41 protein-coding genes (2 of these 41 running past the window's edge) are annotated in these 57,671 nt (G+C 72.7%); 18 read left to right on the forward strand and 23 right to left on the reverse strand.

Annotated features, from left to right (window positions below):
• Positions 1-1,121: the 5' portion of an ABC transporter substrate-binding protein gene (locus IFT51_RS07800; protein WP_192060493.1), read on the reverse strand. The gene continues 217 nt to the left of window position 1, outside the view; 1,121 of the gene's 1,338 nt are visible here — the first part of the coding sequence; it begins with the start codon at positions 1,119-1,121; its stop codon lies beyond the left edge, outside the window.
• Positions 1,122-1,225: 104 nt separating this feature from the next.
• On the opposite strand from IFT51_RS07800, the gene IFT51_RS07805 reads away from it, so the two are divergent.
• A complete protein-coding gene (locus tag IFT51_RS07805; RefSeq protein WP_192060494.1) occupies positions 1,226-1,885 on the forward strand; it encodes a TetR/AcrR family transcriptional regulator in 660 nt (219 codons plus the stop codon).
• Positions 1,886-1,910: 25 nt separating this feature from the next.
• On the opposite strand, the gene IFT51_RS07810 is transcribed toward IFT51_RS07805, so the two are convergent.
• Positions 1,911-2,363: a hypothetical protein gene (locus IFT51_RS07810; protein WP_192060495.1), complete on the reverse strand. Its 453-nt coding sequence runs from the start codon at positions 2,361-2,363 to the stop codon at positions 1,911-1,913.
• 120 nt (positions 2,364-2,483) lie between these two features.
• Between IFT51_RS07810 and IFT51_RS15085 the strand changes: the two genes are divergently transcribed.
• Together IFT51_RS15085 and IFT51_RS07820 are read left to right on the forward strand one after the other, a co-directional pair.
• A complete protein-coding gene (locus IFT51_RS15085) occupies positions 2,484-2,981 on the forward strand; it encodes a DoxX family protein (protein WP_192060496.1) in 498 nt (165 codons plus the stop codon).
• Between the two features lie 345 nt (positions 2,982-3,326).
• Entirely contained in the window at positions 3,327-5,450 is a 2,124-nt protein-coding gene (locus tag IFT51_RS07820) for a RecQ family ATP-dependent DNA helicase (protein WP_192060497.1), read from the forward strand.
• Positions 5,451-5,547: 97 nt separating this feature from the next.
• Here the strand turns inward: IFT51_RS07820 and IFT51_RS07825 are convergent, their stop codons facing one another.
• The 3 genes from IFT51_RS07825 to IFT51_RS07835 form a co-directional block, all read right to left on the reverse strand.
• Positions 5,548-7,200, reverse strand: a complete 1,653-nt coding sequence (locus tag IFT51_RS07825; protein WP_197981874.1) for an NAD(P)/FAD-dependent oxidoreductase — start codon at positions 7,198-7,200, stop codon at positions 5,548-5,550.
• The gene (locus IFT51_RS07830) at positions 7,197-8,198 is read right to left on the reverse strand and encodes a zinc-binding dehydrogenase (protein WP_192060498.1); all 1,002 of its coding nucleotides are present in this window, start codon (positions 8,196-8,198) and stop codon (positions 7,197-7,199) included. Before IFT51_RS07830 ends, IFT51_RS07825 begins: the two co-directional genes overlap by 4 nt.
• Positions 8,199-8,320: 122 nt before the next feature.
• Positions 8,321-9,784, reverse strand: a complete 1,464-nt coding sequence (locus tag IFT51_RS07835; RefSeq protein WP_192060499.1) for a cation:dicarboxylate symporter family transporter — start codon at positions 9,782-9,784, stop codon at positions 8,321-8,323.
• Between the two features lie 223 nt (positions 9,785-10,007).
• On the opposite strand from IFT51_RS07835, the gene IFT51_RS14845 reads away from it, so the two are divergent.
• Both IFT51_RS14845 and IFT51_RS14850 read left to right on the forward strand, forming a co-directional pair.
• Entirely contained in the window at positions 10,008-11,690 is a 1,683-nt protein-coding gene (locus tag IFT51_RS14845; RefSeq protein ID WP_197981875.1) for a sensor histidine kinase, read from the forward strand.
• The gene (locus tag IFT51_RS14850) at positions 11,687-12,415 is read left to right on the forward strand and encodes a response regulator (RefSeq protein ID WP_371740735.1); all 729 of its coding nucleotides are present in this window, start codon (positions 11,687-11,689) and stop codon (positions 12,413-12,415) included. Before IFT51_RS14845 ends, IFT51_RS14850 begins: the two co-directional genes overlap by 4 nt.
• Positions 12,416-12,500: 85 nt before the next feature.
• Here the strand turns inward: IFT51_RS14850 and IFT51_RS07845 are convergent, their stop codons facing one another.
• Both IFT51_RS07845 and IFT51_RS07850 read right to left on the reverse strand, forming a co-directional pair.
• Positions 12,501-14,075 carry a molybdopterin-dependent oxidoreductase gene (locus IFT51_RS07845; RefSeq protein WP_192060613.1) on the reverse strand — a complete coding sequence of 525 codons (1,575 nt, stop codon included), beginning with the start codon at positions 14,073-14,075 and terminating at the stop codon, positions 12,501-12,503.
• A 100-nt stretch (positions 14,076-14,175) separates the two neighbouring features.
• Positions 14,176-14,469: a hypothetical protein gene (locus IFT51_RS07850; RefSeq protein WP_192060500.1), complete on the reverse strand. Its 294-nt coding sequence runs from the start codon at positions 14,467-14,469 to the stop codon at positions 14,176-14,178.
• 39 nt (positions 14,470-14,508) lie between these two features.
• Here IFT51_RS07850 and IFT51_RS07855 point away from each other — a divergent pair, with 39 nt between their 5' ends.
• Positions 14,509-15,672, forward strand: coding sequence for an ATP-dependent DNA ligase (locus tag IFT51_RS07855; RefSeq protein ID WP_244637031.1), 1,164 nt, complete (start codon positions 14,509-14,511; stop codon positions 15,670-15,672).
• 155 nt (positions 15,673-15,827) lie between these two features.
• On the opposite strand, the gene ligD is transcribed toward IFT51_RS07855, so the two are convergent.
• A complete protein-coding gene (ligD, locus tag IFT51_RS07860; RefSeq protein WP_192060501.1) occupies positions 15,828-16,844 on the reverse strand; it encodes a non-homologous end-joining DNA ligase in 1,017 nt (338 codons plus the stop codon).
• A 218-nt stretch (positions 16,845-17,062) separates the two neighbouring features.
• Here ligD and IFT51_RS07865 point away from each other — a divergent pair, with 218 nt between their 5' ends.
• The gene (locus IFT51_RS07865; protein ID WP_192060502.1) at positions 17,063-17,428 is read left to right on the forward strand and encodes a hypothetical protein; all 366 of its coding nucleotides are present in this window, start codon (positions 17,063-17,065) and stop codon (positions 17,426-17,428) included.
• A gap of 397 nt (positions 17,429-17,825) precedes the next feature.
• On the opposite strand, the gene IFT51_RS07870 is transcribed toward IFT51_RS07865, so the two are convergent.
• From IFT51_RS07870 to IFT51_RS07885, 4 genes are all read right to left on the reverse strand, one after another.
• Complete coding sequence (locus tag IFT51_RS07870; protein ID WP_192060503.1) at positions 17,826-20,336, reverse strand: glycoside hydrolase family 65 protein; 2,511 nt, start codon at positions 20,334-20,336, stop codon at positions 17,826-17,828.
• Positions 20,333-21,193: a beta-phosphoglucomutase family hydrolase gene (locus IFT51_RS07875; protein WP_320477279.1), complete on the reverse strand. Its 861-nt coding sequence runs from the start codon at positions 21,191-21,193 to the stop codon at positions 20,333-20,335. The genes IFT51_RS07870 and IFT51_RS07875 overlap by 4 nt, the downstream gene beginning before the upstream one ends.
• Before the next feature lie 129 nt (positions 21,194-21,322).
• Positions 21,323-23,953 carry a carboxylate--amine ligase/circularly permuted type 2 ATP-grasp protein gene (locus tag IFT51_RS07880; RefSeq protein WP_192060504.1) on the reverse strand — a complete coding sequence of 877 codons (2,631 nt, stop codon included), beginning with the start codon at positions 23,951-23,953 and terminating at the stop codon, positions 21,323-21,325.
• A gap of 124 nt (positions 23,954-24,077) precedes the next feature.
• On the reverse strand, positions 24,078-24,698 hold the full coding sequence (locus IFT51_RS07885) for a TetR/AcrR family transcriptional regulator (protein ID WP_192060505.1): 621 nt from the start codon (positions 24,696-24,698) through the stop codon (positions 24,078-24,080).
• Between the two features lie 75 nt (positions 24,699-24,773).
• Here IFT51_RS07885 and IFT51_RS07890 point away from each other — a divergent pair, with 75 nt between their 5' ends.
• Together IFT51_RS07890 and IFT51_RS07895 are read left to right on the forward strand one after the other, a co-directional pair.
• Positions 24,774-26,291 (forward strand): MFS transporter, encoded by a 1,518-nt coding sequence (locus tag IFT51_RS07890; RefSeq protein ID WP_244637033.1) that lies wholly within the window; start codon positions 24,774-24,776, stop codon positions 26,289-26,291.
• 78 nt (positions 26,292-26,369) lie between these two features.
• A complete protein-coding gene (locus IFT51_RS07895) occupies positions 26,370-29,819 on the forward strand; it encodes a DEAD/DEAH box helicase (protein WP_192060507.1) in 3,450 nt (1,149 codons plus the stop codon).
• Between the two features lie 47 nt (positions 29,820-29,866).
• Here the strand turns inward: IFT51_RS07895 and IFT51_RS07900 are convergent, their stop codons facing one another.
• Entirely contained in the window at positions 29,867-30,169 is a 303-nt protein-coding gene (locus tag IFT51_RS07900) for a putative quinol monooxygenase (protein ID WP_192060508.1), read from the reverse strand.
• A gap of 210 nt (positions 30,170-30,379) precedes the next feature.
• Here IFT51_RS07900 and IFT51_RS07905 point away from each other — a divergent pair, with 210 nt between their 5' ends.
• Positions 30,380-31,822 carry an APC family permease gene (locus IFT51_RS07905; protein ID WP_192060509.1) on the forward strand — a complete coding sequence of 481 codons (1,443 nt, stop codon included), beginning with the start codon at positions 30,380-30,382 and terminating at the stop codon, positions 31,820-31,822.
• A gap of 215 nt (positions 31,823-32,037) precedes the next feature.
• Here IFT51_RS07905 and IFT51_RS07910 read toward each other — a convergent pair whose 3' ends face one another.
• Together IFT51_RS07910 and IFT51_RS07915 are read right to left on the reverse strand one after the other, a co-directional pair.
• Positions 32,038-33,783, reverse strand: a complete 1,746-nt coding sequence (locus IFT51_RS07910) for an alpha-amylase family protein (RefSeq protein WP_192060510.1) — start codon at positions 33,781-33,783, stop codon at positions 32,038-32,040.
• Positions 33,784-34,067: 284 nt separating this feature from the next.
• Positions 34,068-35,279 (reverse strand): SDR family oxidoreductase, encoded by a 1,212-nt coding sequence (locus tag IFT51_RS07915; protein WP_192060511.1) that lies wholly within the window; start codon positions 35,277-35,279, stop codon positions 34,068-34,070.
• A 108-nt stretch (positions 35,280-35,387) separates the two neighbouring features.
• On the opposite strand from IFT51_RS07915, the gene IFT51_RS07920 reads away from it, so the two are divergent.
• The 4 genes from IFT51_RS07920 to IFT51_RS07935 all read left to right on the forward strand — a co-directional run bounded on the left by IFT51_RS07920 (position 35,388) and on the right by IFT51_RS07935 (position 40,043).
• Positions 35,388-36,005 (forward strand): hypothetical protein, encoded by a 618-nt coding sequence (locus tag IFT51_RS07920; RefSeq protein ID WP_192060512.1) that lies wholly within the window; start codon positions 35,388-35,390, stop codon positions 36,003-36,005.
• Between the two features lie 123 nt (positions 36,006-36,128).
• On the forward strand, positions 36,129-37,643 hold the full coding sequence (locus IFT51_RS07925) for a threonine/serine exporter family protein (protein ID WP_320478834.1): 1,515 nt from the start codon (positions 36,129-36,131) through the stop codon (positions 37,641-37,643).
• A gap of 102 nt (positions 37,644-37,745) precedes the next feature.
• The gene (locus tag IFT51_RS07930) at positions 37,746-39,572 is read left to right on the forward strand and encodes a DEAD/DEAH box helicase (RefSeq protein WP_192060513.1); all 1,827 of its coding nucleotides are present in this window, start codon (positions 37,746-37,748) and stop codon (positions 39,570-39,572) included.
• A gap of 66 nt (positions 39,573-39,638) precedes the next feature.
• Positions 39,639-40,043: a hypothetical protein gene (locus IFT51_RS07935; protein WP_192060514.1), complete on the forward strand. Its 405-nt coding sequence runs from the start codon at positions 39,639-39,641 to the stop codon at positions 40,041-40,043.
• A gap of 493 nt (positions 40,044-40,536) precedes the next feature.
• Here the strand turns inward: IFT51_RS07935 and IFT51_RS07940 are convergent, their stop codons facing one another.
• From IFT51_RS07940 to IFT51_RS07955, 4 genes are all read right to left on the reverse strand, one after another.
• Positions 40,537-41,559: an SseB family protein gene (locus IFT51_RS07940; protein WP_192060515.1), complete on the reverse strand. Its 1,023-nt coding sequence runs from the start codon at positions 41,557-41,559 to the stop codon at positions 40,537-40,539.
• Between the two features lie 107 nt (positions 41,560-41,666).
• Entirely contained in the window at positions 41,667-45,203 is a 3,537-nt protein-coding gene (locus IFT51_RS07945) for a TM0106 family RecB-like putative nuclease (RefSeq protein WP_371740736.1), read from the reverse strand.
• 194 nt (positions 45,204-45,397) lie between these two features.
• Entirely contained in the window at positions 45,398-46,357 is a 960-nt protein-coding gene (locus IFT51_RS07950; protein WP_192060516.1) for a RimK family alpha-L-glutamate ligase, read from the reverse strand.
• Positions 46,358-46,437: 80 nt separating this feature from the next.
• Positions 46,438-47,901 (reverse strand): hypothetical protein, encoded by a 1,464-nt coding sequence (locus IFT51_RS07955; protein WP_192060517.1) that lies wholly within the window; start codon positions 47,899-47,901, stop codon positions 46,438-46,440.
• A gap of 97 nt (positions 47,902-47,998) precedes the next feature.
• Here IFT51_RS07955 and IFT51_RS07960 point away from each other — a divergent pair, with 97 nt between their 5' ends.
• From IFT51_RS07960 to IFT51_RS07975, 4 genes are all read left to right on the forward strand, one after another.
• On the forward strand, positions 47,999-49,840 hold the full coding sequence (locus tag IFT51_RS07960; RefSeq protein WP_192060518.1) for a DUF3375 family protein: 1,842 nt from the start codon (positions 47,999-48,001) through the stop codon (positions 49,838-49,840).
• Positions 49,837-50,778 (forward strand): DUF4194 domain-containing protein, encoded by a 942-nt coding sequence (locus IFT51_RS07965; protein ID WP_192060519.1) that lies wholly within the window; start codon positions 49,837-49,839, stop codon positions 50,776-50,778. The genes IFT51_RS07960 and IFT51_RS07965 overlap by 4 nt, the downstream gene beginning before the upstream one ends.
• Complete coding sequence (locus IFT51_RS07970; RefSeq protein ID WP_192060520.1) at positions 50,775-54,260, forward strand: ATP-binding protein; 3,486 nt, start codon at positions 50,775-50,777, stop codon at positions 54,258-54,260. The genes IFT51_RS07965 and IFT51_RS07970 overlap by 4 nt, the downstream gene beginning before the upstream one ends.
• A 150-nt stretch (positions 54,261-54,410) precedes the next feature.
• Complete coding sequence (locus tag IFT51_RS07975) at positions 54,411-54,584, forward strand: CsbD family protein (RefSeq protein ID WP_192060521.1); 174 nt, start codon at positions 54,411-54,413, stop codon at positions 54,582-54,584.
• 81 nt (positions 54,585-54,665) lie between these two features.
• Here IFT51_RS07975 and IFT51_RS07980 read toward each other — a convergent pair whose 3' ends face one another.
• The 4 genes in view from IFT51_RS07980 to IFT51_RS07995 are tightly spaced (each overlapping or abutting the next) and all read right to left on the reverse strand, a layout consistent with a single transcriptional unit that may run on beyond the window.
• Positions 54,666-55,316, reverse strand: a complete 651-nt coding sequence (locus IFT51_RS07980; protein ID WP_244637035.1) for a TetR/AcrR family transcriptional regulator — start codon at positions 55,314-55,316, stop codon at positions 54,666-54,668.
• On the reverse strand, positions 55,313-57,379 hold the full coding sequence (locus tag IFT51_RS07985; protein ID WP_192060522.1) for a CocE/NonD family hydrolase: 2,067 nt from the start codon (positions 57,377-57,379) through the stop codon (positions 55,313-55,315). Before IFT51_RS07985 ends, IFT51_RS07980 begins: the two co-directional genes overlap by 4 nt.
• A complete protein-coding gene (locus IFT51_RS07990) occupies positions 57,376-57,624 on the reverse strand; it encodes a hypothetical protein (protein ID WP_192060523.1) in 249 nt (82 codons plus the stop codon). Before IFT51_RS07990 ends, IFT51_RS07985 begins: the two co-directional genes overlap by 4 nt.
• On the reverse strand, positions 57,621-57,671 hold the 3' end of the coding sequence (locus tag IFT51_RS07995; RefSeq protein WP_192060524.1) for an ABC transporter ATP-binding protein. Its footprint extends 1,827 nt past the window's final position; the window shows 51 of its 1,878 coding nt (coding positions 1,828-1,878); its start codon lies off the right edge, out of view — the gene reads right to left on this strand; its stop codon occupies positions 57,621-57,623. Before IFT51_RS07995 ends, IFT51_RS07990 begins: the two co-directional genes overlap by 4 nt.

The raw sequence follows: 57,671 nt of genomic DNA on the forward strand, positions 1-57,671 counted from the left end.
TAGTTCTGACCGCTGAAGAACTCGCTCGGCTTCTCGCGCAGGTCCCCGACCACGTCGACGGCGGGCGACCAGCCGATGCCGCAGAACTCGATCAGCGCGTTGACGCCCTCGGGGGTCGTGGTCATCCAGACGGCGAAGTCGAGCGCCTCCTGCGGGTGCCGGCTGTTGGCGAGGATCGCCGCCGTCGACCCGCCGAGGAACGACGACGCGTAGCCGTCCTCCCAGGTCGGCAGGGGCGCGGCGCGCCACTTGCCCGAGGCGCCGCTGACGCCCTCGATGAGCGCGTCGCCCCACGAGCCCGTCGCGACCGACGCGATCTTCCCGTCGGCGGCGGCCGAGAACCAGGCGGGCGTGTACGCGCCGTAGGCCGTCGTGACGATCCCGTCGTCGATCGCCTGGTCGAAGAACGCCGCGACCTTCATCGTCGCCTCGTCGGTCATGTCGATGACCCACCCGTCGTCCTCCGCGCGGAACCACGAGGCGCCGGCCTGGGTGGCGTAGGCGGCGAACGGCGACGCGTCGGCGAGCGGGAACGAGTCCATCAGCACGCCCGCGCCCTTCAGCTCGGCGCCCACGGCGGCCCAGTCGCTCCACGTGGCGGGCACGGACGCGCCGACCTGGTCGAAGACGGCCGGCTGGTAGAACATGCCCATCGGGCCGCTGTCCTGCGGCACCGCGTAGACGCCGCCCGTGTAGCTGACCTGGTTCCAGAGCGTGGGGTCGTAGAGCTCGCGATACTGGTCGATCCCGTAGCGCGAGAGGTCGACGACGCCGTTGGCCAGCAGGAACTCGGGCAGCGACCGCAGCTCGACCTGGGCGATGTCGGGGCCGGCGCCCGCCGCCAGCGCCGAGTACAGCTTCTGGTAGCCGCCGGCGTTGCCACCCGGGATGAACACGGTCTCGACCTGGACGCGGTCCTGGCTGCGGTTGTAGAGGTCGGTCACCTGGTCGAGGCCCTTGAGCCAGGCCCAGTACTCGAGGCGGACGCGGCCGTCGGCCGGCGGGATGGTCGGCAGGCTGTTGACCGAGGTCGTGCCGGGTGTCGCGCACCCGGCCAGGATCGCGGCAGCGCCGGCGCTCAGGCCGAAGCCGAGCAGTTGACGTCGACTGAGGGGGCTCATCGTGACTCACTTCATCGTGGACGGGACCCGCCGAACCTAACACAATTCCGAGTGCTCACTCGGATTTGAGCCGAGGAGGCGCGGGTCGGCCGTAGAGTCCCCTCATGACCGCAGACACCACCGCCGCCCACCCGGAGCCCGCCGCCCGGCACGACGCGCCGGTCGCCCGCGGCCCGCGGGGCCCGCGCGGCCCGTACGCGAAGTCGTCCGAGCGCCGGGCCGCGATCGTGGACGCCGCCTTCGAGGTGTTCTCGACCCGCGGCTACCGCGGCGGCTCGCTGCAGGAGGTCGCGGATCGCGTGGGCGTCAGCCAGACCGGCCTGCTGCACTACTTCCCCTCGAAGCGCGATCTGCTGCGGGCCGTGCTCGAGCGACGGGACTCGATGGCGAGCGGCGCCGTGCGCGACGGGACCACCGACGGCGACTTCATCGAGGGGGTGCTGCGACAGGCACGGCACAACGAGACGGTGCCGGGTCTGATCGCGCTGTACGCGGTGCTGGCCGGAGAGGCCGCCACGGAGGACGCACCCGTGCGCGGCTACGTGGCGACGCGCTTCGAGGGGTTGCGGGCCGAGTACACGGCCGGGTTCCGCGACCTCGAGTCGCAGGGGCGCCTCCGTCCGGGGGTGGACCCCGCCCGGGCCGCGTCCGGGCTCGTGGCGCTCTGGGACGGCATCCAGCTGCAGTGGCTGATCGACCCGTCGAGCGTCGACGTCGAGCAGCAGCTGCGCGACCACCTCGGGTCGCTGGTGCTGCCCGGCTGAGCTGCGCCGCGCCTCCTCGGCGCCGCTACTTCGAGCGGGTGAGCTGCGAACGGAGCGCCGCACGGTCGCGCCACGCGCCCGTGGACCAGAGCGCGAGGAGGACGAGGAGGGGCTGGCCGATCAGGCGGACGGCCCGCTTCGTGTCGGTGTCGAGGCCGAACGCGTCGGTGTGCGTCACGAGCTGCGAGATGTTGCCGGGGAAGATCGCGATGAAGAACGCCGCGACGGCCCAGCCGACGGCGACGCGCTTCTTGCCGAGCACCAGCAGCGCCCCGCCGAGCGTGATCTCGACGACGCCCGAGGCGAGCACCACGGCGTCGTCGTCGAAGGGCAGCCACTCGGGCACCTGCGCCTGGAAGTCGTCGCGGGCGAAGGTGAGGTGGCTGACGCCGGCGAGGACGAGGATGCCGCCGAGGGCCAGACGCCCGATGACGCGGGGGACGGACGTGGGGCGCGGGCGCGTGGTTCGACGTGACATCCCGTCAGTCTGCTCCTCCCCCGGTGCGTCGTCGACCCGTGTCGCTGCACGTCCGTGCAGGTCGGACCGTGGGCGTCGTGTCTGCGGACCGGTGCCAGGGTCGTCGGGTAGAAGAGACGGATGAGCCTCGCATCCACACTCCTCCGCACGACGATCGGCGGCCTCTTCGTGGGCCACGGACTCCAGAAGCTGACGGGCGCCTTCGACGGCCCCGGGCTCGAGGGCACCGAGCAGATGATGGCGGGGACGGGCATGCACCCGGCCGCCCGCACCGCACGACTCGTCGCCGTCGCCGAGACCGCCGGCGGCGCCGCGCTGGCCCTCGGCGCCGCGACCCCGCTCGCCGCCGCGACGGTCGTCGCCACCATGGTCACCGCCGTCCGCAAGGTGCACGGGTCGAAGGGCCCGTGGAACACCGAGGGCGGCTTCGAGTACAACGCCGTCCTGATCGCCGCGGCCGCCGCCGTCGCCGCGGGCCCCGGCGGGCCCTCGATCGACCAGGCCTTCGGCAAGAAGACCTGGGGCACCGGCGGCACGCTGTTCGCCCTCGTCGCCGGCACGATCGGCTCGTTCGTGGTCGTCGAGCTCGGCCGCCGCGCCGCGCCGAAGGACGCCTGACCCGCAGCACCCGCACCGCCTGCACCAGCACCAGCACCAGCACCAGCACCAGCACCAGCACGAGCTGAACCGCTTGTGCAAATCGCGACCGTCCGGGCGCGACACGCCGCTCATCTTCACGTGAGCACGGCGTGTCGCGGCCGACAGGTCGGGTTCGGCACGCAGAAGCGACGCCCGCCGGTCGGGTTCGGCACGCCGAAGCGACGCCGCAGGTCGCCATCCGCCCAGAGCAGCCCGAGAACTCCCGGCCCGGTGATCCCTCCCCAGACGGCCCTGCCAAGGAGGCGCGGTGCAGGCACCCGACGAGGGCCCGGCACTGTCGGTGGCGTCTGACAGCATGACGGCATGACTTCGACGAGCACCACGACCGACATCGACGCCGAGGCCCTCGACCTGCTCAGGGCTCTGACGGGTCGCGACGACGCGGTTTTCCACGACGGTCAGCTCGAGGCCATCCGCGCCCTCGTGGCCGACCGGCGCCGCGCTCTCGTCGTGCAGCGCACGGGGTGGGGCAAGTCGGCGGTCTACTTCATCGCGACGCTGCTGCTCCGTCGTCGCGGCACCGGGCCGACGCTGCTCGTCTCGCCCCTCCTCGCCCTGATGCGCGACCAGGTCGCGGCCGCCGCGCGGGCAGGTGTCAGGGCCGTCGCCGTGAACTCCGCCAATGCGCACGAGTGGTCCGACGTGCAGCAGCAGCTCGTCGACGACGAGATCGACGTGCTGCTCGTCTCGCCCGAGCGCCTCAACAACCCGAGGTTCCGAGACGAGCAGCTGCCCGTGCTGATCGCCCGACTCGGCATGCTCGTCGTCGACGAGGCGCACTGCATCTCCGACTGGGGCCACGACTTCCGGCCCGACTACCGCCGTCTCGCCGAGCTCATCCGCACGCTGCCGAACGGCGTCCCCGTCCTCGCGACCACCGCGACCGCCAACGCCCGGGTCGTCGCCGACGTGGCCGAGCAGCTGGCGGTGGGGCCGGGCGACGACGTGCTGACCATCCGCGGGTCGCTGGCGCGCGCCTCCCTGCGGCTGGGGGTGCTGCAGCTGCCCACCTCGCGCGACCGGCTCGGCTGGCTGCTCAGCCACCTCGCCGACCTTCCGGGGAGCGGCATCATCTACACGCTGACCATCTCGGCCGCCGACGACACCGCGCGGCTGCTGCGCGAGGCCGGCCACGACGTCCGCTCGTACTCGGGGCGCACCGACCCCGAAGAGCGCGAGCAGCTCGAGCAGCGGCTGAAAGACAACGACCTCAAGGCCCTCGTCGCGACCAGCGCCCTCGGCATGGGGTTCGACAAGCCCGACCTCGGTTTCGTCATCCACCTCGGGGCGCCCTCGTCGCCCGTGGCGTACTACCAGCAGATCGGTCGAGCCGGTCGGGCCACCGACAACGCCGACGTCCTTCTGCTGCCCGGCAGCGAAGACGCCGAGATCTGGCAGTACTTCGCCACGGCCTCGATGCCGTCCGAGGCCAGGGCCTCCGCCGTGCTGGCCGAGTTGACCGACACCCCGCTGTCGACCCCCGCGCTGGAGGCACGGGTCGACATCAAACGCACCCCCCTCGAGCTGATGCTCAAGGTGCTCGACGTCGACGGGGCCGTCCGGCGGGTCCAGGGCGGGTGGGTGAGCACCGGGCAGCCCTGGGTGTACGACGCCGAGCGCTACGACCGCATCGCGACCGCCCGCGTGGCCGAGCAGCAGTCGATGCTCGACTACCAGCACGCCACCACCTGCCGCATGCAGATGCTGCAGACCGATCTCGACGATCCCGACGCCAAGCCGTGCGGGCGCTGCGACGTCTGCGCCGGCGCCTGGTACCCGACCGACATCAGCGGTGAGGCCGCCACCTCGGCCACGTCGTCGCTCGACCGGGTCGGCGTCGAGATCGAGCCCCGCGCGCAGTGGCCCACGGGCGCCGACCGCGCCGGGGTGCCCGTCAAGGGCAAGCTCCCCGAGGGCGAGCGCGTCGAGCAGGGCCGGGCCCTCGCACGGCTGACCGACCTGGGCTGGGGCACGACGCTGCGCGAGGTCTTCGCACCGTCGACCCCCGACGCCCCCCTGTCGAAGAACCTGCTCGACGGCGTCGTGCGCGTGCTGCGCGAATGGCCCTGGGCCGAACGACCCGTCGGCGTGGTGGCCATGCCGTCGGCGTCGCGACCGCTGCTCGTCGGCTCGCTCGCCGAGGCCATCAGCACCGTCGGGCGACTCCCCCTGCTCGGGGCGCTCACTCCCACCCGTCCGTCCGCGGGGCGGGGCCAGGGGGGCAACAGCGTCTACCGACTCGCCGACGTCTGGCAGTCGTTCGAGGTCGGCCCCGAGCTGGCCGCCGCCCTGGCCGGCGTGCAGGGCCCGGTGCTGCTCGTCGACGACCTCGTCGACAGCCGCTGGACGCTCACCGTCGCCGGTCGCGAGCTGCGCCGAGCAGGGGCACCCGCCGTGCTGCCCTTCGGACTAGCGATCGTCGGCTGACCACCGGGCCGCCGAGGTCGCCCGCCGACGGCACGAGGGACGGGCGGCCTGCGACCACGGGAGACCCCGTCACCGCCCCCGCGTCACCGCCCCCGCATCAGCGCCCGAAGCGCATGCCGTCCCGCGTCAGCGAGCTGAACCGCATGGCCCAGACGTCACGCGGGTAGTTCTGGTGCATCCGCCACGGAGCACGCCCACCCTGGCGGGGCAGCAGATGCTCACCCCGCGCGACGTACCCGCTCGACAGATCGATCAGCGGCATCGTCCGTCCGGCGCGTCGGGGCGCCGTCGGCACCGCCCACCGCAGACCCCGGCGGTCCAAGTACCGCAGCAGCCGCGACAGGTACCGGCCGACCAGGTCGATCTTCAGCGTCCACGACGCGTTCGTGTACCCGATCGCGAACGCGAAGTTCGGCACGTCCGCCAGCATGAACCCCTTGTACGTCAGCTTGGTCGCCGGGTCGACCACCGCCCCGTCCACCGACAGGCGCATGCCGCCGAACAGCAGCAGATTCAGCCCCGTCGCGGTGACGACGACGTCCGCGGGCACGACCCGCGCCTCCTGCCCGTCACGCCCCTCGACCGCCACGCCCTCGGGCACGAACCGCTCGACGCCGTCGGTCACGATCGACGCCGACCCCGACCGCAGCGCACGGAACAGCGCGCCGTCCGGGGTGATGCACAGACGCTGATCCCACGGGTCGTAGCTCGGCTGGAAGTGCCGGTCGACGTCGAAGCCCTCGGGCAGACGACGCTCGACGCCCGACCGGAGGAACGCCTTCATCCGCTCCGGCGATCTCCTGCTCGCCTGGTAGCTCAGCAGCGCCATGCCGACGCTCCGCCACCGGACGAGCCGATCGTCGACCGATCGCGGCAGCAGTCGCCGCCAGGGCCGCGGTCGCTTCCGCTCCGACGGCAGCGACAGCACGTACGTCGGCGAGCGCTGCAGCATCGTCACGTGCTCGGCCTGCTCGGCGAGCGCCGGCACGAGCGTGATCGCGGTCGCGCCCGACCCGATCACGACGACCCGTCTGCCGGTCACGTCGAGGTCGGCGGGCCAGTGCTGCGGGTGCACGAGGGTGCCGGCGAAGTCCTGCTGACCGGTGAAGGTCGGCGTGTAGCCCTCGTCGTAGCGGTAGTACCCCGAGCAGGCGACGAGCACGCCGCAGGTCACCGTGAGGCGGCGGGCGCCGACGGGCCGGTCGGCGGAACCGGCGGAACCGTCCGAACCGTCCGAACCGTCCGCGGCTCCCCCGGCTCCCCCGGCTCCCCCAGAGGGAGGCGCGGCGACGTCGATCTCGACCGTCCAGCGGGCGTCGGCGGACGACCAGTCGGCGGCCACGACCCGGTGCCCGTAGCGCACCCGCTCGGCGACCCGGGTCTCGTCGGCGGTGTCGCGCACGTAGTCGCGGATGGCCGCGCCCGGGGCGATCGAGCGACGGTCGCGCCACGGGCGGTCCGCGTAGCCGAGGGTGAACATGTCGCTGTCGGAGCGTACGCCGGGGTAGCGGAACAGATCCCAGGTGCCGCCCATCGCCTGGCGGGCCTCGACCACGGCGAGGGTGCGTCGCGGGAAGTCGCGCAGCAAACGCGCGGCCATGCCCACGCCCGACAGCCCAGCGCCGACCACGAGCACGTCGACGTGCCCGGGCAGCGGCTCACCCGACGACCGTCTATCGCGTGACCGCTCCCCGTGCAGCGTCTCACCCGACGGCACGCCCCCCGAGGAGGCGCGGTTCGAGCCGGTCACGGGACCAGCACGATCCGGATCGGGTCACCCTCTTTGCGCTCCAGCATCGCGACGGCACGGGCCGCCTCGGCGAGGGGGACGGTGGCGCTGACGGACCGCGAGAAGTCGAGGCGGCCCTGCCCGGCGAGGGCGACGAGCGTCGTGACGTCGGCGGGCTCCGACCCGTAGTGGCCGAGCACCTGCTGCTGCAGGTAGCTGAACTTGGTGCCGTCGGCGATCGTGATGGGCTTGTCGGTCAGACCCACGAGGGTGAGTCGGCCGCGGTAGCCGAGGCAGGCGATGGCCTGCTCGCGGACGGCCGGCACCCCGGCGAAGTCGAAGGCGCGTGCGAGACCGGCGCCGCGCGTGGCCTGCCCGAGCTGCTGCGCGAAGTCGGGGGCGGCGGGGTCGAGGGCGAGGTCGGCGCCGAAGGCCAGGGCCCGCTCCCGCGCCTGCGGCAGCGGGTCGACGGCGATGATCGGGGCGGCTCCGATGAGGGCGAGCAGCTGCACGGCGTGGGCGCCGAGTCCGCCGACGCCCCAGACTCCGACGGCGGTACCGGGCTTCGTGTCGGCCGTGGTGGTGAGCGCGGCCCATGGAGTCGAGACGGCGTCGGGGATGAAGCAGGCCTGCTCGAACGGGAGGCCGTCGGGGATGGGGACGACCGTGTCGGCCCGGGCGACCGCGTACTCGGCCCAGCCGCCGTCGTAGTCGACGCCGCGGGTGAGGACCCGCCCGTCGTCCTCCTGGCCGGCCTGCAGCAGGACGCGATCGCCGACCGCGAGGTGCGCGACCCCGTCGCCGACCTGGTCGATCGTCCCCGCGACCTCGTGACCGAGGGTGACGGTGTCGCCCGGCAGGTGGAGCGGTGTCAGCGACCCCTGGATGAGGTGGACGTCCGACAGGCAGACGCCGGCGGCGGCGACGGCGATGCGGACCTCTCCGGGGCCGGCGTCGGGGGTGGGCACCTCGACGACCTCGAACTGGCGGGTGGTGACGGTCAGGCGTCCGGCGAGCATGGTTCTTCCCATCTGGGGGCGGCACGCTCTCGGTCGTCGGTGACCGCGGGCTCGCACCGCGCCTCCTCGGCGACGGTACGCCCGCTCCCGTGGCCGTGCCCCACGCACGGCCACGGGAGGTCTCAGCGTCGGGTGCCGGTCTCCGCGTCGGCCGCGACCGCGGCGGCGGAGGGCGCCTCACCCGCGGCGGCGGCGTCGTCGACCGCGCTGTCGGACGAGCCGTGCCCGTCGGCGTTCATCGTCGCCTCGTCGAAGGGCGCCCGGCCGGACAGCACCGTCTCGACGCGCTCGGGGTCGATCTGCTTCGTCCAGGTGCCGACGAGCACGGTCGCGACCGCGTTGCCGGTGAAGTTCGTCAGCGCGCGGGCCTCCGACATGAACCGGTCGATGCCGACGATCACGCCGACGCCGTCGACCAGGTCGGGACGGTGAGCCTGCAGCCCGCCCGCGAGCGTGGCGATGCCGGCGCCGGTGACCCCGGCGGCGCCCTTCGAGGCGATCATCATGAACAGCAGCAGCGAGATCTGCTCGCCGACGCTGAGCGGCGTGCCCATGGCGTTGGCGATGAACAGCGACGCCATCGTCAGGTAGATGGCCGTGCCGTCGAGGTTGAACGAGTACCCGGTGGGCACCGTGATGCCGACGACCGGCTTCGAGACGCCCAGGTGCTCCATCTTGGCGATGAGGCGGGGCAGGGCGACCTCGCTCGACGAGGTCGAGACGATCAGCAGGTACTCGCGACCGAGGTACCTCATCAGCCGGAAGATGTTGACCCCGGTGACGAGCTTGAGGATCGAGCCGAGCACCACCGCGACGAACACGATGCAGGTGATGTAGAACGCGATCATCAGGGTGCCGAGCGCGATGATCGCGGCGACGCCGGTCTCGCCGACGACCGCGGCGATGGCCCCGAAGGCGCCGATCGGCGCGACCCACATGATCATCGCGAGGATGCGGAAGACCAGCACCTGCAGGTTGCGGACGCCCTCGAGGATGGTGGCGCCGCGGGTGCCCATGCGCTGCAGTGCGAACCCGACGAGCAGGGCCACGAAGAGCGTCTGGAGGATCGAGCCCGACGTCAGCGACGACACCAGGGTCTCGGGGATGATGCCGAGCAGGAACCCCGCGGTGCCGCCGGCCTCCTCCGACGCGGGGGCCTCGTAGCCGGTCGAGCCGACCATCAGACCCTCGCCCGGGTGCACGAGGTTGCCGACCACGAGGCCGATCCCGAGCGCGAAGGTCGACATCGCGATGAAGTAGCCGAGCGCCAGGCCGCCGACCTTGCCCACCGTCGCCGCCTTCGCGATCGACCCGACGCCGAGCACGATGGTGCAGAAGATGACGGGGGCGATCATCATCGAGATGAGCGAGACGAACGCCGTGCCGATGGGCTTCAGCTGCACGGCCACCTCGGGCGCGGTGAGACCGACGAGGATGCCGGCCGCGACCGCGACGATGACGGCGATGTACAGCCAGTGCGAGCGGTCGATGCGACGGCGCGTCCGCCCGCCGCCCGCCGTGGGTGTCGACGGTGTCGTGCTGCCACCGGGGGCGGGCGCGCCGGCGCCCTTGTGCGTCCTAGCCATGGGGACTTCCTCGTTCTCATGTCCGATCGACGTCGTCGTCGACGGTCTGCGGAGTGCGTTCGGGCGAGCCTGTCGTGCGGTCCGGCCCCGGTCGAGGTTCTGGTCATACTGGTCACGCCGGCTCGCGCGGGCCCGCGGCGCACGACCCGGTGCAGCGCGACCCGGTGCAGCGCGACCCCCGCCGCACGACCCCGCGCCGCCCGACTCGACGAGGAGCCACCCGATGACCCGACCCCACCCCCGGTGGAGCATCGCCGCGCGCCTGTTCGCCCTGCAGGTCGTCGTCATCGTGCTGATCGCCGCCCTCGCGACCGTGTGGACGATCCGCTCGGCGCGCACCGACGCCGACTCCTCCGCCGCCCGCGCCTGCCTCGCGCTCGCCACCGGGATCGCCGACAACCCCTTCGTGCTCGACGCGCTGACGACGACCGATCCGAGTGCGCGCCTCCAGCCCTACGCCCTCGACCTCATGCGCGACACGTCGACCGACTTCGTCACGATCATGAGCCCCGACCGCACCCGTCTCACGCACCCCGACGCCGCCGAGATCGGTCGGCCGTTCGTCGGCACGATCGAGCCCGCGCTCGCCGGGCGCTCGTTCACCGAGACCTACACGGGCACGCTCGGCCCGTCGGTGCGGGCCGTCGTCCCCGTGCTCGGCGCCGACGGCGAGGTCGTCGCCCTCGTCGCGGCCGGGGTCACCGTGTCGGCGATCGCCGACACCCTCGAGCAGCGACTGACGCTGGTGCTCGCGGCCGCCCTCGCGACCGTGCTGATCGGCGCCCTCGCCTCGTGGCTGCTCAGCCGCTACCTCCGTCGAGTGACGAGGGGCCGCGGCCCGGAGGAGCTCGGCCGCCTCTTCGACTACTACGAGGGCGTCCTCCACTCCGTGCGCGAGGGCCTGCTGCTCGTCGACGGACGCGGTCGCCTCACCCTCTGCAACGACCAGGCGGCCGAGCTGCTCGGTCTGCCGCCGGGCGGGGTCGACCGGCCGGTGCCCCTCGAGAGCCTCGACCTCCCCGACTCCCTCGCGCGCCTCCTCGTCGGGGGGCGCGTCGCCGTCGACGAGGTGCACGTGACCGACGAGCGCGTCCTCGTCGTCAACCAGCAGCACACCGGGACCCCGAGCCGAGGAGGCGCGGGTCGCGTCGTCCCGGCACGCACCCTCGGCACGGTGACCACGCTGCGCGACCGCACCGAGCTGACCGACCTCGCCGACGAGGTCGAGACGATGCGGACGCTCGCCGACGCCCTGCGCTCGCAGACGCACGAGTTCTCGAACCGGCTGCACACGATCGTCTCGCTGATCGAGCTCGGTCGCGGCGACGAGGCCCTGCGGTTCGCGGCCACCGGGCTCGACGTCGACCAGCGACTCGCCGACAGCCTCGTCTCGTCCGTCGCCGAACCGGCGCTCGCGGCGCTGCTGCTCGGCAAGTCCGCCCAGGCGCGCGAGCGCGGCGTCGACCTCGTGATCGACGTCGATCCCGCCCTCGGCACCGTCGACGTCGAGCCGCGCGACCTCGTGACGGTGCTCGGCAACCTGCTCGACAACGCCCTCGACGCCGCCGACGGCACCGTGCGGATCACGGCGCGACGGGAGCAGAGCGAGGGCGGCGAGGCGTGCGAGGGCGGCGAGGGCGGCGGCGCCGTCGTCTTCACGGTCGCCGACGACGGGCCGGGGCTCGGCGACGTCGAGCAGGCGTTCCACCGCGGCTTCAGCACGAAGGAGCCCGGCAGCACCGGTCGGGGCGTCGGGCTCGCGCTCGTGCGGCAGGCGGTCTCCCGCGCCGGCGGCGGCATCACGGTGACCACGGGCACCGACGGGACCGCCTTCTCGGTGCGGTTCTCGGACGCCGCGACCGCCGACGCGGCCGCGACGCCCGACGACGGGGGTGGGCGTCGGTGACCCGCGCCTCCTCGGGGCCCGGGCTCGAAGCCCCGGTCGCGGACGTCCGGGTGCTCGTCGTCGAGGACGAGCCGCTGACCGCCGAGGCGCACGTCGCCTACGTCGGCCGCGTCGACGGCTTCGTCGTGGCGGCCACGGCCCACGACGGGCGAGAGGCCCTCGATCGGCTCCGCGACGACCCCTCGATCGACCTCGTGCTGCTCGACATGAACCTGCCCGACACGCACGGCATCGCCCTCTGCCGTGCCCTGCGCGCTGCGGGGTCCACCGTCGACGTGATCGCGGTCACGGCCGTGCGCGACGTCCAGGTCGTCCGCGCCGCCGTCTCGCTCGGCATCGTGCAGTACCTGATCAAGCCGTTCACCTTCGCGACGTTCGCCGAGCGCCTCGAGGGGTACCGCACGTTCCGGTCGTCGCTGACGCCCGACGGCGGACTCGTGACCCAGGGCGACGTCGACGCGGGGCTCGCGACCCTCCGCACGACGACGGCGCCCGCGCTCGGCAAGGGCCTCTCGCCCACCACGCTCGATCGGGTCGTCGCGGTGCTGCGCGGCGGACCCGACCCGTGGACCGCGGAGGCGCTGGCCGGGTCGACGGGGGTCTCGCGCGTCACGGCGCGCCGCTACCTCGAGCACCTCGAGACCGCCGGCCTCGTGCGCCGCGACCAGCGCTACGGCTCGCCCGGGCGGCCCGAGAGCACGTACCGGTGGCTGGGGCGCCGGTGACCAGCAGGCGGGAGTGACGCGCGGCCGCGAGTGACGCCCCGGCGCGAGTGACGGGCGCCCCGGCCCGAGTGACGTCCCGGCGCGGTCAGCGCACGGTGATCGTGTGCTCGTCCCAGCCCTCGGCGCCGTTCGGGGCCGGGGGCAGCGGCGTCTCCGACTGCGTGACGCCGTCGGCACCCGTGGCCCGCACCTGCACGGTGTGGTCGCCCGGCGTGGCGTCCCAACGGTGGACCCACTGCACCCAGGTGTCGGCCGAGACCGACTCGGCCAGCTCGGCGGCGACCCAGGCCCCGCCGTCGATCCGCACCTCGACGCCCGAGACCCCCGTGTGCGGATGCCAGGCCACCCCGGCGATCGGCACCCGGCCGGCGTCGACCGACGCGCCCGCCTTCGGCGTATCGATGCGCGACTCCAGCTTGACCGGCCCGAGGGCGTCCCAGCCGCGCGGCGTCCAGTAGCCCTCGGTGTCGGCGAACCGGGTGACCTCGAGGTCGACGACCCACTTCGTCGCCGAGACGTAGCCGAACAGCCCCGGCACGACCATCCGCACCGGGAACCCGTGCTGCTGAGGCAGGGGCTCGCCGTTCATCCCCACGGCCAGGATCGCGTCGGTCCCGTCGTCGACCAGCACGGACAGCGGCGTGCCCGCGGTGAACCCGTCGCTGCTGGTCGAGAGCACCATGTCGGCGCCGCTCTGCGGACCGGCCCGCTCGAGCAGGGCGCGGATCGGGTAGCCGAGCCAGAGCGCCGTGCCGATCAGGTCGCCGCCGACCTCGTTCGACACGCAGCTGAGGGTCGCGTAGTGCTCTTCGAGGGGCAGGGCGAGCAGCTCGTCGAACGAGATCTCGATCTCGCGGTCGACGAGACCGTGGATCCGCAGACTCCATTCGGCCGGGTCGATCGAGGGCACCTGCAGGGCGGTGTCGATGCGGTAGAAGTCGGCGTTCGGGGTGACGTACGGCGTGATGCCCTCGACGTCGAGGGAGGCGCCGGCCGGCACCGCGGGAGCGGCCTGCGCCGGCGCGGGCAGGGTCAGGGCGTCGCGGAGCGCCCCGACGTTCGCCCGGGTCGCGTTCACCAGACGGGCGCCGGTGCCGACGACGACGGACGCCGCACCCACGGCGATCGCCATCACCAGGAACCCGCGGCGCTCGAGCCCGGGGCCGAGCAGCGGCGGTTCGGGCACGGTCGCGGCGGCCCAGCCCGGCTCGGTCGAGGCCTCCCAGCGGTGCAGGCGCGTCATCAGCGCGGTGAGGACGACCAGCGACACGACGGTGCCGACGGCCGTCGGGGCGCCGTCGAGCGAGGTGCTGTCGGCCCGGGTCAGCACGGCGACGAGCGCGACGACCCCGCCGATGCCGAAGACGATCTTGCCGCCGGGCGGGCGGCGATGCTCGAGCACGCCGGCCCCCGCGGTGATCGCGACGAGCAGCACGCCCATCAGCACGAAGAGGGCCACCTTGTCGCCGGTGCCGAACAGCGACACCATCAGGTTCTTGACGGCCGCGGGGGCCAGGTCGATCGCGGCCGAGCCCACGCCGAACAGCGGGCTGCCGCCGGCGCCGGTGACCCACGCCACGGCCTCGGCCGACGCGAGGAACGCCGTCACCGACACGACGCCGGCCAGAGCGGCCCAGGCCGAGGAGGCGCGGGTCGTCATCCCGACGCCGGCGGGACGGGGCGGGGACTCCAGACGCACGGACATGCTGCCAGGCTAGGCCGCGCCTCCGGGGAGTCGCCTCCGCGCAGCCGCGCCGCGGTCAGTCGTCGTCGCCGACGAGGCTCTCCATCAGTTCGACGATCAGCGCGACGGCCGACTCCGAGCCGGGCGGGTCGCCGGCGTCGGCCTCGGCGTCGGGGGCGTCGACGACCAGCAGCGGGATGCCGGGGCCGAGCACCAGCTGGGCGATCTCGGAGCGCCCCTCGATGCGGCAGGCGACCGGTACGCGGAACGTGCGGTCGTCGTCGGCGAACTCCATCGAGGCGGCGAGCAGCGTCTCGGCGAGCTCGTCGGTCACGGTCAGGCGGGCGCCGGCGTAGTGCAGGGTCTTCATCCCCTCACCTTAGGCGCGCGACCGGAGCACACTCGGGTGATGATCCCCGACGCCGCTCATCCCGTCGTTCCGATGCTCGCGAAGGCCGTCGCCGAGGTGCCCGAGCCCGACTCGGTGCCGGGCGGGTTGTCGTACGAGCCGAAGTGGGACGGCTTCCGCGGCATCGTCTACGCCCGATACCTGGACGCGGACCAGCCCGGCGGAGCGACCGACCCCGGCGGAGAGACGGACTCCGGCGGTGCGGCCGAACCAGGCACCCCGCACGGCGGCACCGGCCGCCGCCCCCTCGAGATCGAGATCGGCAGCCGCGGCTCGAAGACGCTGACCCGGTACTTCCCCGAGCTGGTCGCGTCGCTCGCCGAGCTGCTGCCCGGTCCGTGCGTGCTCGACGGCGAGATCGTCGTCCGCACCGGCGAGCCGGGTCGCGAGCGGCTCGACTGGGAGGCGCTCGGTGCGCGGATCCACCCCGCGGAGTCCCGGGTCGCCACCCTGTCGGTCGAGACCCCCGCCCTCTTCGTGGCCTTCGACCTGCTGGCCCTCGGTGACCGAGAGCTCGTCGACGCGCCCTTCGGCGAACGACGCGCCCTGCTGGTCGAGACCGTCGGCGGAGGCGACGGCACCGGGCCGCTGCACGTCAGCCGCACCACCGACGACGTCGATCTCGCCCGACGCTGGCTCGCCGAGTTCGAGGGCGCCGGGCTCGACGGGGTCGTCGCGAAGCCCCTGGACGCCCCGTACTCCCCCGGCAAGCGCACCATGCTGAAGATCAAGCACCACCGCACGGCCGACGTCGTCGTGCTCGGCTACCGGGTGCACAAGAGCGGAGCCGGGGTCGGGTCGCTGCTGCTCGGCCTGTTCGACGCCGACGGCGAGCTGAGGAACGTAGGAGGCGCGTCGGCGTTCTCCGACGCCCGTCGCCTCGAGCTCGTGACCGAGCTGGAACCCCTCGTGGCCCGCGACGCCGACGGCGGTGTGTCGCACGCCGAGACGGAACGGAGCCGGTTCTCGTCGGGCAAGGACGTCTCGTACGTGCCGCTCCGGCCCGAGCGGGTCGTCGAGGTCCGCTACGACCAGATGGAGGGGTCGCGGTTCCGCCACACGGTGCAGTTCGCCCGCTGGCGGCCCGATCGCGACGCCCGCTCGTGCGGCTTCGACCAGCTGGAGGTGCCCGCCGCGTACGACCTCGGGGACGTGCTCGGGTAGGCGCGCCGCGCCTCCCCGGGGGGGGGGGCGGGACTCCTCGGCTCCGCGCGCCTCCTCTGTTGCCGAACCGCGCCTCCTCGGCTCCGCGCGCCTCCTCGGGAGGCGACCCGGGCCTCCTGGGCTCCGCGCGCCTCCTCGGCCCGGTAGCGGGCGGGTCAGTCGGTTGCGGGCGTGCGGGCGCGACTGGGCTGCACGCGGGGAGGCTCGCCCGGCATCTTCGGGAAGTCGGGTGGGAACGGCAGCTCGCCGAGACCGTCGGCGACGTCGCGCTCCCACCAGCCCAGAAGGGTGTCGATGCGGCCCGGGCTGTCGTGCATGCCCGCCCACGGGTCGCCCAGCCGCTGCAGCCGGTCGGGCACCGTCAGCACGGTGTGCTCGGCCGGGTCGACGGTCGGCAGATCGTCCCAGCCGACGGGCAGCGAGACGGAGGCGCGGGGCAGCGCCCGAGGCGACCAGGCCCCCGCCATGGTCCGGTCGCGATTGGCCTGGTTGTAGTCGACGAAGATGCGCTCGCCGCGCTGCTCCTTCCACCAGGCGGTGGTGATGCGGTCGGGGGCGCGACGCTCGAGCTCGCGGGCGGCGGCGATCACCGCGTGCCGCACCACGAGGAACTCGTGCTCGGGTTCGATCGGCGCGAAGACGTGCAGCCCGCGGTTGCCGCTCGTCTTGACGAAGGCGGTCAGCCCCGCCTCGGCGAGCACCTCGCGGAGGTCGAGAGCGGCGCGGACGGCGTCGTCGAACCCCGTGCCCGGCTGCGGGTCGAGGTCGATGCGCAGCTGGTCGGGCAGATCGGGCTGCTCGGCGCGCGACGCCCACGGGTGGAAGACGAGGGTGTTCATCTGCGCGGCCCAGACGCCGGCGGCGGGTTCGTCGATCACGAGCTGCGGGTGGACGCGCCCGCTCGGATACGTGACGTCGACGGCGCGGACGTGGTCGGGGGTGCCGCGCGGCGGGTTCTTCGAGAAGTACTGGTCGCCGTCGATGTCACCGCCGAAGCGCTGCAGCGAGATGGGGCGGTCGCCGTTCGCCTCGACGAACGGCGCACCCACCTCGACGAGATAGCGGGCGAGGTCGAGCTTCGTGACGCCGAGGTCGGGCCAGAGCACCCGGGAGGGGCTGCTGACCCGGACATCGCGGTCGCCCACCCGCAGGGTCGTCGATTCGGAGGCCATGCGCGCGACGCTAGTCCGCCGGGCGAGGTGCGGCCCGACGGGCGAGGTGCGGCCCGACGGGCCGGGTGCGCTGCGATGAACCGCGTTCGCGAAGATGAACCGCGATCTATCGCGGTTCATCTTCGCGAACGCGGTTCATGGGGAGGAGTGGCCCGCTTCGCGGACGCAGTTCATGGAGCGGAGGTGTCGGCGGGGAGCGCCCGCGCTAGATTGTGCGCATGAGCAGCTCTCGCGAGTCCAAGGGTCCTCGGGTCGAGCGGGGAGATGCGGAGCTGACCCGCGCCTCCTTGGTGCTCGGTCTTCCTCCGACGATGGTCCCCGCGCTGGTGCGCCGGGCTGTGCAGACGAGCCCGTCGTTCACCGTGACCAGCGTCGACGACGACGGGGCCGTGCTGTCTCGCCGGTCGGCGACGGCGACGGGTGACGTCGCGTTCCGACTGACGTTCACGGCGGTCGACGGCGGGACGCGCGTCGATGGCGAGCTGCGGCCCCCGACGGGGACGATCGGCGCCTCGGTCAAGCGTCGCGACGACGATGCGACCGCCCTCTTCGAGGCCCTGGCTGCCGCCGCCGGCCCCTTCTGAGCGAGCCTCCGGCCCGCCCTCGCCCGAGTGGTCAGAAACCGCCCTTCGGCGCGCCACGAAGGACATCTTCTGACCAATCACGCACCCGGCGACGCGGACGCCCGCGCACACCGCCCGGCTGACGCCCACCCCCGAGCTCGAGTGGTCAGAAACCGTCCTTCCGCGCGCGACGAAGGACATCTTCTGACCACCCACGCACCCGGCGACGCGGACGCCCGCACTCCGCCCGGCTGACGCCCGCCCCCGAGCTCGAGTGGTCAGAAAACGCCTTTCCACGCGCCGCGACGGACATCTTCTGACCAATCAAGCACGCGCGAGCGCGAGCACGAGCGTGAGCGCGAGCGCGCCCGAGCACGACCACGAGCACCCGCCGGCGCCGCCCGTCAGCAGGCGCCCCCTAGGCGCCCGCCTCGTCGTCCGTCTCGTACCGGTCGACGCTGATCGTCGGGATCGACGCCGTGATGACCGACCCGTCGGCGCGCATCAGCCCGCGCAGGTCGTTCGTCGTCGGCACCTTGGTGGTGATGCGCGGCCCCTGGTCGTCGAGCGCGATGCGCACCGGCGCCTCGGGCGTGACCGTGAAGCCCTGCTCGCGCACCCACAGCTCGACCTCGCCGCCCGTCTCGATCGTGAAGACGATCTCGTGCTGGGCCAGGTCGACGCGCACGCGGCTGCCCCTGATCTGCACCCGGAACGTGAGTTCGGTCCACTCGCCGGGCAGACGCGGGTCGAAGCTGAAACGGCCGAGCCAGTCGCGCATGCCGCCGTACCCGTTGACGAGCGCGCTCCAGATGCCGCCGGTCGAGGCGACGTGCACCCCGTCGGAGGTGTTGTTGTGCAGATCGGCGAGGTCGACGAAGAGCGACGACAGGAAGTACTGCTGCGACAGCTGGTGGTGCCCCACCTCGGCCGCGACGATCGACTGCACGACGCCCGAGAGGGTCGAGTCACCGGTCGTCAGAGCGTCGTAGTACTCGAAGTCGCGCAGCTTCTGCTCGGCGGTGAACTCGTCGCCCTGCAGGTAGAGCGCCAGCACGACGTCGGCCTGCTTCAGCACCTGGAAGCGGTAGATCACGAGCGGGTGGTAGTGCAGCAGCAGGGGGCGCTTGTTCTCGGGCGTGGCGTCGAGGTCCCAGAGCTCCTTGTCGAGGAACTGCGCGTCTTGAGGGTGGATGCCGCGGTGCTCGTCGTAGGGGATGTGCATGGCCTCGGCGGCGAGGCTCCAACCGTCGACCTCGTGGTCCTCGAGGCGGAGGCGCGCCACGAGCCGGTCGTAGGCGGCCGGCGACTCCTTCGCCAGCCAGGTGACCGTGCGGACGGCGGCCCGGAGGTTCGCGCGGGCCATGACGTTCGTGTACAGGTTGTCGTCGACGACGGTCGTGTACTCGTCGGGCCCGGTGACGCCGTCGATGTGGAACCGCTGATCGCCGTTCGACCGCCAGAAGCCGAGGTCGGCCCAGAGACGGGCGGTCTCGACGAGGATGTCGACGGCGCCCCGCTCGAGGAAGTCCTGGTCGCCCGACGCCTGCACGTACTGACTGAGGGCATGCGAGATGTCGGCGTCGATGTGGTACTGCGCGGTGCCGGCGGCGTAGTACGCCGACGACTCGAGACCGTTGATCGTGCGCCAGGGGAACAGCGCCCCGCGCTGGTTCAGCTCGACGGCGCGGTCGCGTGCCGCGTCGAGCATGCCGAGCCGGAACCGCAGCGCGTTGCGGGCCACGTTCGGCGACGTGTACGTGAGGAACGGCAGCACGTAGATCTCGGTGTCCCAGAAGTAGTGCCCGCCGTAACCCGAGCCGGTGACGCCCTTCGCGGCGATGCCCTGGCCGTCGGTGCGGGCCGTCGCCTGCGCCAGCTGGAAGAGGTTCCAGCGGATGGCCTGCTGCACCTCGGGCTGACCGGCGACCTCGACGTCGCTGCGGGCCCAGTAGTCGTCGAGCCAGGCGCGCTGCTCGGCGAAGACGTTCTCGATGGGCTGATCGGCGATGCGGTCGAGGGTGCGGTCGCAGCGGTCGGCCAGCTCGCGCGGCGGCACCCCGCGCGACGTGTGGTAGGCGACGGTCTTGGTCAGCGTGACCTTCTGACCGGCCTTGGCGCGCACGCGGTAGACGTGCTTCGCGATGTCGTCGTCGATCTGCGACGACTCGTCCCAGCCGTTCTCGGTCTCGAGCACGTGGTCGGCGCCGACGGCGAGGGTCATGCCCGAGTTGGTGGTGCGGTAGCCGAGGATGGCGCGCGACCCGCCGTTGCGACGCAGCTCGGGCTGCAGCACGCGGTCGTCGAACGACTCGGCCCGTCGCGGGTCGAAGGCGTCGGCCGCCGCGCGCATCCCGGCGTGGTACTCGTCGCCCATGTCCTGGCGGTTGAGGATCTGACTCGAGATCAGCAGCGACGCGTCGGCGTCGAGCACCGTCACCTCGTACTGGATGACGGCGAGGTGACGCTCTTCGAACGACACCAGGCGGCGGCTGGTGACGAGCACCTGCTTGCCCGAGGGGGTGCGCCATTCGATCTCGCGGACGAGCACGCCGTCGCGGAAGTCGAGGCGGCGGCAGTGCCGGAGGATGTCGGCCTCGAACAGCACGAACGGCTCGTCGTCGACGTAGAGGCGGATCACCTTGGCGTCGGGCACGTTGACGATGGTCTGACCGACCCGCGCGAATCCGAAGGCCTCTTCGGCGTGGCGGATGGGCCACGTCTCGTGGAACCCGTTGATGAAGGTGCCGAACGAGTGCCCGCCGCGCCCCTCGTCGGGGTTGCCGCGGAGACCCAGGTAGCCGTTGCCGACCGCGAAGACCGTCTCGGTGCGACCCTCGTCGCCCTGGTGGTACTCGTCTTCGATCAGGGCCCACTCGTCGACCGGGAACCGGCGGCGGTCGAGCGGGTCGGACGTGATGTGGTTCACGGCTGGTCCTCTCGCGGGCTGGTGCTGATGTCGTGGTCGGTGTTCGGAGCGATCCGAGGAGGCGGTGGGTCCGAGGGACCGTCGGCCTGCGTCCGCGACGAACCGAGTCTCCCGACGACCTCGGCGAGGTCGTCGACGACGACGTCGGCCCCGAAGTCGAGCAGGGTCTGCGCCCCGGTGCCGCGGTCGACGCCGAGCACGAGGCCGAAGGCCCCGCGACGACCGGCCTCGACGCCCGACTGGGCGTCTTCGACGACGACGCAGTCGGCGGCGGTCAGCCCGAGACGGCGAGCGCCCTCGAGGTAGGTGTCGGGGGCGGGCTTGCCCGTGATGCCCTCCGCCGCGGCGACGACGCCGTCGACGATGACGTCGAAGCGGTCGCGGAGACCGGCGGCCTCGAGCACGGGCACGGCGTTGCGCGAGCTCGAGACGACGGCGACGCGGATGCCGAGCGCGATCGCCCGGTCGAGGAACTCGACCGACCCCGGGTACGGCGCGACCCCGTTCTCGTCGAGCTCCGCCGCGAAGGCGGCGTTCTTGCGGTTGCCGAGACCGCGCACGGTCTCGACGTCGGGCCCGTCGTCGTCCGACCCCTCGGGCAGGGTGACGCCGCGGGCGGCCAGCATGGCGCGCACGCCGTCGTAGCGCGGGCGGCCGTCGACGTGCTCGAAGTAGTCGGCCTCGGTGTACGGCGCGAGCCCTCGGGGTTCGAAGTACTCGGTGAACAGCCGCGACCAGGCGCGCATGTGCACCTCGGCGGTCGGTGTCAGCACCCCGTCGAGATCGAAGAGCAGAGCGTCGAGCGAGGCGAGACGGGAGACGTCGCGCGGGGCCTCGGAGGGCGGGGATGCAGGCACGGGCCGATCACTTTCGAGCGATGTCGAGTCAGGAGGTCGTCATCGGAGCGTCGGTGATCCGGTGAGGCACGACACCCCGCGGGGTGTCCGCGCCCAGTCTGGCAGGTCGGCGGCGACGGACGGACCCCGTCACGACCGCGCGTCGACGGGATCCCCCTCGCGCGCCTCCTCGGGTCCGACGATCCAGGTGTCCTTCAGCTCGCCGCCCTGCTCGGCGGTCACCACCATGCTGCCCTCCGGGGCGACCCGGGTCAGGGCCAGGTCGGCGAGCGCGCTCTCGCCCTCGCCGAGCCCGATGAGGTGCACGAAGCAGCGCAGGTCGACGTGCCGCGGCTGCAGCCCCGTGGCGGTGAGGGTGGGGTGCGACGACAGCTGGACGACCTCCTGGGCGACCCAGTGCGCGGGGTCGGCGGCGATGGCGGCCCGACGCGCGCCGACGGCCGCGGCGGAGGCGGACGGCCCGATCAGCACCCCGTGCCCTCCTCGGCCGTCGACGGGCTTGGTGACGAGCTCGCCGACCCGTTCGAGCACCGAGACCCGCTCGGCCGGGTCGCCCGGGCGGTAGGTCGGCACCGATTCGAGCAGGGGCTTCTCGCCGAGGTAGTAGGCGATGAGGTCGGGCACGGCGCAGTACATCGACTTGTCGTCGGCGAGACCGGTGCCGGGGGTGTTCGCGAGCACGACTCCCCCGCCGGCGGCCGCGTCGATCAGGTGCTCGCCGAGCCGGTCGTCGTCGGGCGACGCCGCGTCGATCAGCTCGCCGTCGAGGCGCACGTACAGGGCGTCGATCACCGTGCCGGTCGCCCGCTCGACGACGAGCCCGTCGCGCACGATCAGGTCGCCCGGTCGCACGAGCAGCAGCCCGGCGCCGTCGGCCAGCACCCGGTGCTCGTACCAGCCCGAGCTGCCCGGTCCGTCGCTGAGCAGCGCCGCGACGCGCTCGCGGTCTGCATCGCGGTCGCCGCCCAGGTCGCCATCCCGGTCGCCTGCGAGGTCGCCGTCGACGGAACGAGGAGGCGCGGCGTGCGCCAGCAGCGTCCGTCGCAGCATCGGGAACACGGTCGTCGGGTCGAGCAGCCCGGCCGGTCGAGGGGCGTCGGGCACGACCGCGTCGAGCATCGCGCGGACGGCGAGCGAGAAGGCGGCGCCGCCCGGCGAGCGCACGGTGTCCTCGAGCACCCGCCACGAGCCGAACTCGGTGCGGACGAGGTCGAACCCCTGGAGGGGCGCGCGGACGACGTCGGCCGGCAGCCGGGTCGCCTCGTCGCGCCAGCCCGAGGCGCCGACCACCTGGTGCTCGGCGAGGACGCCGTCGGCGACCACCCGGCGCTCGCCGTACGCGTCGCGGAGGAACGCCTCGATGGCCCGGGCGCGCTGGGTGAGCCCCGCCTCGAGTCGCGCCCACTCGTGCCGACCGACGACGCGGGGCACGAGGTCGCCGCGGAACTCGCGTTCGTGACCGTCGACGACGGGGCCGATCCGCGCCTCCTCGGCCCAGCGGTCCCGGTGGGCGACGCGCTCGCGGAGGCCCTCCGCGCCGAGGTCGACGAAGAAGGCGGCGATGTCGGCGTAGGCGGCGCGGGGCTGCAGCCCGGGCCCGATCGCCTCGTCTCCGGCCCGGAGCCGGTAGCCGGTCAGGGTCGGCACGGCGGCGCGGCGCCCGGCGGCGGGGCCCCGGGTCTCGTCGAGCACCTGCGCCACGACGTCGTCGAGCTCGCCCCGTTCGGCGAAGGCGGCGCGTTGCCGGTCGGCGCTGTTGCCGCGGGCGAGGGTGGCCTCGGCGAGGTCGCGCACGTCGTCGTAGTCGCCGAGCTCCTCCAGCTGGGGCCGGAGGTGCTCGACGAGCGCGCGGACGGCGTCACGGGCCGGCAGGCGCGACGGGTGCGCGTCGAGGTCGAGCAGCTCGCCCGAGAGGCCCGCCCGCGCCGCCTGCCACATCGCCGCGCGGTGCAGCGGCTGGGCGCGGAGCTCGTAGGGCCGGTCGGCGAGCACGTCCAGCTCGGCGTGCCGGACGGCCGCCCGGTACAGCCCGGCGATCAGCACGGCGTCGTCGACGAGCGGGCAGGCGTCGCAGGTGCGCAGCTCGAGGGTCGGCGCGTGCGAGGACGGCCGCACGTCGAAGTAGGCCATCTTCGCGTCGGCGATGACGCCCGAGGCGATGAGGTCGTCGAGCAGGCGGTCGTACTCGGAGGCGTCGCGCATCGGACCGGTGGCGCCGGCGCTCGGCCAGCGCTGCCAGATGATCGATCGGATGCTCGCGTAGCCGGTGTCCTGTCCGTTCCAGAACGGCGAACTCGCCGACAGGGCCAGGAGGGCGGGCAGCACGGGGGCAACGCGACCGGCGATCCGCACGGCGACGTCGCGATCGGCGACCCCCACGTGGATCTGCAGCCCGCAGATCAGCTGCTCGTCGACGAGCAGTCGGTACTGCTCGTGCATGCGCCCGTAGCGCCCGGTGGGGGTCAGCTCGAAGTCGGCGAACTCCGACCGGGGCGCCGTGCCGACGGCGGCGACGGCGAGACCCTCGGCGGCGGTGACCTCGGCGACCTCGCGGCGCAGCTCGACGATCTCGCGACGGAGGTCGCTCAGCGTCCGCACGACGGGCACGTTCGTCTCGATGGTCGAGCGCTGCAGCTCGGCGCCGAACCGGTCGGCGGGCAGGCGGCTCAGCAGGTGCGGCGCCCTCGTCGACAACCGCCCCGTGGCGACGTCGATCAGATGCAGCTCCTCTTCGGCCCCGAGCGTCAACTCCGCAGTCATGGCCCGACCCTAGGGCTCAGGGACACCGTTGGGGCGGGTTACGTGAGGAATTCACAAGAAGTTGAGGAGGCGCGGCGCCGAGGAGGCGCGGTGCCGAGGAGGCGCGGTGCCGGCGCGCCCGCGGTCAGGCGTCGGCGGGCTGCCGCACTCCGGCGGCGGGGAGCAGCACGCCGTCGATCAGCGAGATCAGGAAGTCGCGGTCGACGGGCCTGCGGAGCACGAGCACCCGGTACGAGACCATGGACGGCGTGACGAGCGCGAGCGACTCGATGTCGGTGGCGGGGTCGATCTCGCCGCGCTCGAGGGCGCGGCGCATGAGCAGTCGATTGGCCTGGGCCCGCGGCTGCACGATGGCGCTGTCGACGGCGTCGGCCAGCTCGGGCGTGGTCGAGAGCATCGTGACGACCCCGGCCATCACCCGCATCTTCTTCTCGGCCTCGTCGATGCTCTGCGGCTTGATCATCGCGACGAGGTCGCCGCGGAGGGTGCCGGTGTCGGGCAGGTCGTCGAGATCGACCGCGCCCTGCTTCAGGCAGGCGACCGCGTCGACGACGAGCTCGCCCTTCGACGCCCACCGGCGGTAGAGCGTCGCCTTGCCGGCCTTGGCGCGGGCGGCGACCATCTCGATGGTCATGCCCTCGAAGCCCGTCTCGGCCAGCACGTCGATGGTGCAGCGGAGGATCTCGGGGTCGCGGCTGTGATCGCGCTTCCGCCCCGGGCGGCCGGGCGTCGGTGCATCGGTCATGCCGGTGACTCTACCTCGGGGATTTGCGAGACCGGGCATATCCGAAACCGACGAGACTCGTATATGCTCGCGCCCATGTCTCGGACCTCTCCGCTCTCTGGCGACGCGACCCGCGCCTCCTCGTCCCGCCGCTGGTGGACCCTCACCACCGTCGCCCTCGCCCAGCTGATGGTCGTGCTCGACTCGACCGTCGTCAACATCGCGCTGCCCGCCGCCCAGGCCGACCTCGGCTTCTCGGACGGCGACCGGCAGTGGATCATCACCGCCTACTCGCTCGCCTTCGGCAGCCTGCTGCTGCTCGGCGGCCGCATCTCCGACCTGATCGGCCGCAAGCGCACCTTCATCGTCGGCCTGATCGGCTTCGCGCTCGCCTCGGCCCTCGGCGGCGCCGCCGACAGCTTCGGGCTGCTCGTCTTCGCGCGAGCGCTGCAGGGCGCGTTCGGCGCACTGCTCGCCCCCACCGCGCTCGCCGTGCTGACCACGACCTTCACCGTGCCGAAGGAGCGCGCCCGCGCGTTCGGCGTCTTCGGCGCGATCGCCGGCGCCGGCGGGGCGATCGGCCTGCTGCTCGGCGGGTTCCTGACCGAGTACGCCTCCTGGCGCTGGAACCTCTACATCAACGTCGTCATCGCCGTCGTGGCCATCGCCGGCGCCGCGGTCTTCGTCTCGCACATCACCCGCACGGGCCCGCGCCCGAAGCTCGACGTGCCCGGCACCGTGCTCGTCTCGGCCGCGCTGTTCTCGCTCGTCTACGGCTTCTCGAACGCCGAGAACGAGGGCTGGGGCTCACCTCTGACCTGGGGGTTCCTCGTCGCGGCCGTCGTGCTGCTGACCGCCTTCGTGCTCTGGCAGCGCCGTGCCGAGCACCCGCTGCTGCCGATGTCGATCGTGCTCGACCGCAACCGGGGCGCCGCGTACAGCTCGGTCACCATCGCGGGTGCCGGCATGTTCGGCATCTTCCTGTTCGTCACCTACTACCTGCAGACCTCGCTCGGCTACACGCCGACGCAGACGGGTCTCGCGTTCCTGCCGATGATCGGCATGCTCGTGCTCGCCGCGCAGCTGTCGACCAACATCTTCGTGCCGCGCTTCGGTCCGAAGATCATGGTGCCGTTCGGCATGACCCTCGGCGTGATCGGCATGCTGCTGCTCACGAGGCTCGATCTCGACAGCGGCTACGCCGGCGACGTGCTGCCCGCTCTGATGGTGCTCGGCTTCGGCATGGGGTCGATCATGCCGGCGTCGATCCAGACCGCGACCCTCGGAGTCGACCGCGAGCACGCCGGAGTCGCTTCGGCCATGGTCAACACCAGCCAGCAGGTCGGCGGATCGATCGGCACCGCGCTGCTGAACACGCTGGCGGCCACGGCCACGGCGAACTACCTGATCGACAGCACGTCGACGACGGGTGCGGTCGCCGCCGAAGCCGCGGTCGCGGGCTACGCGACCGCGTACTGGTGGGGAGCCGGGTTCTTCGCCGTCGGCGCCGTCATCGCCGCGCTGCTGTTCCGCCGACGTGCGCCCCAGGCGCCGGACGAGGAGACGCGGGCCGGGATCTCGACGGAGACCGGGCCGGTCGCCGTCCCCGCCTGATCGTCCCGGTCTCGCGGCCGCGCACGACCCCTCGGGGCGGGCTCTCCACAGGGCCCGCCCTCGACGCTCTCGGCGTCGGTGGCTGCTGACATCATGGTCGGCATGGACCACACGGACGGCATGGGCGACGACGGGGCCGAGGCCGACTTCTCCCCTCTCACGCCGCTGATCGACGCCGTCGACATCATCCGACTCGTCGGGCCGATGGCTTTCAACCGGGCGAAGGAGTACGCGGCGACGGGTGCCGTCACCGAGACGTCGTGGCACCCCGCCGACGAACGCATCACCGGCACCGTGCAGGGCACCGAGGCCACCCCGTACCTCAGCGAGATCGTCGTGCGAGCCGGCCGGGGCGACTACAGCCGACCGCTGCGCAGCACCTGCAGCTGCCCCATCGGCGGCGACTGCAAGCACATCGCGGCCGTGCTGCTGCAGAGCAACACCGCGGCCCTGCTGCAGCGACGCGGGGCGTCGAGCGGCGGGCTGCAGTCGGGTGCGCTGCCGTCGGGTGCGCTGCAGCCCGGCGGCCTGGCGGGGTCCGCCCTGGGCGAGATCACCTCGGCGTCGAGCGCAGGGTCGCCGACGGGTGCGGTCGACCCGGGCGACTGGCGATCGGTCGTGGGCTCCCTCGGTCGGTCGACCCGCGCCTCCTCGGCTCGGACGACCGGCATGGGGCTGCTGTTCGAGGTGCGCGACCGGGCTCCCGCCCCACGGCCGGGCGGCCGACGCCCGCCGGGCGGCACGGGTCGATCGATGCCGCCCCGCCTCGGCGTGCGACCGGTCACGCTCAGTGCGACGGGCAACTGGGTCAGAGGCTCCCTGACCTGGACGTCGCTGCCGTACCAGCTCAACCGTCTCGCCGTCGACCCCGATCAGCACGCCTGGTTCGGTCAGTTCGCGGCCCTGCACCGATCGGTCGTCGCGACCTACGTGCCCGGCGCCGCCGACTGGCTGCACCTCGACGACTTCGCCAGCCCGCTGCTCTGGCCGCTGCTCGCCGAGGCCTCGCGGCTGGGGGTGGCCTTCGTCACCGGCAAGCGCGCGACCGATGTGACGATCGGCGAGCAGGCGCAGGTGACCGTCGACGCGACCCGCGCCGCCGACGGGTCCGTGCTGCTAACGGCTGGCGTCTCGATCGACGGCTCGACCGGTCGCGCGCCGATCGCAGGGGTCGTCGGCGACCACGGGGTGTGGACGGCCGAGACGTCGCGGGCGCTGTCGGTGGTGCTGGCTCCGACGGCCGTGCCGCTCGGCGCCGACGAGCGTCGGCTGCTGACCCTCACCCCCGAGATCCTCGTGCCGGCCGCCGAGACCGCCGAGTTTCTCGCCGACTTCTACCCCGCCCTCCGCCGCAGCGTCGACGTGGTCAGCTCCGACTCGTCCGTCGAGCTGCCCGAGATCGTGCCGCCGAGCCTCCTGCTCACGGTCGGCTTCGAGAGGTCGCACACGCTGCGGCTCTCGTGGGGCTGGTCGATCGACGGCCGACGGCTGCCCCTCGACGCCCACGGTCCGGTGCCGGACCTCGACGAGCTCGCCGCGCCTCCTCGAGACACGGTTCTCACCGGGGTCGCGGCCGCCGAGTTCGCCGCCGAGGTGCTGCCGGCGCTCGAAGCCCGAGCCGACGTCGTCGTCGACCTCGTCGGCACGCGACCCGACTACCGCGAGCTCACCGACGAGCCGCATCTGACCGTGACGACGATCGAGACCGACAAGCGCGACTGGTTCGACCTCGGGGTGCTGGTCACCGTCGAGGGGCGCACGCTGCCCCTCGTGCCGCTCCTCACGGCGCTCGCCAAGCGGCAGCGCAAGATGCTGCTCGTCGACGGCTCGTACCTCTCGCTCGGCTCGCCCGTCTTCGACGAGCTGAAGCGTCTGCTCGACGAGGCGGCCTCGCTCGACGAGTGGGAGACCGGGCCGCGCATCAACCGGTACCAGGCGGGTCTCTGGGCCGAGATCGACGACCTCGCCGACGAGACGGTGCAGGCCGACCGGTGGCGCTCGGCCGTGGGCGGGCTCCTGGCGCTCGCCCAGCGGGGCGATGGCGATGGCGGTAACGACGGCGACGGGTCGAGGCTCGTCACGACTCCCCCGGCGGTGCCCGCGTCGATCGACGCGACCCTGCGGCCGTACCAGCGCGAGGGGTTCGAGTGGCTGGCGTTCCTCTACGAGCACGGGCTCGGTGGGGTGCTGGCCGACGACATGGGGCTCGGCAAGACCCTGCAGACCCTCACCCTGATGGCGCACGTGCGCGAGACGGAGGACCTTGCCGAGCGGCGGCCGTTCCTCGTCGTGGCGCCGACCTCGGTCGTGGCGAACTGGGTGCTCGAAGCGGCCCGGTTCGCCCCCGGTCTCGTCGTGCACGGGGTGACCGAGACGGAGCGGAAGAGCCGGGGCGCGCTCGCGACCGCCCTCGACGGAGGCGCGGGGCCGGTGCCCGACGTCGTCGTCACCTCGTACGCGCTGTTCCGACTCGACGCCGCGGCCTACCAGGGGCACACCTGGGCGGCGCTCGTGCTCGACGAGGCGCAGTTCGTCAAGAACCGGGCGTCGCAGGCGCACCGTGTCGCCGTCGAGCTCGACACCCGGGTCGCGATCGCCATCACGGGCACTCCGCTCGAGAACAGCCTGATGGATCTCTGGTCGCTGTTCCGCATCGTCGCCCCGGGTCTGCTCTCGACGGCGAGCGCGTTCACCGAGAACTACGTCAAGCCGATCGAGGCCGGCGGGCGACCCGAGCACCTCGACCGGCTGCGTCGGCGGATCCGCCCGCTCCTCCTCCGCCGCACGAAAGAGCTGGTGGCGGCCGACCTGCCGGCCAAGCAGGAGCAGGTGCTCCGCGTCGATCTGGCGCCCGCGCATCGCGAGCTCTACGACACGTTCCTGCAGCGCGAGCGCCTGAAGCTGCTCGACCTCATCGACGACCTCGACCGCAACCGCTTCATCGTGTTCCGATCGCTGACGCTGCTGCGCATGCTCTCACTCGACGCGGCGCTGCTCGACGAGGCCTACGCCGACATCCCGTCGGCGAAGCTCGACCAGCTGATCGACGAGCTCGACGACGTCGTGGCGGGCGGGCACCGCGCGCTCGTGTTCAGTCAGTTCACGTCGTTCCTCGGGCGGGTCGCCGCGCGGCTCGACGAGCGGGGCATCGCCCACGAGTACCTCGACGGGTCGACACGTCGACGGGCCGAGGTGATCCGGCGCTTCAAGACCGGCGACGCCCCCGCATTCCTGATCAGCCTCAAGGCCGGTGGGTTCGGGCTGACCCTGACCGAGGCCGACTACGTCTTCATGCTCGACCCGTGGTGGAATCCCGCGGCCGAATCGCAGGCAGTCGACCGGACGCACCGCATCGGCCAGACGAAGAACGTCATGGTCTACCGGATGATCGCGAACGGCACCATCGAAGAGAAGGTGCTGGCGCTGCAGAAGAAGAAGGCCCAGTTGTTCGACGCCGTCATGGACGACGACGCGGTCTTCAGCTCGGCGCTCACCGCCGACGACATCCGCGGTCTGCTCGACGTCTGAGCCGGCGCCGGCTCTGAAGACCGGCACCGGCCCTGAGCCCGGGGGCGTTACGCGTCGAGCGGGATCGTCGTCGAGAACGAGCGCGTCGTCGGCGGCTCGACGAGCACCTCGGGCAGGCGGTTGGCACCCTCGGGCGTCGCGCGCCACGCGACGTACGCCTCGTGATCGGCGGCCGTCGCCCAGGTCTCGACGACGATGGCGCGCGTCGGGTCGTCGTCGTCCACGACGACCACGAGGTCCTGGCAGCCCGGCCAGGCACGGGTGGCGACGAGCGTCTCCCGGACGATGTCGCGGGCGAGGTCGAGCTTGTCGGCGTCGAAGTGCACTTCGAGATGGACGGTCGTGGTCATGCGGTTCCTCCTGCGGTCGGAGGGTCGACGCTACGCGCGTCTCCCCCGTCTGCCCGCACCGCGCCTCCTCGGCAGCACCACGCCTCCGTGCTCGCCCCTCCCCGGTCTCCTCGCACCGCGCCTCCTCGGCTCCGGGGGTCGACAAGCGGTGCGGAGCGGGGGCAGGATGTCGTGGACATCCGTGCTCCACCGACGCACCCGGAGGTCGCCATGACCACGTCGAGCAACACGAAGCCGCCGACCACCGACACCGGTGAGACGCCCACCGAGCTGAAACGGGCGATCGGCCCCAAGCTGCTGCTGCTGTTCATCGTGGGCGACATCCTCGGCACGGGCGTGTACGCGCTCACCGGGCAGGTCGCCGCCGAGGTGGGAGGCGCGGCCTGGCTGCCGTTCCTGATCGCGTTCGCCGTCGCCCTGGTGACCGCGTTCTCGTACCTCGAGCTCGTGACGAAGTACCCGCAGACGGCCGGGGCCGCCCTCTACGTGCACAAGGCGTTCGGCATCCACTTCGTCACGTTCATCGTGTGCTTCGTCGTGATGTGCTCGGGCATCACGAGCGCCTCGACCGCCGCGCGCGCTTTCGCGGCCAACCTCGCGGCGGGCATCGGCGTCGAGCTGTCGAACGGCGTCGTCATGGCGATCGCGATGGGGTTCATGCTGCTGGTGATGGCGATCAACTTCCGGGGCGTGAGCGAGAGCGTCAAGGCGAACGTCGTGCTCACGCTCGTCGAGCTGTCCGGTCTGCTGATGGTGATCATGATCGGCTTCTGGTTCATCGCAGGCGGCAACGCCGACTGGGGGCGGGTCGTGCTGTTCGAGACGCCGGGCGACAAGTCGCTGCTGCTGAGCATCAGCACGGCGACGTCGCTCGCGTTCTTCGCCATGGTCGGCTTCGAGGACAGCGTCAACATGGCCGAGGAGACCAAGGACCCGAGCCGGATCTTCCCGAAGGTCATGCTCACCGGGCTCGGCGTCGCCGCCGTCATCTACGTGCTGGTCGCCATCTGCGCCGTCGCGGTCGTGCCGATCGGCGAGCTGGCCGACAACGAGACGCCGCTCGTGACCGTCGTCAACACGGCAGCCCCCGACTTCCCCATCGGTCAGCTGCTGCCCTTCATCTCGATGTTCGCCGTCGCCAACAGCGCCCTGATCAACATGATGATGGCCAGCCGCCTGCTCTACGGCATGAGCCGCCAGGGCGTGCTGCCCGGGTTCCTGTCGAAGGTGCACGCGAAGCGCCAGACCCCCTGGGCCGCGATCGTCTTCACCACGGCGCTCGCGCTCGGGCTGATCGGCTACGTGTCGCTGTCGCCCGAGTCGCCCATCGTGGCGGTGCTCGGCGGCACGACGTCGCTGCTGCTGCTCGCCGTGTTCGCCGTCGTCAACGTGACGGTGCTCGTGCTGCGCCGCGACCGCGTCACGCAGAAGCACTTCCGGGCGGGTACCGTGCTGCCGGTGATCGGCGTCGTCGCGTGCCTGTGGCTCGTGCTGCCGATGTCGTCGGGGCGCGGGGCCGAGCAGTACGAGATCGCCGGAGGGCTGCTCGCGATCGGGATCGTGCTGTGGGCGGTGACTTTCGTGTCGCGCCGCGGCAAGCCGGTGCCGAGCGAGGCGATCGCCGAGGCCGATCGCGCCGAGCCGCCCGCGTAGCCGGCCACGCGCATCCGTGTGACCCGAAGCGAGCCGCGGCAGCCCGCTACGGCACCCTTCGGGTCACTTCGGCGGCCGCGGACGAGGCGCGCGGGCGGGCGGGTCGGCTAGCCACACGCGTACGCGACCTTCGGCGGGTTCCCGTCATCGGGGGCGGGTCAGCGCTGACCCGCCGCGAAGGACGGGAACCCGCCGAACCCGCCGTGAAACCGCGATCAGACGAGCCGCTTCTCGCCCGCCCGCAGCACGCGCAGCCACCGGAACCCGTAGCCCTCGAGCTCGATGCGGTGGTGGGCGTCGCCGGCCAGAGCCTCGGGGACGGACCGCTCGGCGAGCAGATCGACGAGGCGAGGCGCGGCGGCACCCGCGGCGTGGCCCGCGGCGGCACCAGCCGCCTCGCCCACTGCGCCCGCCTCACCCACTGCGCCCGCCTCGCCCGCATCCGGGCCGAGCAGCCCGCTCAGGTCGAGGTCGACCGAGCGGCCGTCCGGTGCGAAGTTGTGCACGGCGACGAGCGTCCCTGTGCTGCTGACGACCGCGTGAGCGAGCACGCAGTCGTGCCCCGAGTCGAGGAGGGTCAGTTCGCCCCAGCCGATCTCGGGCGACGCGCGATAGTGCCGCACGAGGCTCTGCACGAATCGCAGCATCGAGTCGGGCTCGTGCCGCTGGCGCGACACGTTCACGTGCTCGGGCGCCCAGCCCTCGACGGCCAGCGGCGCGACGAGGTCGTCGGCCTCGGCGCGCGAGAAGCCCCCGCCCGCCTCGTCGGTCCACTGCATCGGCGTGCGGACGGCCCCGCGACCGCTGACGGCCGGGTTCTCGCCCATGCCGATCTCCTCGCCGTAGAACAGCACAGGGGCACCGGGCGTCGAGAACATCAGGCTGTAGACCATGCGGATGCGCCGCGGGTCGCCGTCGAGCATCGGCGGCAGACGACGCACGATGCCGCGACCGTGGATCCGCTGCGACTCGAGCGGCGCGAACGCCTCGAACACCTCGTCGCGCTCGTCGTCGCTCAGCTGATCGAGGGTCAGCTCGTCGTGGTTGCGCACGAAGTTGCCCCACTGGTTGCCCCGCGCCAGCGTCGGACGGGTCGACAGCGCGGCGGCCAGCGGACGGGCGTCCTGCCGCGCCAGCGAGAGGTACAGCGCCTGGTTGGCGACGAAGTCGAACTGCATCGTCAGCTCGTCGCCGTCGTCCTCGCCGAAGAACGCGACCATCTCGTCGTACGGGAGGTTCACCTCGCCGAGCATCATGCCGCTGCCGCTCCGTCTGGCGACGTACCCGCGGAGCGCCTGCAGGAACCCGTGCTCCGCCCCGTCGTCGGTGTCGATCAGGTGCGGCACCGCGTCGACGCGGAACCCGTCGATCCCGAGCTGCAGCCAGAATCCGATCACCTTGGCGATCTCGTCGCGGACCTCCTGACGGTCGGTCGCGAGGTCGGGCTGGTGCGAGTAGAACGAGTGCCGGTAGTACTGGCCGGCTTCGTCGTCGAACGACCAGACGCCGTCCTCGACGTCGGGGAACATGTTCGCCGGCTGGTCGGCGGGCACCTCGTCGCGCCAGGTGTAGAAGTCGCGGTACCGGCTGTCGCGGTCGCTGCGCGCCGCGCGGAACCACGGGTGCTGATCGCTCGTGTGGTTGACCACGAGGTCGACGATGACGCGCATCCCGCGGTCCTTCGCCGTCCGCACGACCTCGACGAAGTCGCCGAGGTGCCCGTAGCGCGGGTCGACGCCGAAGTAGTCGGAGATGTCGTACCCGTTGTCGCGCTGCGGCGACGGGTAGAACGGCGCCAGCCAGAGGCAGGTGACGCCCAGCTCGGCGAGGTGGTCGAGGCGGTGCGCCAGCCCCTCGAGGTCGCCGACGCCGTCGTCGTTCCAGTCGAGGTACGTCTCGACGTCGAGGTTGTAGAAGACGGCGGTCTTCCACCACAGGTCGCTCGTGTCGGTGACCCTCATCGGGTCGCGGTGTCGCGCGCGGCGCGACGGGGGCAGGCGCAGGAGGCGCGGGTCGGGCGGGTCATCTCGGCTCCGTCTCGGGTGGGTCGCTTCCGCCGACCGTACCGACGCCGCGCCTCCTCGGTCCTGTCGATCCCCTGAGCGCGCGCATCGCGGCCACCGCGCCGCGCGCTGCGCCCCGAGCCCCTCGCGCTGCGCCCCGCGCACCGCGCCCACCGCCCGTCGAAGTGACCCGATGGGCGCCGCCACAGGCCGCTACCGCACCATCCGGGTCACCTCGACGATCACGGGATGAGGCGAGCCGCCCGGTACCGCTCGAACAGGTCGACGAACGCCTGCTCGGTGCGGCGGTAGCGCGAGAAGCCGGCGTCGCGCGCCTTGCCCATGTCGGCGACGACCTCGAGGTCGCGGCCGAGGTCGGCGTCGGTGTGCCACCACGAGGCGACGCGCGCCAGCTCGGGTTCGACGAGGTCGTGCTCGGCGACGAGCTCGCGCCAGTCCTGCTCGAGCCCGGCCATCTGCTCCTCCAGCGGTCGCGGCGCGCCCTCATACCCCTCGACGAGGGCGGGGTCGATGCCGAGGTGCGCGGCGAGGCGGGGCCACATCCAGCGCCAGCGGAAGACGTCGCCGTTCACGATGTTGAACGCCTCGTCGCCGCCCGCGGGGTCGGTCCCGGCCCAGATCATCTGCTCGGCGAGCACGCCCGCGTCGGTCATGTCGACGAGCGAGTTCCACTGCGTCTCGCTGCCCGGGAACACGAACGGCCGCCCGAGGCGCTTCGTCAGCGCCGCCTGCACGGCGATGGTCAGCCCCATGTTCATGGCGTTGCCGACGGCGAACCCGATCACGGTGTGCGAGCGGTGCACCGACCAGGTGAAGCCCTGACGCTCGGCGGCGGCGAACAGCTCGTCCTCCTGCGCGTAGTAGAAGTTCGGGTAGTCGAGGCGCGGCTCGTCCTCGTGGAACGGCGTGTCGGGCATGACGCCCTTGCCGTACGCCTCGAACGGGCCGAGGTAGTGCTTCAGACCGGTCACGAGCGAGACGTGCTGCACGGGGGCGTGCTCGAGGGCGGCGAGCAGATCGCGGACCATGCCGCCGTTCACCTCGATGTTCTCGGCCTCCGTGTCGCGCTTCTGCCAGGCGGCGAAGAACACGTGCGTGGGCTGCACGTCGGCCAGGGCGGTCGCGAGGCTCTCGGCGCTCAGCAGATCGGCGGCGATGCCGGTGACCCCCGGAGCCGAGGAGGCGCGGCGCGACAGGGCGAGCACGTCCCATCCGTCGCGGGTCAGCTGCTCGACGAGCGCGGTGCCCGTGATGCCGCTCGCGCCCACCACGAGTGCGGTGCCGGGGCGGGCGCCCGGTGCGGTGGCGTCGTGCCGGGGCTCGACGGACTCGAGGGCGATGCTCTCGGGGGCGCCCGTCTCGGGGTCGCGGATGTCGCTCGTCGCGGGGTCGGTCTGCGGGCGGTCGGTCTGCGGGGTGCGGTCGTCGCTCATCCGGGAGAGAAGCCGAGCGCCCCTCCTTCTATTCCTGGGCGTCCCCTCGTCCGTTCGTGCGGCGGACGACCGCGACCGCTCCCGGTGTCCACCGCGTACGGTCGAGCGATGGATCAGATCAGCGGCGACGACTCGACCGACCGGCCCCCCTCCACTCCCGAGCAGGAGGCCGCCGCCCTCGCTCTCGCGATCGTTTCGCAGGCCTCGGCCATCACGCAGGGCGACGAGGAGGCGCTGGACGCGAGCGAGGACAACCTCCGCGAGGTCGTCACCGGCCTCTCCGACGCTCCCCTCACCCCGCGCCAGGAGGACGTCGTCGCGACTCTCGGCGCCGCTGGCGGCAGTCTCGCCGCCGGGCTCTCGGAGGCGCTCGCGCACACGAAGGGCGTCGACACCGGCGTCGTGCTCGGCTCGGCCGCCGAGGCGGTGCTCGCGCAGACGCAGCCCGAGGCGGAGAACGCGCCCGACGCGGCGAGCGCATCCGACGCTGGGACGGCATCCGACGACGGAGCAGGCGCCGGCGACGCGACCGCACCGGGCGCCGATGACCGGTCCCCCGGCTCCGACGCGATCGCGGACCGCGACAACGCCGCGTTCGACGACGCCTTCGACGACCTGGTCGCCGGCACGAGTCGCGACGACGCCGGGCAGAGGGGCCAGGGCGCTCGGCGAGACGACCGGCACGCCGACGGCCGCCGTCCTGACGACGACCACCGCGCCTCCTAGACTCGACGCAGCCCGCCGAGCAGGCCCCGCCGCGACCGCGCCAGCCGTGTCGAGCGGGGCCCGACCCGAGGGCCATCTCCCGTGACCCCGCACCACCCCGACGTGACCGATCGGAGCTCGACCGTGAGCGATCCCCAGCGACCCGGCCGACGCGATCGTCCTGCCCGCCCGCCCCGCCCGCCGGCGAAGCCGACCCGGGTCAGGGCCCGCAACGTCAACCCGCAGGAGATGCGCGACGTCCGCGCCCGCCTCCGCGGCACGATCTACGAGGGCACGACGCCCGAGCACGGCATCGGCGGCGACCTCTACTCGCCGCGCCAGATCGTCGACTTCTGCCTCGACCTCGGCGACGTGATGCTCGCGTCGGGGGCCGACGTCCGCAGCACCGAGGTCGCGATCGTCGCGGTCAGCACGAAGTGGAACCTCGCCCCGCTCGAGCTCGACATCACCGGCACGGCGATCACCGTCCAGTACGCGCCCGTCGAGGGCCCGCCGCTGATCAAGACCCGCGTCGTCTACGCCGAGGGCTCGAACCTGCACCGACTGTCGCTCGTCTACCAGATCGTCGACGACCTGCTGCACGACGACCGCGACATGACCACGGCCGTGGCCGGTCTCGTCGACGTGCTGCGCTCTCCCCCGCGCTGGCCGTCGTGGATCACCGATCTGGCGATGGGCATGCTCGGCGTCTCGGTCACGCTGCAGGCCGGCGGCACCTGGCAGGCGGCCGTCGGGGCGTTCGTCCTGATGATCGGGGTGATGGCGACCGGACGGGGGCTCGCGGCCCGCGGCATCCCCCAGTTCTTCGTCGTCGGTCTGCAGGCGGGCGCCACGGCGGCCCTCGGCACCGTCGGGATCTCGCTCGATCTCCTATCGGCCGGAGGCGCGGCGGCGATGGTCGCGGCGGTGGTCGTCCTGACGCTCCCGCACCCCACCATCGTCACCTGGGCGCAGGACGCCATCTCGGGGTTCCGGGCGATGGCCCTCGGCCGGGCCCTGGTGATCGGTCTGATCGTGGCGGGTATCGTCTGCGGCATCCCCGCCGGCATCGCCGTGACCGCCGGGTTCGTCGACTTCGAGGTCGACCCGACGAACATCACGCTGCAGGCGCTGCCCCTGTGGCTGTCGCTGTGCTCCAGCTTCGCGGCGGCGTCGGCGAACGCGGTGGCGCAGGGGTCGAGCGCGCGGATGATCCCCATCACGATCGGCGTCGCGCTCGTCGGCAACCTCTCGCTCTTCACCCTGCGACTGCTCGGCGTGCCCCTGATGGGTGCGACGTTCCTCGCGGCGATCCTGCTCGGCGCGCTGTCGACGGTCGCCGCGGCGCGACTCCGCACGGCCGCGACGGTCATCGCGGTGCCGGCGTTCTGCGGGTCTCTGCTGCCGTCGCTGGCGGTCGCGTCGGCGCTGCTCAACTTCATGTCGGGCACGGAGGGGGCCGAGGTCGACTTCGTCTTCTCCATGCTGACGACGCTCGCGATCGGCGCCGGACTCGTGCTCGGCAACCTGCTCGCCACCCCCGGCGCGCGTCGCTGGCTGCGCCGCCGCAAGAAGGTCTACGTGCAGTCGCTGCACAGCGACACGACGCCGATCAACATCGTCGTCGCGCACGACGCCGAGGCGCCCCGGGCCGATTGAGCAGGAGGCGCGGGTGGGCCGCGAAGGAGGCGCGGGTCGTCCGATCGGGGCTCCTCGCCATGTCAGCACGGCACAGGCCCCGAGACCGGCTACCGTTGCACTATGAGTGACACCACCGAACAAGCCCCGAGCGACGCCACGGAGCAAGCCGAAACACCCTCGACGTTCGCCGACCTGGGCTTGAGCGATCAGGTCCTCAAGGCCATCAAAGACATAGGGTACGAGACCCCCTCGGCCATCCAGTCCGCCACGATCCCCACCCTCCTCGCCGGTCGCGACGTCGTCGGCCTGGCGCAGACGGGCACCGGCAAGACGGCAGCCTTCGCGCTGCCGATCCTGTCGCGCCTCGACGTGAGCGCGAAGAAGCCGCAGGCGCTCGTCCTGTCGCCCACCCGCGAGCTCGCCCTCCAGGTCTGCGAGGCGTTCGAGCAGTTCGCCTCCGGCATGCGCGGCGTCCACGTGCTGCCCGTCTACGGAGGTCAGGCCTACGGCGTCCAGCTGAGCGCTCTGCGCCGCGGCGTCCATGTGGTCGTCGGCACGCCCGGTCGCATCATGGACCACCTCGCGAAGGGCACCCTCGACCTCTCCGAGCTCAAGTACCTCGTGCTCGACGAGGCCGACGAGATGCTCAAGATGGGCTTCGCCGAAGACGTCGAGACGATCCTCGCCGACACCCCCGACGACAAGCAGGTCGCGCTCTTCTCGGCCACCATGCCGCCGCAGATCCGTCGCATCTCGAAGCAGTACCTGAACGACGCCGAAGAGATCACCGTCAAGGCGAAGACCACGACGTCGGTCAACACGACGCAGCGCTACCTGATGGTGTCGTACCCGCAGAAGGTCGACGCCCTGACGCGCATCCTCGAGGTCGAGAACTTCGAGGGCATGATCATCTTCGTCCGCACCAAGAGCGAGACCGAGACCCTCGCCGAGAAGCTCCGTGCGCGCGGCTACTCGGCGGCGGCGATCAGCGGCGACGTGGCCCAGGCCCAGCGCGAGCGCACCGTCAACCAGCTGAAGAGCGGCAAGCTCGACATCCTGGTCGCGACCGACGTCGCGGCCCGTGGTCTCGACGTCGATCGCATCAGCCACGTCGTCAACTACGACATCCCGATCGACACCGAGTCGTACGTGCACCGCATCGGCCGCACCGGCCGTGCCGGTCGCAGCGGCGCGGCGATCAGCTTCGTCACCCCGCGTGAGCGCCGCCTGCTCGGCGCCATCGAGAAGGCGACGCGTCAGCCCCTCACGCAGATGCAGCTGCCGTCGGTCGACGACGTCAACAGCACGCGCCTCACGCGCTTCGACGACGCGATCACCGAGGCGCTGTCGCAGGAGGCCCGCATCTCGGCCTTCCGCGACATCATCGCGCACTACGTCGAGCACCACGACGTGCCCGAGGCCGATGTGGCCGCGGCCCTCGCGGTCGTGGCGCAGGGCGAGACGCCGCTGCTGCTCGACCCGAAAGACGAGCGTCCGCAGCGCGACGAGCGTCCGCTGCGCGAGCGCGACGACCGGGCTCCGCGGGCCGGTCAGGGCGACGACCGAGGCGAGCGTCGCGACCGCGGCCCCCGCACGTCGAAGCCGATGACCTCGTACCGCATCGAGGTCGGTCGTCGTCACCGTGTCGAGCCGCGTCAGATCGTCGGTGCGCTCGCCAACGAGGGCGGTCTCAGCCGAGACGACTTCGGCGCGATCGCGATCCGCCCCGACTTCTCGATCGTCGAGCTGGCCTCCGACGTCAGCAGCGACATGCTCGACCGACTCAGCGACACCCGCATCAGCGGCAAGCTGATCGAGATCAAGCAGGATCGCCGTGGCGGCGGCGCCGCCGGTGGCGGTGCTCGTCGTGACGACCGCGGCGACCGCGGCGACCGCTCCTCCGGGTCGTACGGCGGGGATCGCCCGCCGCGCAAGCCCCGCTACTAGCGACACCCTCCGAAGGCGGGCCCGTTCGGGTCCGCCTTCGGTTTTTCCCCCGCCGAGGAACCCCGCATGAACCCCGCCACCGGCACCGACGCCCTCTTCGGCGTCGTGCAGACCGCGCTGACCATCGGCTGCCTCATCCCGCTGCTGCTGGGCCTCGTGGCGTTGGTTCTGTTCTTGCGGACGCGAGCCACGAACTCGGCGGCGTCGGACGGCGGCGGCGGCGCCGGCGGCGACAGTGCGGCTGCACGGCAGCGGGCGCACGATCTGGCCCGTGTGGCGCTGCTCGGCTCGGCGTTCGGAACGGCGTTGCTGCTCGTCGGGCAGCTCGTGGTCGGTCTCGGAACGTCGATCGGGTTGGTGAACGCGTTCGCCGGGCCACTGGTGCCCCTGAACATCGGGGCGCTGACGCTGACGGTCGTGTCCGCCGTGGCGTTCGCCGCGTCCCCCGCGCCCCCTGCGCCGGGACGCTAGCGCCCACCCTCGCGGGCCCACCTCCGGCGCACATCCAACGGTGGGCAGAAAACGCCCCTCACCCACCACCGAAGGGCAACAACCGCCCACCCTCGGGCGCGCCGCCTCCGACGGTGGGCAGAAAACGCCCCTCACCCACCGCCCAAGGGCACCAACCGCCCACCTCAGCGCGCCCGGCTCCGACGGTGGGCAGAAAACGCCCCGCACCCACCACCCAAGGGCAATATGCGCCCACCCTCGCGCGCCCGGCTCGGACGGTGGGCAGAAAACGCCCTTCGCTCACCGCCGAAGGGCACCAATCGCCCACCCTCGCGCGCTCAACCCCCGACGGTGGGCAGAAAACGCCGCTCGCTCACCACCGAAGGGCAATAAGCGCCCACCCTCGCGCGCCCGGCTCCGACGTTGGGCAGGAAACGCCCCTCCCTCACCGCCGAAGGGCACTTACCGCCCACCCTCCCGGGCCGGGCTCGACTCCGGGCGTCCGGCGCCGCGGTCAGTCGACGAGTGCGCGCAGCTCTTCGGCCGTGATCGTCAGCATCGACCCGGCGGGGTTCACGACGATGCCCGCATGCCCCTGGTCGAGTGCGACGCGTGCCACAGCGTCGAAGCGGGTCGCGCTCGCATCAGCGCTCGGGGCCCAGGCGCCCACCTCGGCCGGTGACGTCAGGAGCACCGAGAACGTCTGACCTTCGTGCGACGTGACCGTCGCGACACCCATCGATGTGATCTCGCCGCTCTCGTCGCGATGCGCGACGGACGCGATGTAGAGCGCCGGGGCCGCGCGGACGAGCTCGAGCATGGCCGGCCAGGCGATCCGCTTCTCGGCCATGGCCTGCTTGACGGCCCTGTTCTCGGCCGGGTTCTCGGTGAGCCCGCGCACGAGCTCGTCGGTGTAGCCGATCCACTGCGTGTCGGGCGATCCGGGGTCGAGCACGAGCCCGTCGTACTTCGACACGGCCATCGCGACGACGTCGGGTGCCGCCTCGACGAGCGACACGGGGTCGCTGGTCTTGCGGTAGAAGCCGAGCCTGTCGCCGCTGGTGAAGGCGAGGAGCACCTTCTTGCCGGCGTTGTCGACCTGGTGGGCGATCGAGATCGTGTCGCCCTTCTGCGGTCCGACCTTCGGGTCGGCCATCGTCGACGATCCGATGTCGAGCAGCAGGTCGCCCGCCGCGAGCTCCTTGACGACGGAGTACATCGTCTGGACGTTCTTCGCCTTGCTCCAACCGGTCAGCGCCTCCTGCAGCGCGGTGTGCACGACGGGCGCGGCAGCACGCAGCGGGGGCACCGAGGTGCCGGCCGAGGCACCGGTCGGGACGGCCGACGGGTCCGCCCCGGTCGAGTTGGTCGGCGCAGCGCGCGTGATCCTCACGACGGGCGGCGCCTGCGCCGGGGCCACCTGCGGTGCGGAGTCGTCTGCGGTGTCGACCTTCACCCCGTCGGCGGGGTCGGACGTGGTCCGATCGGTCGTGGTGTCGTCGGCGGGTGTGTTTTTCTTGCGCGAGAAGAGCCCCATACGTCGAGCCTAGGGCGAAGCCGAGGAGGCGCGGCGCAGCACCCGGGCGCCAGGACGCACCGCACAGCTCAGGAGGGACGACGCCGGTGGCCTCGGATCGCACCTGCTCAAGACGGTGACGATCCGATGCCGGAAGGTGCTGTCTCGAGCCCGGGCCCGGGCTCGGACGCGGACGGAGGCGCAGACGTGGTCGCTGGCGCAGGCGCGGTCGCAGACACAGACACAGACACAGGCGCAGACGCAGGCGCGACGAGGTCGATGAACCGCGACAGCAGCCCCAACCCGGCGATCGACGTCGGCATCGACGCGGCCAGGGCCGGCGAGTGCACGAGGTACGCCGCCCACTGCGCGCGCGAGATGCCGACGTTGAGCCGGTTCGGCATGAGCAGGAAGTCGAGTCCGCGCGGGATCTCGGCCGCCGACGACGCCGCCAGCGAGAGGATCGCCACGACGGCCTCGCGACCTTGGAAGAGGTCGACCGTGCCGACGGTGGTCTCGGCGAGCCCGGCCCGGTCGAGAGCGTCGCGGATCAGCGCCCCCTGCGCGTTGTACGGGGCGACGACGATGACGTCCGCAGCCGTCAGCAGTCGTGTCGAGTCGCCGTCCGTCCAGGTGCGCCCCACCATGTCGGTGGCGATCGCGACGACGCGCTCGGCCTCTTCGGCGGACGAGGTGGTGTTGCCGTGATGGGCCACCGGCTCGACGTGCAGACCGGGCGCGATGCCCTCGAGCCGCCGTTCGGGCGCCCTCGACTCGAGGGCGCCGTCGTACGACAGCCGGGAGACCGGGGCCGTGAGCGCCGGGTGCATCCGGTAGGTGCGCGACAGGAAGTATCCGAGCTCGGCCGGGAGCACGTCGTGTCCGTCGGCGAGCCAGCCGAGCGCCGACTGGTCGACGGGTTCGGGGTGCGAGCCCTGGCTGACCTGCGGCAGCTGCTGCGGGTCGCCGAGCAGCAGCAGGCGCTGAGCCGCCAGCGATGACGCGATCGTGGGGGCCAGCGAGAACTGCCCGGCCTCGTCGACGACCAGGAGGTCGAGCGAGCCTCGCGCGATGTGATCGGCGTTGGCGAAGGTCCAGGCGGTGCCGCCGACGACGCCCCCGGTCTCACCCGGCCCGGACAGGAACGCGGCGAGACCCGCGCCGTTCGCGACGGGCGTCCACGCCGAGGCCTCGAGGGCCTCCGAGCTGGTGCCCTTCTTCGGCACCTTGACGACCCTCTCGGCGTCGACTCCCTTGCCGACGACGGCCGCCAGGAAGTTCTCGACCACGGCGTGCGACTGCCCCACGACGCCGACCCGCCAGCCGTGCTCGCGGACGAGGCGGGCGACGACGGTCGAGCCCACGTAGGTCTTTCCGGTGCCCGGAGGGCCCTGCACGGCCAGATACGACCGGTCGAGGTCGAGCAGGGTCCCCATCACGGCCCCGACCGTGTCGTCGCCCACGACGGGTCGGACGCCGCCGCGGGGCGGCACGCGGCGCAGCAGATCGAGCGCGGCGTCGGGCACGAACCCCGGCAGATCGTCGAGCACCCGGCGCCCCCACTCCGAGATGGCCTCCGGTTGCGGGGCCGCCCGAGGAGGTGCGGCGGGGGTCAGCGCCACCGGGAACGACTCGTGGGGCTCGGCACCCGTGGGGACGGTCTCGGTGACGAGCAGCACGACGTCGTCGGCGCCCGGGTCGGCGTCGACGACCGTGGCCCGAGCGGCCCAGCCGCGGGAGCCCGGGCCCGCCCGATTCGCCGAGGGAGGCAGAGGCGTGTCGTAGACGGCCATGGGCGTGGAGCCCAGAGGCGACCGACTGCCCGGGGCGAGCGACCCGACGAGGCGGAGGTCTCTCGAGAGGGTCCGCTTGCGCGGCGGCTTCCCCCAGTCGCGGACGACCTCGGCGTGCTCGACGACGAACACGTCGCGGGTGTCTGCCCACTCGTCGAGCGGTTCGCGCAGACGATCGAAGTGCTCTTGCCAGAAGGTCTTGGCCTCGCGGCGGTGGTAGTCGATGGCCGCGGCCGCCAGGGCGAGGGCGGTCTGATCGGGCGTGCGGTCGAGGGGATCGACGTCGGCCAGCTGCGCCGTGAGCTCGACGAAGACCGGGTCGGGCTCGGCCCGGACTCGCTCGTCGTCGACGAGGGCCACGGTGTCGTCGCTGACGGTGTCGGCGGGGAGCATCGTCAGCAGCCAGTCGCGCAGACGGAGGGTCGATCGGCAGTCGTACTCGTTGTAGTCGGCGACCTGGTCGAGACGCGTCTGACCGGTGGGGTCTCCGGCACGGAGGGCGGCCGCCGCCTCGACGTACGCACCGATGCTGTCGACGGCCGAGACCACCCCGTCGCCGTCGCGGTGCTCGGCGCCCATGTAGAGCGGCTCGAGCTTCTTGATCGAGTAGCTGCGCGACCCCACGAGGAGCGCCTTGCGGACGATCGGGTACAGGTCGACCAGCACCCCCGCCCGCAGCAGATCGTCGACGTCGTCTTCTCCGACGCCGTGCCGGGCGGCGAGCGACAGCAGGTGACTGCGCTCGTACGACGCGTAGTGGTAGATGTGCATGCCCGGGTGGGCCGCCCGCCGTTCGCGGACGAACGCGAGGAAGTCCATCAGAGCACGGCGCTCTTGTCGGAGGTCGTGCGCCCAGAACGCCGTGAAGCGCGACCGGTCGTCGACCAGCCCGAACAGGTAGTCGAGCCCCCACACCGACGAGTCGCCCTCGGTGTAGAGCGGGTCGCCCTCGAAGTCGAAGAAGATGTCGCCGGGGTCGGGGGCGGGGATGGCCGCCAGCGCACCCGGGTCGATGACGCGCACCTTGGGCAGGGAGGCCCCGGCGCTGTCGATCTGGAGCCGGGCCTGACCGCGGAGGCGCGCGAGGGCGGCACCGCCCACGCCGGCGACGGGCCCGGTGCTCGCAGCCAGGTCGTCGATGCTCGCGATGCCCGCCGCGAGCAGCGCCGACCGCTGACCGAGACTGAGCCCGGCGACGAGCACGAGGTCGCGGTGCTCGTCGACCTGCACCGAACACTGTCCGCAGCGGCCGCAGGCGACGACCCCGGGGGCGCCCCAGGCCAGCGGGGCCTCGGCGTGCAGGCGACGGTCGACGACCGACCTCAGCCGGTCGCGCTGCGCGCGGTACACCGGTGCGATGTCGGCGAGAGCGTGACTGGAGGTCGTGCCGTCGCCGAGCACGAGGTGCACCTGCGGCCCGACGCGGAGACCGAGCGCGGCGATCTGCTCGGCGTAGGCGGCCAGCTGCAGGAGGGCGGGGATCTTGGCGTGTCGGGCGAGCTTGGTGTCGTAGACCTCGTAGGCGCCGTCGTCGGTGCGGAGCAGGAAGTCGGAGAACCCGATGAACGAGCCGTCGAAGAACGTCGCCTGATAGAGCACCGGCACGCCGTCGCGCATGGCCTGCTCGGCGGCCGCCGCGGCGGCCGGGTACCCCGCGCGCTCAGGGCGCTCGAACTCGACGACCCGGTGCGTCTCGCGCAGCCGTTCGAGGAACCGGATCTCGTGGTCGTCGCCCAGTCGGGCCGTGCGGTCGAGCATGGCGTCGGCCACCTCGGGCACCGCCGGGATGCGCCCGAGCCTGGCGTCGAGGCGTCGGAGGAACGCCCACTCGCACGCGGCCCACGTGCTGAGGTCGGACGGGCTCGTGACCACGGTGTCGTCGTCGAGGTAGATGGCGTCGCCTTTCGATTCACGGTCCGCACGGTCGTCGGCCCGTGCTGCACACGCTAACGCCGACCCCCGACATCGATCGTCGACCCGCGCCTCCCCGGCCCGCGCCTCCTCGGCTCCCCGGCCCCGCGCCTCCTCGGCCCGGGCGAACGCCTCCGAAGGGGGACCGGCGCGCGCTACCCCTCGCTCGAGAGCACCCAGCCGAGCCAACCGGCGAGCGTCGCCGCGGCCGACACGCTCGACGACCGCTCGACGTCGGGGTTGTAGTTGGTGTTCGTGTTGACGTCGTACGGCACGACGCGGCCGTCGGCGGTCTCGATGAACTCGATCCCCGCGACCTCGATGCCCTGCTGATCCAGGAAGGCCTCGAGCCGCTGCACGAGAGGGTGCGACGCGGTCACCGACGATCGGACGGCGAAGGGTGCGAACGTGGTGGGGTCGGCGCCGTCGGGCACGACGCACGCGTCGGCGGGGCACAGCTCGAAGCTGCCCGCCGAGGTGTCGACCCGCACGGCGTAGACGAAGCGCCCGCCGACGAACTCGACGCGGGTGTTGAAGGGCTCCTCGGCCTGCAGGAACTCCTGCAGCAGCGTGATCCCGTCGACCGGCACCTCGAAGTCGGGGCCGTCGACGTAGGCGTCGAACGACTCGAGGTCGTCGAAGCGACGCACCCCGAGACCCTTGCCGCCCTGGTTGTGCTTGGTGATGAACGGCAGCTTCTGCTCGCGCGCCCGGGCCTTGAGGTCGGCGGTGCCGAACACGGCGGTGGTGGCCGGAACGTCGAAACCGGCCTGCCCGAGCGCCAGGTACTGCGCGACCTTGCTCACCTCGAGCTCGACGACGCCGCTGCCGTTGATCGTCCGGCGTCCGTGGCGCTCGGCCCAGCGGAGCGTCGCTCGGGCCACCTCCTTGGCCGTCGCCCGGCCTCGCGTGTGGGCGGACCCGCTGAGGCGCGACCAGAACACCCCGGCAGGAGGCTCGGCGGACAGATCGAACGAGCTCCCGTCGAGCAGGTGCTCGCGATGCGGCACCCCCGCCGCGTCGAGGGCGGCGACGAGCGGAGGGAGCCACTCGGCGTTGTCGTGCAGGATGTGGACGACGGGCGTCGGGTCGGCGACGTCTGCGGAAGCGGTCATCCCCCGAGACTGCACCACGCGCCTCCGGCGATCCTGCAGATGTCGGCGCGTGACGATGGGCACACCCACCCGACGCGGGGCTACTCCGCCCAGGCCGCGCGCACCACCTCGCAGAGGCGCTGATCGTCGGTCTCGAGCGCGGAGCAGTCGGCCACGGCCTCGTCACCGACCGTCTCGACGGCGAGGTCGACCGGCTCCCGGACGTCGCGACGGAACGCCACGACGGTGCCGCGCGGCGCCGCCTGCACCGCGGCGACCACGTCGTCGAGCGACCCTTCGGTCACGGCGTCGCCCAGCACGACGTCCACCCTCGCCTCCGTGCTCGCGACGGACACGCCCTCGATCCGGGGTGAGGCCGTCACCGCGTCCGCGACGGAGACGAGCACCTCGAGGGTCGCGGGGTCGCTCGAGAACGCGAGGCCGCGGGGGTCCGACCGGTCAGGCGAGACGCGGACGACATCCAGACGCGACAGGTCCGCCGACCCGCCGATGGCCCGCAGGGCGGGCACGACCTGATCGGGCCGCACCGTCCGCACCCCGACGGACCGGGCGCTGATGGCCGAGTAGGTCACCGCGTCGGAGTCGACGGCGTCCACGACCGACTCGGCGTCGGACAGGTCGCCGTCCACCTCGCGCGACTCGTCGGGCGACGAGACGGTGGCGATGGTCGTGCCCGAGACGCCGGACGTCGCCGCGAGGGCGCTCGCGATCCGCTCGGCACGGCCGGACGCCTCGGCCACCTCGTCCGGTGGCTGCTGCCCTGTGACGGTCGGCTGCTTCAGGTCGACCCTGATGCCCTCCGGCAGGACGAGGACCCGCCCCGCACCGAGGTCGTCGTCCCCCACCGCGGCGAGCAGATCCGCCTGCTCGGCGGCGTCGAGGACGACGTCGGACGTCGCGGGGTCGTCGAGCGCCGAGGGGAACCCGCTGACGTTCTCGGTGATGAACCGGCGCGAGTCCTGGCTCCAGGCGGACACGTCGACCTCGGCCAGCTGCGGTTCCGCATCCCGGAGAGAGCGCGCCCGCTGCCACGCCGTGAGGACGTCCGACGACGCCGAGGGGATCACCGTGATCCCGAACCCCCGCCGCGGCGCTTCCGAGTCGCTCGTCGTCGCACCGAACTCGTGCGTGCCGAGGGACGCCTCGGCGAAGACCGAGTCGTCGGCGACCCGGCGGGCGAGGTCGAGCTGGGCCGCCGTGTCGGCCTCGTCGGCCAGCACCTCGAAGGTGACGGCGCCCCGGCGCACGTCGACGTACTGCCACTCGTCGCCGACCTCGCGGGCCACGAACGGCCTGATCCGCTCGGCCACGGCGGCGAGGTCGTCGTCGCCGAGATCGCTCTCGACCACGACCGTGGCCTGGGCCGTGGCACTGCCCAGGGGGTAGTCGATGCCGCCGGTCTCGATCTCGACGATGCCGTCGACGCCCGCCATCGACGACTCGAAGCGCTGGCCCAGTTCGGCGGAGTCGGCGCACCCGGCCCCGGCGAGGACGACCGCCGCGACGACGGACCCCGCGACGCATCGTCTCAGACCGCTCCGCATCCGCTCAGTCTGGCCCCGGACCACCGTCGGCGCTTCCGTCGCAGGGCGGAACGCGCCAGTTGGTATCCTCGTCCGACGACTGCCGGAGGTCCGCTTGGTGAACGAATCGTCAGGGCCCGACGACGCCCTGAGCCGTGACGACGTGCGCGTCGCGCACGAGGACGACCCCACGTGGGCCCTGCTCCGCAGCTACAACAGCCGCTGGATGCTCCCGCTCTTCTCCCGTCACCTCGAGCACGCCGAGGGGCCCGTCTCGGCCGACTGGTTCCACCAGCAGGTCGCGCAGGCCCTCGAGCTGAACGCGCTCGATCAGACAGCGCCGCATCAGACAGCGCCCGCCGAGACCGCGCCCGTCCGGGCCGGAGCCGAGGAGGCGCGGGTCGGCGACTCCGGGGCGACGCCCGCCCCCGAGACCCGCACCACCCCGGCCGACTACTGCCGGAGCTGGGTCGACAGCCGGTGGCTGATCCGCACCCGCGCCTCCTCGGCGGACGACGACGGGGCACGCCACGGCGGCCCGAGCAGCACGACGACCGGCACCTCCCCCGCGGCCGACGGTTGGGGCGCGCTCGGCGCCGCGCACCCGAGCGGCGCGGCGGCGGGGTCGGCCCCGACGCGCGCCTCGAGCCCGCCCCCGCGCGGCGAGGCTCGCGCGCAGTACCGGCTCTCGCCCCACGCGCTCAAGGCGCTGCGGATCGTGCGCGAGCTGGTCGAGCAGGACAACGCGGTGAGCGAGGCGAGACTCGGCAGCATCGCCCACGCCGTCGGTCAGCTCGCCGGTCTCGCCGACCCGAGCCGCGAGGCGCAGACCGCTCGGATCGACGAGCAGATCGCCGAGCTGCAGCGTCGCCGCGATCGCATCGAGCAGCATGGCACCGAACCGGTCAGCCCCGACGTCCTCAAGCGGCAGGTGCGCGAGGTGGTGCGGCTGACGGCGTCGCTGCCCGAGGACTTCCGGCAGCTGAGCAGCATGGTCGAGCAGCGGCACCGCGAGGTCGCGCGCCGGGCGACGGTCGAGCACGTCGGCAAGGGCGCGCTCGTCGAGCAGTACCTCCGTGAGAACGATCTGCTCGAGCAGACCCCCGAGGGCAGGGCCTACCGCGGTTTCGCGCAGATGCTGTCGTCGCGTGAGATCGACGTGATGCGCGCCGACATCGAGCTGATCCTCGATCACCCCGCCGCGGCCGAGCATCTGACCGATCGGCAGCGGACGCAGCTCGAGTCGCTGATCTCGTCGCTGCTCGCCGAAGAGCAGTCGGTGCAAGAGACCTACGGGCGCTGGACGTCGTCGCTCCGCCGGTTCCTCAGCCGCTCGTCGACCGAGCGTCACCAGCGCCTCCTCACCCTCGCCGAACGTGCGCTGCACGCCGGCGGCGTCTGGGCCGAGCGACGACCGGGCCCGGCCGTGCTGCCCGTCGACGTGCTCGGGCTCGGCGCGCTCGACGTGGTCGACATCAGCCAGGCGCAGCTGCACAGCGACCGGGGGCGCCCGACCGTCGACGTGCAGGTGACCGAGGGCGACGCCACGCTGCCCGCCGCCGACCGCGCCGCGCTCCGCATCAGCTCGGGCACGAGCACCGCCGCCGTCGCGGCCACCCTCGACCGCCTGCTCGACGAGCACGAGACCGTCACGAGCGCCGAGCTGTACGAGGCCACCGACCCCGAGTTCCGCCGACTCGGCCTCGTGCTGAGCATGCTCGACCTCGCCATCGACCGCGGCGTGGTCGACGAGACCACCGAGACCGTCACCCTGACCGCCGGCGAACCGGCCGCACCAGGAGGCAGCAGCCCAGGAGGCGCGGGTCGAGGAGGCGCGGGTCGTCGCGTCGTCCTCCCCCGGCTCGTCTTCCGCCGACAGCCCGCACCGGGCGACGACGCCCCCGCCCCCGGCGACGACGCCTCCGCCCCGACCCCGCAGCCCGAGAGAGACACCGTATGACCCCCGACCCGATCGACGACGTCAGCACCGAGGCAGTCGGCACCGTCCTCGGCAGCATCGATCCGAACGGCGCCGAGCCGGACGGCGCCGATCCGGACAGCGCCGATCCGGACGGCACGACGGACGCGGACGGCGCTGCTACCGACCCGTCGAGCGGGCTCCGCGACGAGCTGCCGCTGGCCGGTCGCAAGGCGCTGGTCACGCTGCTGACCCACCGCTTTATCTCGCGGGCCCGGCAGGGCGAGGCGTGGGCCGCGCTGCTCGCGTACGAGCCCGAGATCCGGGCCCGGCTCGACGAGATGTTCCTCGTGCTGGTCGTCGACCACGAGTACGAGGTCGCGTTCAAGCGGCAGAGCGGCCAGGACGACGTGCCCATCCTGCTGCGACGCGAGAAGCCGCTGTCGCGCGACGCGTCGCTGCTGATGGTCTTCCTGCGGCGCGAGCACGCGTTCAGCGACGCGCACGACGAATCGGTCGTGGTGTCGCGCGATCAGGTCGCGGAGTTCCTCGGCCGGTACCACGACGACACCGCGCACGACGAGATCCGCTCGATGCGTCGCGTCGACGCGGCCCTCGCCGCCATGGTGTCGCGCGACCTCCTCGAACCGGAGCCCGACGACCCCGCCCTCTTCGTCGTCGCCCCCGCGATCGTGCCGCTGATCACGGCCGAGCAGCTGGCTCACCTCGAGCGCGTGTTCCTCGAGGCGGCGGGGGCCGATGCGCCCGCCGACGCGAGCACGCTCGACGCCGTGGAGGAGGCGGGAGCCGACGCCGACGGACCGGTCGACGACGACTCGGAGCCCGACGGCGACGGCGACGACGACTCCGACCTCGACGCGGACGCCGAGGCCGACCCCGATCAGGCCGCCGAGCCCCGACCCGACCCGACCGCCGTCGCCCTCGATCTCCCCCTCGACCCGGAAGCAGACCAGGCATGATCCCCGCCGACGCGACCACCGCCTCCTCGGCTCCCGCCGCCGCCGACGCCGCCGCGGCGACCGACACGGCGGACCACGCCGCGGCACCCGACCTCGGCATGTTCCACTCGGGTCAGTACCGCATCGAGCAGGTGCAGCTGCTGAACTGGGGCAGCTATTCGGGGCTGCACCGCATGCCGGTGGGGCGTGGCGGCATCGCGATCCTCGGGCCGACCGGGCGCGGCAAGTCGACGGTGCTCGACGCGATGGCCGCGGTGATCATGCCGAACCCGCAGGAGTTCAACCGGGCCGCGCGCGACGACAGCCGTCAGCGCTCCGAGCGCACCGTCTACAGCTACGCGCGCGGCAAGACCGACGAGGTGCGCGACGCGGCGTCCGATCGAACGACGACGCGGTTCCTCCGTCCGCTGGGCGAGGCGTTCGCGAGCGGCGCCGCCATCACGTACGCGACCGAGCTCGGGCAGACCCTCACCGCGGTGCGTCTCGCCTGGATCGGCACCGACACCTCCAGCCAGGACGACGTGACGCAGGCCAGCGTCTACCTGCTCGTCCGCGGGCCCTTCGATCTCAGCCGGCTGACCGAGGTCAAGCGCGATGCGAGCAGCTCGAGTCCACTGACGAAGGGCTCCCTCGCGCGCCTCCTCGACCCCGTCCGCGATCTCGTCACGTACTCGCAGCCCGAGTTCCGCGTGCAGCTGTGCGGCGAGCTCGGGATCGGCGGCAGCGACGAGTCGCAGCTGAAGGCGCTGACGCTGCTGCGCCGTGCGCAGGCGTCGAAGGGCGTCTTCTCGATCGACGAGCTGTTCAAGTCGTTCGTGCTCACGCAGCCCAAGGCGCTCTCGCGCTGGGAGACCACGCTCGGCACGTACCGCGAGGCCTCGGCGCTCTACGACGTCTTCGAGACGACGCGCAAGAAGCTCGGCGTGCTCGAGCCGGTGCCCGCGCTGGCCGACCGCTACGAGATCGCCGGCCACGACGCGACCGAGAAGCGCCGCCTCGTCGACGAGCGCCACGGCCCGAGCCGACTGCGCGTCTGGCTGGCCGAGAAGGTCGGCAGCTGGGTCAGCGGTGAGGTCGACCGGGTCACGACCGAGAAGCGCGCCCTGTCCGAGGCGAGGAGGCGCGCGGCCGACGACGACACCGCCGCGTTCCGTGCCCGTGAGCAGGCTCTGGCCCGCATCGGCGATCTCGGCGGCGACCCCTCCCAGTCGCTCCGTCAGCTCGTGGCGACCGCCGAGCGCGACCTCGCCGTGGTCCAGCGCGAACGGCGGCGCTTCGCGACGGCCCTCGACGGCACGGGCGAGTCGGTGCCGACGTCCGAGAAGCAGCTCGTCGCGCTGCGGCAGCGTGCCGAGCGACTCGCCGACGAGGACGCGGCCGCCCGGGCCGCCGCGGACGACGTCCGCGGCGAGCTCGCCGCCCGCATCGGCGAGACCAAGCGCGCCCTGTCGGCCCGCGAGGCGCAGCGCCGCTCGTTCGAGCTGCGCGGCAGCAACGTGCCCGACGACGCGGCCGAACGACGACTGCGCATCGCCGAGGGCACCGGGATCCCCGTCGCGGGTCTGCCTTACGCCGGCGAGCTGTTCGAGGTCGCCGCCGCGCACACCGACTGGACGGTCGCGATCGAGCGGGTCGTCGGCGACCTGGCCACGCACCTCCTGGTCGACCGCGCGCAGTTCGACGCCGTGCGCCGCTTCGTCAACGACCACGACATGCGCGGCCGCATCACGCTGGTGCCCGCGGCGACCGGCGTCGAGCCCGAGCACGACGCCGTGCCGCGCACCGTGCCCGCGATGCTGCAGTTCGACGAGGGCAGCCCGTTCTTCGGCTGGCTGTTCGACGAGATCGTCGCCGAGCGCAGCGTGCTCTGCGTCGAGGGGCCCGACGACCTCGACGGCTCGCTGCCCGCCGGGGCCCGGGGCGCCGTGACGCGTGCCGGTCTCCGCACGGGCACGCGGGGCCGCGTCGTCAAGGACGACCGCCGCTCTCGCTCGTGGATCGGCCTCGACAACGGCTCCCGCGTCGCCGAGCTCGCGGACGAGATCGCGTCGCTCGAACGCGACCTCACCGTCGCACGCGCCGCATGGGACACCGCCGAGGCCGAGTCGACGGCGCGACGCCGGGTGCTCGACGCCGTCGCGCGGTCGACCGAGTTCTCGTGGGCGGACATCGACACCGCGCCGGCTCAGGCGCGACTCGACGATCTGCAGGGTCAGCTCGACCGGCTCGCCGACGAGCGGCCCGAGCTCGCCACGCTCCAGGCCGACGCCCGCCGTCACGACGACGAGCGCTCGGCGGCGACGCGTCGTCTGGCCGAGCTCGACCACGAGCTCGCGCGACTCGAGGCGGAGCACTCGACCCTGGTCGACATCGAGGACGCCTTCAGCGACGCCCTGACCGGGGCCGATCCGCTCACCGACCACGAGCGCGCCCTGCTCGCACCGCTGCCGTTCGCCGCGCCGCGCGAGGTGGCCGACGTCGAGCGGTCGCACCGCGAGGCGCTGTCGCTGCTGCGCGGGCAGATCGACGGCCACGACCGCGAACGCACGCAGGCCGAGAACACCCTCGTGCTGATCTTCGAGCGGTACCTCGAGCTCGACCGCACGGCCGGGATCGACGCGTCGATCGACAGCCTCGACGCGGTCAAGGCGATCCACCGCACGCTCGTCGACGACGCCCTGCCGAACGCGAAGGAGGACTGGCTGGCCAAGGCCGGCGCCGACATGGGCGACAGCCTGCGCGCGCTGCTCGTGCAGATCGAGGAGGACGGCCACGTCATCCGTCGCGGCGTGCGGCCCATCTCGCAGGCGCTTCGGGCGATCGAGTTCCGTCAGGGGTCGACGCTCGACATCGAGCCGAAGCCCGTGTCGAATAGCGACCTCGTCGAGTTCAAGCGGACGCTGCGCACGCACATCGGCGATCGGGCGGGTGCTCCCCGCGACGCGGCCGAGATCGAGCGGCGGTTCGTCACCCTCCGACGCGACCTCGCGCACCTCGAGGAGCGCTCGAAGATCGGCGACGCCTGGCGCCGCCGCGTGCTCGACGCGCGCGAGCACTACCAGTTCCGCGCCATCGAGACCCGGGTCGACGGCACGCAGATCGTGCACGAGGGCGTGGCCGGCAAGTCGGGCGGCGAGGGGCAGGAGCTGATCGCGTTCGTGCTCGGCGCGGCCCTCCGCTTCCGGCTCGGCGACGGCACCGACCGGGTGCCGACCTACGCGCCGATCGTGCTCGACGAGGGGTTCGTCAAGGCCGACGACGAGTACACCGGGCGGTCGCTCGCGGCGCTGACGTCGCTCGGGTTCCAGCTCGTCGTGGGTGCGCCCCGCGACAAGGTGAACGCGTTCGAGCAGCACGTCGAGAGCGTGGCGTACATCTCGAGCGACCCCGCGCATCCCGAGCTGTCGCGCATCTACCCGCTGACGATCCGCCAGGCGATGGAGGTCGAACGCCACGGCCTCGACCCCGCCGCGCTCGCCTGACCTCGTCGGCGCCGTCCGGCGCCGCCGCGCGCTGCCTGCACCCCTCCCGTGCAGCGGCTGGGAACTCGCCCGGGGGCCGTCCCGGCGCCCGGCTTCGGCCTACCGTCCACGTCTGCCGGGACTCTCCGGCGAGAGACCGAAGGGGACAACATGTCCGTTGGAGACAAGGCAAAAGATTTCGTCCAGAAGGCAGCCGGTCACGTCGAGGAGGCCGTCGGCAAGAAGACCGACGACCCCGAGCTCACCGCGCAGGGCCAGAAGGACAAGTCGATGAGCGAAGACCGTCTGCAGACCGAGAAGGCCAAGGACGGCGACCTCAAGTAGGCAGCCCCACCGCATCACGCACCGCGAGGTGGACGAGACGCCGCGATCACGCCGGCTCTCGTCCGCCTCGCGGTTCGTCGTTCAGGCGCAGCGGGCGCCGGTCTCGTGCTCGACGAACACCCACATCCACTCCAGGGCGAGCTCCGAGGTCAGCCCCGGCGCCTTCTGAGCGAGCTGCGTCGCCACACCGTCGCTGTAGGCCGCGAGCTTGAGCGCCAGCTCCGACGCGTCGCCGACCGCGAGCGACGGGAACACCCCGCCGGCCCCACGACGCAGCGTGCGCGTCAGGCAGGCCTCCCACACGCGGATCCGCTCGACGTACTCCTCGGCCACCGCGGGCTTGCGGGCGACCGCCGTCCAGTAGTCCGACCACAGACGCCAGTGCTCGTCGCTCGCGTCAGTCGCGGCGAACAGGGGCTCGATCAGCATCCGCACCCCGGCGACGGGGTCGGGCTCGGCGTCGACCGCCTCGATGATCGACGAGTAGAACCGCGCCGTCTCGAGCACGACGACCTCGTTGAGGATCTGCGCGACGCTCTCGAAGTGATACGTGACGGTGCCGACCGACACCCCTGCCTCCCCTGCGATGTCGCGCAGCCGGGTCGCACCGAGCCCCTCGCGGAGGATCACCCCGCGCGCCGCTTCGACGATCTGCGCCCGGCGTTCGGCGGGCTTCCGCCGTGCCCCGCCGCCGGCGGCGCCCGCTGCCCCGGCACCCTGCGCCGACATCATGCCGACGTCCGCGGCACGACGTCCTCGAACCGCCGGTCGGCGACGAGCACCGCTTCCGTCGACGGCCCGCCGTCGCGCGCCCATGCCCGCACCGTGTTGACGATCACGAAGTCGTCGTGGGTGGCCGAGACGTGCGACGTCGTCTCGAGCCAGGCCCGCCAGTCGGGCTTCTCGAGTCCGATCGCCCAGCGCGACTCCGCCGAGGCCGACAGCGGGTCGCCGTCGACGATGCGGTAGGTCTCGCGGCTGTCTTCGGTGAAGACGAGCCCGTCGGGGTACTCGCGTCCGCCGCCGTAGCCGGGGTCGACGTCGAGCACCCACTCGCCCGTGCCGACGTCGTGCGTGACGCTGCGCTGGGGCAGATCCGACGCGGGCGGCAGGGCCCGCACGGCGAGCGGCGTCGCGCGGGTCGGCTCGTCGAAGCGCACCCCGTCGTCGCCCGCCCGCGTCCACACCGGCAGCGTCACGGCGCTGCGCTGGGGGTCGATGGTGAGCGTGGCCTCGTCGGAGTGCGGCCAGATCCACGGCCAGTAGGCCGATGACACGGCGATCCGGAGGCGGTGGCCGGCCGGGAAGGAGTGCCCGGTCGAGACCAGCGGGACGCGCACGGTCTGCTCGACCCGCACCTCCATCGGGTCGTCGCGGTGCCGGCCGTTCCGCTTGTTCAGGTTGAGGACTCCGCGGGTGACGAGCGTCGAGCTGCCGTCGGGCGCCACGTCGCAGAGCCGCACGATGACGTTCGCATCGGGCCGGTCGCTCGTGATCGCGAGGTCGACGACGACGCTGCCGAGCACGTCCAGCGGCGCACCGGCCCCGCCGGCCCCGTCCGCAGACGCCCCCACGTCGAGGTCGAAGCACACCGACCGGCCGTCCTCCGCGCGCTGGTCGGGCGGCAGGTCGGTGGCGTTGCCGAACGGGAAGAACCGCCCGGCGTCGAGCCCGGTGCTCTGCGGCGAGCGCACGACGACGAATCCGTGCTCGCCGCCGGTCAGCAGCTCGAGCGGCTCGACGCGGGCCCGGGTGGCGGTCGAAGGCCAGCCTTCGGCGCCGACCCAGCGCCCGGTCCGCTCGGCGTAGTACGTCGCGGGGGGCTCGGAGTCGTTGATCCAGGCGCGCAGGGCCGGCTCGTCGTCGACGCCGTTCGGCTCGTCGAGCAGCCAGCGGTCCCACCAGCGCAGGGTCTCCTGCAAGAATCCGATGCCCGGGCCGGGGGCGAGCCCGCGGTCGGGGTACTGGTGCGACCAGGGCCCGATGATGCCCTTGACCGGCGCGTCGAGCTCGGAGACGAGGCGCAGCACGGCGTCGCGGTACGGGTCGGCCCAGCCGCCGACGGCGAGGACGGCGGCGGTGATCGACGAGTAGTCCTCGCAGACGCTGCCGTGCCGCCAGTAGTCGTCGCGCTCCTGGTGCGCGAGCCAGACCGGGGTCATCGGCCGGTTGTGCTCGAGGCGCTCGCGCCAGCGCGCGACCCAGTCGGCGCCGACCACCTCGGGGCGCGGCGGGCGGGAGTTGAACGCGAACATGGTGCCGCCCCACGCGGCCATGTCGATGCCGAGCACGGCGCCGCCCATGTAGTGCACGTCGTTGTCGTAGCGGTCGTCGGTCGAGCAGACGGTGACGATCGCCTTGAGCGCGGCCGGGGCGCGACCGGCGAGCTGCAGGGCGTTGAACCCGCCCCACGAGATGCCGAACGCGCCCACCGCGCCCGTCGACCAGGGCTGCGCGGCGAGCCACTCGATCAGGGCGATGCCGTCGGCGAGCTCCTGCTCGGAGTACTCGTCGTCGAACAGCCCGTCGCTCGAGCCCGTGCCGCGGATGTCGACGCGCACCGACGCGTACCCACGGGCGGCGTACCAGGGGTGCCGTTCGCTGTCGCGGGGAGCCGTCCAGTCGTCGAGCCGGTACGGCAGGTACTCGAGCAGCACGGGCACCGGGTGCTCGACGCGTGGGGCCCAGACGCGGGCGTGCAGTCGCGTGCCGTCGGGCAGCGGCACCCACTCGTCGCGCACCTCGATCTCGTGTAGGAGGCGCGGGTCGCCGAGGAGGCGCTGGTCGCCGCTCACAGACCGGTCCCGTCGGACGGCCGCCCGCCCTTGCGGGTCTGCTCGCGGCGGCTCGCGCTGCGCTCGAGGTGAGCCTCCGTCGCGAGGCCGGCCTGCGCCTCCTCGTCCAGGGCTCTGTCGTAGCGGCTGGGCTCGTGCGAGGCCTTCTCGCGCGAGGCGCGCTCGTGCGAGGCGCGCTCGTGCGAGGCCCGCTCGTGCGAGGTCTCGTCGCGCAGGCGGTCGTCGTTCGGGTGGGTGATGCTCACTGTGCCTCCCAGTTCTTGACGTGGTGCCCGCCGCCGTGGTCGGTCCA

The organism is Frigoribacterium sp. CFBP 13712 (assembly GCF_014842255.1).
Lineage (GTDB): Bacteria > Actinomycetota > Actinomycetes > Actinomycetales > Microbacteriaceae > Frigoribacterium.

Bases quoted from the DNA above. Each gene is read 5' to 3' on its own strand.
- IFT51_RS07805 (WP_192060494.1), top strand. From the start codon at position 1,226: ATGACCGCAGACACCACCGCCGCCCACCCGGAGCCCGCCGCCCGGCAC.
- IFT51_RS07810 (WP_192060495.1), bottom strand. From the start codon at position 2,363: ATGTCACGTCGAACCACGCGCCCGCGCCCCACGTCCGTCCCCCGCGTC.
- IFT51_RS15085 (WP_192060496.1), top strand. From the start codon at position 2,484: ATGAGCCTCGCATCCACACTCCTCCGCACGACGATCGGCGGCCTCTTC.
- IFT51_RS07820 (WP_192060497.1), top strand. From the start codon at position 3,327: ATGACTTCGACGAGCACCACGACCGACATCGACGCCGAGGCCCTCGAC.
- IFT51_RS07830 (WP_192060498.1), bottom strand. From the start codon at position 8,198: ATGCTCGCCGGACGCCTGACCGTCACCACCCGCCAGTTCGAGGTCGTC.
- IFT51_RS07835 (WP_192060499.1), bottom strand. From the start codon at position 9,784: ATGGCTAGGACGCACAAGGGCGCCGGCGCGCCCGCCCCCGGTGGCAGC.
- IFT51_RS14845 (WP_197981875.1), top strand. From the start codon at position 10,008: ATGACCCGACCCCACCCCCGGTGGAGCATCGCCGCGCGCCTGTTCGCC.
- IFT51_RS07845 (WP_192060613.1), bottom strand. From the start codon at position 14,075: ATGACGACCCGCGCCTCCTCGGCCTGGGCCGCTCTGGCCGGCGTCGTG.
- IFT51_RS07850 (WP_192060500.1), bottom strand. From the start codon at position 14,469: ATGAAGACCCTGCACTACGCCGGCGCCCGCCTGACCGTGACCGACGAG.
- IFT51_RS07855 (WP_244637031.1), top strand. From the start codon at position 14,509: ATGATCCCCGACGCCGCTCATCCCGTCGTTCCGATGCTCGCGAAGGCC.
- ligD (WP_192060501.1), bottom strand. From the start codon at position 16,844: ATGGCCTCCGAATCGACGACCCTGCGGGTGGGCGACCGCGATGTCCGG.
- IFT51_RS07865 (WP_192060502.1), top strand. From the start codon at position 17,063: ATGAGCAGCTCTCGCGAGTCCAAGGGTCCTCGGGTCGAGCGGGGAGAT.
- IFT51_RS07880 (WP_192060504.1), bottom strand. From the start codon at position 23,953: ATGACTGCGGAGTTGACGCTCGGGGCCGAAGAGGAGCTGCATCTGATC.
- IFT51_RS07885 (WP_192060505.1), bottom strand. From the start codon at position 24,698: ATGACCGATGCACCGACGCCCGGCCGCCCGGGGCGGAAGCGCGATCAC.
- IFT51_RS07890 (WP_244637033.1), top strand. From the start codon at position 24,774: ATGTCTCGGACCTCTCCGCTCTCTGGCGACGCGACCCGCGCCTCCTCG.
- IFT51_RS07900 (WP_192060508.1), bottom strand. From the start codon at position 30,169: ATGACCACGACCGTCCATCTCGAAGTGCACTTCGACGCCGACAAGCTC.
- IFT51_RS07905 (WP_192060509.1), top strand. From the start codon at position 30,380: ATGACCACGTCGAGCAACACGAAGCCGCCGACCACCGACACCGGTGAG.
- IFT51_RS07910 (WP_192060510.1), bottom strand. From the start codon at position 33,783: ATGAGGGTCACCGACACGAGCGACCTGTGGTGGAAGACCGCCGTCTTC.
- IFT51_RS07915 (WP_192060511.1), bottom strand. From the start codon at position 35,279: ATGAGCGACGACCGCACCCCGCAGACCGACCGCCCGCAGACCGACCCC.
- IFT51_RS07920 (WP_192060512.1), top strand. From the start codon at position 35,388: ATGGATCAGATCAGCGGCGACGACTCGACCGACCGGCCCCCCTCCACT.
- IFT51_RS07930 (WP_192060513.1), top strand. From the start codon at position 37,746: ATGAGTGACACCACCGAACAAGCCCCGAGCGACGCCACGGAGCAAGCC.
- IFT51_RS07935 (WP_192060514.1), top strand. From the start codon at position 39,639: ATGAACCCCGCCACCGGCACCGACGCCCTCTTCGGCGTCGTGCAGACC.
- IFT51_RS07940 (WP_192060515.1), bottom strand. From the start codon at position 41,559: ATGGGGCTCTTCTCGCGCAAGAAAAACACACCCGCCGACGACACCACG.
- IFT51_RS07950 (WP_192060516.1), bottom strand. From the start codon at position 46,357: ATGACCGCTTCCGCAGACGTCGCCGACCCGACGCCCGTCGTCCACATC.
- IFT51_RS07955 (WP_192060517.1), bottom strand. From the start codon at position 47,901: ATGCGGAGCGGTCTGAGACGATGCGTCGCGGGGTCCGTCGTCGCGGCG.
- IFT51_RS07965 (WP_192060519.1), top strand. From the start codon at position 49,837: ATGACCCCCGACCCGATCGACGACGTCAGCACCGAGGCAGTCGGCACC.
- IFT51_RS07970 (WP_192060520.1), top strand. From the start codon at position 50,775: ATGATCCCCGCCGACGCGACCACCGCCTCCTCGGCTCCCGCCGCCGCC.
- IFT51_RS07975 (WP_192060521.1), top strand. From the start codon at position 54,411: ATGTCCGTTGGAGACAAGGCAAAAGATTTCGTCCAGAAGGCAGCCGGT.
- IFT51_RS07980 (WP_244637035.1), bottom strand. From the start codon at position 55,316: ATGATGTCGGCGCAGGGTGCCGGGGCAGCGGGCGCCGCCGGCGGCGGG.